Source organism: Mucilaginibacter sp. GW821-FHT07H05 (assembly GCF_059418485.1).
Genome location: NZ_JBWKPY010000003.1, coordinates 749729 through 807399 on the forward strand (window position 1 = coordinate 749729; position 57671 = coordinate 807399).

General features: G+C 43.8%; 40 protein-coding genes and 1 tRNA gene (2 of these 41 running past the window's edge). 18 read left to right on the top strand and 23 right to left on the bottom strand.

Annotated features, from left to right (window positions below; all coding sequences use genetic code 11):
• On the bottom strand, positions 1-3050 hold the 5' portion of the coding sequence (locus tag AC07M6_RS10865) for a SusC/RagA family TonB-linked outer membrane protein (RefSeq protein ID WP_494889254.1). Its footprint begins 73 nt before the window's first position; the window shows 3050 of its 3123 coding nt (coding positions 1-3050); it begins with the start codon at positions 3048-3050; its stop codon lies off the left edge, out of view.
• Between the two features lie 261 nt (positions 3051-3311).
• Positions 3312-4415, bottom strand: coding sequence for a Gfo/Idh/MocA family protein (locus AC07M6_RS10870; protein WP_494889256.1), 1104 nt, complete (start codon positions 4413-4415; stop codon positions 3312-3314).
• Between the two features lie 242 nt (positions 4416-4657).
• On the opposite strand from AC07M6_RS10870, the gene AC07M6_RS10875 reads away from it, so the two are divergent.
• The gene (locus AC07M6_RS10875; protein ID WP_494889258.1) at positions 4658-5200 is read left to right on the top strand and encodes a hypothetical protein; all 543 of its coding nucleotides are present in this window, start codon (positions 4658-4660) and stop codon (positions 5198-5200) included.
• Between the two features lie 347 nt (positions 5201-5547).
• The gene (locus AC07M6_RS10880) at positions 5548-5961 is read left to right on the top strand and encodes a hypothetical protein (RefSeq protein ID WP_494889260.1); all 414 of its coding nucleotides are present in this window, start codon (positions 5548-5550) and stop codon (positions 5959-5961) included.
• A gap of 302 nt (positions 5962-6263) precedes the next feature.
• Here the strand turns inward: AC07M6_RS10880 and AC07M6_RS10885 are convergent, their stop codons facing one another.
• A complete protein-coding gene (locus AC07M6_RS10885; protein ID WP_494889262.1) occupies positions 6264-6704 on the bottom strand; it encodes a hypothetical protein in 441 nt (146 codons plus the stop codon).
• Positions 6705-6874: 170 nt separating this feature from the next.
• Between AC07M6_RS10885 and AC07M6_RS10890 the strand changes: the two genes are divergently transcribed.
• Together AC07M6_RS10890 and AC07M6_RS10895 are read left to right on the top strand one after the other, a co-directional pair.
• A complete protein-coding gene (locus AC07M6_RS10890; protein ID WP_494889264.1) occupies positions 6875-7927 on the top strand; it encodes a sensor histidine kinase in 1053 nt (350 codons plus the stop codon).
• Positions 7927-8646, top strand: coding sequence for a LytR/AlgR family response regulator transcription factor (locus AC07M6_RS10895; RefSeq protein ID WP_494889266.1), 720 nt, complete (start codon positions 7927-7929; stop codon positions 8644-8646). Before AC07M6_RS10890 ends, AC07M6_RS10895 begins: the two co-directional genes overlap by 1 nt.
• A 1043-nt stretch (positions 8647-9689) precedes the next feature.
• Here AC07M6_RS10895 and AC07M6_RS10900 read toward each other — a convergent pair.
• The 6 genes from AC07M6_RS10900 to AC07M6_RS10925 form a co-directional block, all read right to left on the bottom strand.
• On the bottom strand, positions 9690-10130 hold the full coding sequence (locus AC07M6_RS10900; protein WP_494889268.1) for a hypothetical protein: 441 nt from the start codon (positions 10128-10130) through the stop codon (positions 9690-9692).
• 1 nt (position 10131) lies between these two features.
• Positions 10132-14007: a DUF6443 domain-containing protein gene (locus tag AC07M6_RS10905; protein WP_494889270.1), complete on the bottom strand. Its 3876-nt coding sequence runs from the start codon at positions 14005-14007 to the stop codon at positions 10132-10134.
• A 24-nt stretch (positions 14008-14031) separates the two neighbouring features.
• Positions 14032-17958 carry a PKD domain-containing protein gene (locus tag AC07M6_RS10910; protein WP_494889272.1) on the bottom strand — a complete coding sequence of 1309 codons (3927 nt, stop codon included), beginning with the start codon at positions 17956-17958 and terminating at the stop codon, positions 14032-14034.
• A gap of 34 nt (positions 17959-17992) precedes the next feature.
• Entirely contained in the window at positions 17993-18949 is a 957-nt protein-coding gene (locus tag AC07M6_RS10915) for a hypothetical protein (RefSeq protein WP_494889274.1), read from the bottom strand.
• A gap of 77 nt (positions 18950-19026) precedes the next feature.
• Positions 19027-20106 (bottom strand): hypothetical protein, encoded by a 1080-nt coding sequence (locus AC07M6_RS10920; RefSeq protein WP_494889276.1) that lies wholly within the window; start codon positions 20104-20106, stop codon positions 19027-19029.
• A 46-nt stretch (positions 20107-20152) separates the two neighbouring features.
• Entirely contained in the window at positions 20153-21115 is a 963-nt protein-coding gene (locus AC07M6_RS10925) for a prefoldin domain-containing protein (protein ID WP_494889278.1), read from the bottom strand.
• Between the two features lie 894 nt (positions 21116-22009).
• Between AC07M6_RS10925 and AC07M6_RS10930 the strand changes: the two genes are divergently transcribed.
• Positions 22010-23653, top strand: a complete 1644-nt coding sequence (locus AC07M6_RS10930; RefSeq protein ID WP_494889280.1) for a YceI family protein — start codon at positions 22010-22012, stop codon at positions 23651-23653.
• Positions 23654-23734: 81 nt separating this feature from the next.
• Here the strand turns inward: AC07M6_RS10930 and AC07M6_RS10935 are convergent.
• The 3 genes from AC07M6_RS10935 to pyrE all read right to left on the bottom strand — a co-directional run bounded on the left by AC07M6_RS10935 (position 23735) and on the right by pyrE (position 26641).
• Positions 23735-23807, bottom strand: a tRNA-Lys gene (locus AC07M6_RS10935).
• Between the two features lie 69 nt (positions 23808-23876).
• On the bottom strand, positions 23877-25508 hold the full coding sequence (locus AC07M6_RS10940; RefSeq protein WP_494889282.1) for an ABC-F family ATP-binding cassette domain-containing protein: 1632 nt from the start codon (positions 25506-25508) through the stop codon (positions 23877-23879).
• A 491-nt stretch (positions 25509-25999) separates the two neighbouring features.
• Positions 26000-26641 carry an orotate phosphoribosyltransferase gene (pyrE, locus tag AC07M6_RS10945; RefSeq protein WP_494889283.1) on the bottom strand — a complete coding sequence of 214 codons (642 nt, stop codon included), beginning with the start codon at positions 26639-26641 and terminating at the stop codon, positions 26000-26002.
• Between pyrE and AC07M6_RS10950 the strand changes: the two genes are divergently transcribed.
• The gene (locus tag AC07M6_RS10950; protein WP_494889284.1) at positions 26640-27275 is read left to right on the top strand and encodes an NUDIX domain-containing protein; all 636 of its coding nucleotides are present in this window, start codon (positions 26640-26642) and stop codon (positions 27273-27275) included. The genes pyrE and AC07M6_RS10950 overlap by 2 nt on opposite strands.
• Here AC07M6_RS10950 and coaD read toward each other — a convergent pair.
• The 4 genes from coaD to AC07M6_RS10970 are packed head-to-tail and all read right to left on the bottom strand — an operon-like array spanning position 27250 to position 30135.
• A complete protein-coding gene (gene coaD / locus AC07M6_RS10955) occupies positions 27250-27711 on the bottom strand; it encodes a pantetheine-phosphate adenylyltransferase (protein ID WP_494889285.1) in 462 nt (153 codons plus the stop codon). The two genes, AC07M6_RS10950 and coaD, sit on opposite strands and share 26 nt — an antisense overlap.
• A 50-nt stretch (positions 27712-27761) precedes the next feature.
• On the bottom strand, positions 27762-28763 hold the full coding sequence (locus tag AC07M6_RS10960) for a hypothetical protein (protein WP_494889286.1): 1002 nt from the start codon (positions 28761-28763) through the stop codon (positions 27762-27764).
• 44 nt (positions 28764-28807) lie between these two features.
• Positions 28808-29350: a 16S rRNA (guanine(966)-N(2))-methyltransferase RsmD gene (gene rsmD, locus AC07M6_RS10965; protein ID WP_494889288.1), complete on the bottom strand. Its 543-nt coding sequence runs from the start codon at positions 29348-29350 to the stop codon at positions 28808-28810.
• A complete protein-coding gene (locus AC07M6_RS10970; protein WP_494889290.1) occupies positions 29350-30135 on the bottom strand; it encodes a DUF3822 family protein in 786 nt (261 codons plus the stop codon). Before AC07M6_RS10970 ends, rsmD begins: the two co-directional genes overlap by 1 nt.
• Before the next feature lie 66 nt (positions 30136-30201).
• Between AC07M6_RS10970 and AC07M6_RS10975 the strand changes: the two genes are divergently transcribed.
• From AC07M6_RS10975 to AC07M6_RS11010, 8 genes are all read left to right on the top strand, one after another.
• A complete protein-coding gene (locus tag AC07M6_RS10975; RefSeq protein ID WP_494889292.1) occupies positions 30202-31629 on the top strand; it encodes an ATP-dependent DNA helicase in 1428 nt (475 codons plus the stop codon).
• 812 nt (positions 31630-32441) lie between these two features.
• Positions 32442-35375 carry a PAS domain S-box protein gene (locus tag AC07M6_RS10980; RefSeq protein ID WP_494889294.1) on the top strand — a complete coding sequence of 978 codons (2934 nt, stop codon included), beginning with the start codon at positions 32442-32444 and terminating at the stop codon, positions 35373-35375.
• Between the two features lie 200 nt (positions 35376-35575).
• Positions 35576-36055 carry a hypothetical protein gene (locus AC07M6_RS10985; RefSeq protein ID WP_494889296.1) on the top strand — a complete coding sequence of 160 codons (480 nt, stop codon included), beginning with the start codon at positions 35576-35578 and terminating at the stop codon, positions 36053-36055.
• A 9-nt stretch (positions 36056-36064) separates the two neighbouring features.
• A complete protein-coding gene (locus tag AC07M6_RS10990; RefSeq protein WP_494889298.1) occupies positions 36065-36712 on the top strand; it encodes a hypothetical protein in 648 nt (215 codons plus the stop codon).
• On the top strand, positions 36693-38339 hold the full coding sequence (locus AC07M6_RS10995) for a response regulator (RefSeq protein ID WP_494889300.1): 1647 nt from the start codon (positions 36693-36695) through the stop codon (positions 38337-38339). Before AC07M6_RS10990 ends, AC07M6_RS10995 begins: the two co-directional genes overlap by 20 nt.
• Positions 38340-38797: 458 nt before the next feature.
• Positions 38798-39157 (top strand): hypothetical protein, encoded by a 360-nt coding sequence (locus AC07M6_RS11000; protein ID WP_494889302.1) that lies wholly within the window; start codon positions 38798-38800, stop codon positions 39155-39157.
• A 2-nt stretch (positions 39158-39159) separates the two neighbouring features.
• Complete coding sequence (locus AC07M6_RS11005) at positions 39160-39591, top strand: hypothetical protein (protein WP_494889304.1); 432 nt, start codon at positions 39160-39162, stop codon at positions 39589-39591.
• Between the two features lie 304 nt (positions 39592-39895).
• The gene (locus tag AC07M6_RS11010) at positions 39896-42706 is read left to right on the top strand and encodes a M14 family metallopeptidase (RefSeq protein ID WP_494889306.1); all 2811 of its coding nucleotides are present in this window, start codon (positions 39896-39898) and stop codon (positions 42704-42706) included.
• 148 nt (positions 42707-42854) lie between these two features.
• Here AC07M6_RS11010 and AC07M6_RS11015 read toward each other — a convergent pair whose 3' ends face one another.
• The gene (locus tag AC07M6_RS11015; RefSeq protein ID WP_494889308.1) at positions 42855-44708 is read right to left on the bottom strand and encodes an outer membrane protein assembly factor BamB family protein; all 1854 of its coding nucleotides are present in this window, start codon (positions 44706-44708) and stop codon (positions 42855-42857) included.
• A 785-nt stretch (positions 44709-45493) separates the two neighbouring features.
• Here AC07M6_RS11015 and AC07M6_RS11020 point away from each other — a divergent pair.
• The 4 genes from AC07M6_RS11020 to aroC all read left to right on the top strand — a co-directional run bounded on the left by AC07M6_RS11020 (position 45494) and on the right by aroC (position 50461).
• Entirely contained in the window at positions 45494-46405 is a 912-nt protein-coding gene (locus AC07M6_RS11020; RefSeq protein WP_494889311.1) for a prephenate dehydratase, read from the top strand.
• Positions 46406-46429: 24 nt separating this feature from the next.
• On the top strand, positions 46430-47560 hold the full coding sequence (locus AC07M6_RS11025; RefSeq protein WP_494889313.1) for a chorismate mutase: 1131 nt from the start codon (positions 46430-46432) through the stop codon (positions 47558-47560).
• A 267-nt stretch (positions 47561-47827) separates the two neighbouring features.
• On the top strand, positions 47828-49132 hold the full coding sequence (gene aroA, locus AC07M6_RS11030) for a 3-phosphoshikimate 1-carboxyvinyltransferase (protein ID WP_494889315.1): 1305 nt from the start codon (positions 47828-47830) through the stop codon (positions 49130-49132).
• 213 nt (positions 49133-49345) lie between these two features.
• Positions 49346-50461, top strand: a complete 1116-nt coding sequence (gene aroC, locus AC07M6_RS11035) for a chorismate synthase (protein ID WP_494889317.1) — start codon at positions 49346-49348, stop codon at positions 50459-50461.
• A gap of 286 nt (positions 50462-50747) precedes the next feature.
• Here the strand turns inward: aroC and AC07M6_RS11040 are convergent, their stop codons facing one another.
• The 6 genes from AC07M6_RS11040 to AC07M6_RS11065 form a co-directional block, all read right to left on the bottom strand.
• The gene (locus AC07M6_RS11040) at positions 50748-52109 is read right to left on the bottom strand and encodes a pyridoxal-phosphate dependent enzyme (RefSeq protein ID WP_494889319.1); all 1362 of its coding nucleotides are present in this window, start codon (positions 52107-52109) and stop codon (positions 50748-50750) included.
• Positions 52110-52331: 222 nt separating this feature from the next.
• The gene (locus tag AC07M6_RS11045; protein WP_494889321.1) at positions 52332-53192 is read right to left on the bottom strand and encodes an AMP nucleosidase; all 861 of its coding nucleotides are present in this window, start codon (positions 53190-53192) and stop codon (positions 52332-52334) included.
• Positions 53193-53555: 363 nt separating this feature from the next.
• Positions 53556-54797 (bottom strand): ATP-dependent Clp protease ATP-binding subunit ClpX, encoded by a 1242-nt coding sequence (gene clpX / locus AC07M6_RS11050; protein ID WP_494889323.1) that lies wholly within the window; start codon positions 54795-54797, stop codon positions 53556-53558.
• 101 nt (positions 54798-54898) lie between these two features.
• Complete coding sequence (clpP, locus tag AC07M6_RS11055; protein WP_494889325.1) at positions 54899-55624, bottom strand: ATP-dependent Clp endopeptidase proteolytic subunit ClpP; 726 nt, start codon at positions 55622-55624, stop codon at positions 54899-54901.
• Between the two features lie 229 nt (positions 55625-55853).
• Positions 55854-57200 (bottom strand): trigger factor, encoded by a 1347-nt coding sequence (gene tig, locus AC07M6_RS11060; protein ID WP_494889327.1) that lies wholly within the window; start codon positions 57198-57200, stop codon positions 55854-55856.
• A gap of 182 nt (positions 57201-57382) precedes the next feature.
• Positions 57383-57671: the end of a hypothetical protein gene (locus AC07M6_RS11065; RefSeq protein WP_494889329.1), read on the bottom strand. The gene runs 407 nt beyond the window's last position; only the last 289 of its 696 coding nucleotides appear in the window; its start codon lies off the right edge, out of view; it ends in the stop codon at positions 57383-57385.

Here is a 57671-nt window from a genome sequence, read left to right on the forward strand (position 1 = left end):
GAGCTTGTGCCCGTATCGTTAAGCTCGGGGTCCCAGTATTTCCATTTGGACAGGGTGATTAAGTTAGTCCCGTTTACAAATACCCGGAGGTTTTTAAGGCCGTAGCGTTTAACAAAGTTTTGGTTTAGCGTATATCCGAATTCCGCGCTTTTTAACCGGACGAAACCCGAAGGTTTAAGCCACCAGGTGCTGTTAAGGTAATTAGAATTGGGATCCTGATTGCTGTTCAGGCGCGGGTAAAACGCGTTGGGATTGGGGTTGCTTTCCGTCCACCGGTCGGTAACCATGGTCATTAATGCCGGGCTAATGGCTCCGGCCGAAAAAGGCTGGGTCCCCTCGCCTAAGCCGTAATTCAGCCACACTTTGCCGGTACCTTGTATAAAAGCGCCGATATCAAAACCTTTATAGCCAACGGCGATATTTACACCGTACATAAGCTTGGGTGTACCCGAAACGTTAATGCGCGCAATATCATTTGCATCGATAACGCCGTCATTATTCAGGTCTTTATACTTGATATCGCCCGGGCGTATATCGCCGGTTTGCTTAGCCGAAGCATCGATCTCGGCCTGGTCTTTAAACAAGCCTTCGGCAATGTACAGGGTTTTGGCATCCACCTGCTTCCCCTTCCATTCCATCCATGGATACTTTTGCGGGGGAAGCCCGTCCTCTAAATTAATATTGTTATTATAGGTAAAAGTTCCGGTAATATTTACCCATTTACGGTTACCTAAATTGCGGTTATAGGTTAAGGTAACATCTACACCCTTATTCAGCACAATACCGATATTCCGGGTCGGGTTCACCCCGCCAAAGCCAGATATTAACGGAATTGTTTGGTCTGCCCTTAGTATACCCCTTCTTATCTCGCGGAATAACTCTGCGGTTAGTTTAAGATCATTATTTAAAAATCCGAATTCGATGCCCAGGTTATGCCGGTAAGAGGTTTCCCAGCTCGGGTCGGTAGCGATCTGGGATTCTGCATAACCGCTGTAGGCTGGTGAAAGTGAGGTAGGCGTGCCGAACTGGTAGCCCGAGGCCGCCGTTTTTGTTAATTGGGTTAAATAAAGAAACCGAGTAGGGAAAGCGCCGTTGCCTGTTAAACCGTAACTATATCTTAGTTTGAAGTAAGGTATCACGTTTTTGATCGCGCTGTAAAACTTCTCGTTAGACACGATATATCCAACGCCCACCGAAGGGAAAAATCCGTAGCGTTTACTTGGACTGAAGTTTTCTGAACCGGTATAGCCAAAGTTGCCTTCCAGGAAATAACGATTGTTATACCCGTAAGTAGCCCTGCCTGTGAGGCCACGGTTACGGTAAGGAACCGCTGAGGTAAAAGTGGCCGCGTTGCCATCTACAAATTCGGACTGGTTAAAAAGCAGCAATCCGCCTACGTCACTTTTTCCGTAGGAACGGTTATAGTTTAGCGCAGCCTCTGTATACATTCGGTGCGTTGAGCTTCTGGCTGAAGAATAGCTATACACCCCCGTGGCGTCCCTGGTAGTTTGCAGGATGAGTTTACCGTTGGCATCCCGGCCCGTTGCATAATAAGACGGATCTGCAATACCTACCGCATTGGAGCCATCAGAATAGATATCAAAAGAAAACAAGCCGGAAATTGATAAGCCCTTGGTGATCAAACCCAGGTCCTGCTTAAGCTTGATGTTTGGACGAATGGTTGCGGTGTATATGCTTTGAGAACCAAAATCAAAAGCGATCTTATTGGGGCTGCTAAAACCGCCCGGGTATTGGGTATAAAGGCCGTTTGAATACTGCCCCGGCATAACGTGTGGAGGAACACGCAAAACCTGCGCAAATAAATTATTCAACGCGTCGGCATTAGTACCGCCGTTGGGGCCGTTCCGCTGATCGATAATGGATGATATACCCAGATCTAACTTGGTAGTGCTGGTAACATTCACCCCTATGTTAATCGTAGCGTTATAGCGTTTGTAGTAGGAACTTATGTTATATTTTTTGTCATCAGGATTATCTTTAAGCAAACCGGTTTCGCCATAGTAACCTGCCGATATATAATAGGTAGATTTATCTGAACCGCCGCTGACATTTAAATTAGCCCTTTGGGTTGATCCGCTTTTACGAAAAATCTCATCATACCAGTTCACATTCGGATACAGTTCAGGATCAGCCCCGCTCCTATGCAATTCAATCCTTTCCGGCGTATATAAGGCCTGCCTGCCCCGGGTGGTTAATGCCTCGTTGTAAAGTGTCATCCAGGTTGGTGCATCCACTAATTTAGGTACCTGCACAAATTTTGAAATACCCTGGTTAATCTCTACATTAATGGCAGGTTTGCCGGCAACACCTTTTTTGGTGTTGATCAGGATAACGCCATTAGCGCCACGGGTACCGTAAACCGCGGTAGATACCGCGTCCTTTAACACGGTAAACGATTCGATATCTTCCGGATCAACATCATTCAGCTCGCGATCGGGAACCCCGTCTATAATGATCAGCGGCGTGCGCGAACTGGTACCAAAAGTAGATACCCCCCTTATTAAAAAGCCATTGTTATCCTGACCGGGGCCACCGCCCCTGGAAGTAGTAATTATTCCCGCTATCCGGCCGCCCAAAGTACTGGCGATATCACGGATAGGCAATTTAAGGTCCTTTGCTTCCAGCGTTGACTGTGCACCAACCACGCTGATCTTTTTTTGCTGCCCATACCCTACTATACTTACTTCGTTAAGACCACCCGCGCGGGCTTCCAGTTTAACGTTCAGATCTACCCGGTTCCTTACAGCATAACGAATGGTCTTGTACCCGATAAAAGAAAATTCAAGTGAGTCCGTCGGATTTACATTGATCGCGTATATCCCATCGCGATCAGAAACTACCCCAAGAGTAGTACCGGCTATCCTGACAGAAGCCCCAACAACGGGCCCGTCAAGTTCATCTGTAATTTTACCCGATACTTTTAAAACCCGCGTTTGCCCGAACGAGCTTAAGCCGAGCAGGCAACAGAGCACAAAAAGAAAACTTCGCCCCAGCTTAAAGCCAGGGCAGCTTAGTAAATTTTTATTCATAATTGGTTAAAGAAAAAGGTTTAAAATACTTATGTAGTACATAACAAATGTATAAAATAAAATACTATTGCAATATTTTTTTTCAATTAATTTAACCGATGGCCGGTAACATTAAATTTATATGTTTCTTACAATCAGGATAGAACACCTTATTTGTATGGCAAAACCGGATGGCTTGCATGCTTAAACATGTTCTTATAAGGGCGCCGGTAAGCGCCCAATAAGTAATACATCGCTAAAGATAATCGCGTTGCTATCGCTTTAATAAGTCACCGCCACCCTTTTGCCGGTTTGCGCCGCCTTATAAATAGCTTCCAGGATCACCAGGTCACGCCGTCCTAATGTTCCCGGAACAACGGATGCGCTGTTATTGATGATACATTGGGCAAAATTGTCTATCTGCAATGCCTGCTGAAAAGGTGGTGTAAAATTAAGCGGGCCGCGGCTGGTCTCCACTACCATGCCTTTATAGGTAAAAGCATGTTCTTTAAACTCAATCCACCCCTTTGCGCCTTCGGCCCTGAAGGTGTCCGCGTTATGGCGGTAGCTGGTAAAAGCCTTACATTCAGCACCATCAGGGAACTGCATGGTCCAGTTCATCCCCTCTTCTACATCACTAAAAATATCAGGTCGTGTTTTAGGGATCTCGCTCGCGGTCACTGATATTGGGCCTACCCCACCGGCAGCCATACACGCCCCGTGAATAATGTAAACACCCAGGTCCATCATGGGGCCGCCGCCTGCCAACTTTTTATCTGCCCGCCAAACTTTATTGTTCATTACAAAACCGCGATCGCCTGTCATTTTAGTAAATGTGCCAAAGTCTTTATCGCGCGCCAACCGCATTAGTTCCTGATGATAAGGATCAAAATGCAAGCGATAACCTACAGATAATTTAACCCTGGCATCGTTGCAGGCTTTTATAATGGCATCACATTCGGCAACGGTATTGGCCATAGGCTTCTCGCAAATAACGTGCTTACCCGCTTTTGCGGCGGCAATGGCGTGCTGGGCATGCAGGCCATTGGGCGTTACCACATATACGATATCAATATCCGGATTATCAGCCAGTTGCGACATGGTTTCGTAATTGTAAATATTCTTTTCGGGGAAACCATAATCTGCGGCCCATTTCTGGCCCTTGGCTTTATCGCCGGTTACCACACCTTTAAGCTTGCAATATTGCGTTTGCTTTAAGGCCGGGCCTAACTGCCCGGTACTGTATTTCCCTAACCCAACCAGCGCTATGCCTAATGGCCGTTGTACCTGCCATGCCGCATATAGCGAAGGCGCAGTTAATAATGCAGCAGCGCCAACGCCTATCTGCCCTATAAAAACCCGGCGGGAAACATGATTATTTTTCATACTACAATCTTGATACTAAGCTAAAGCGGACTATGGTTTACAATGATTGAAATTAATAAAAGCATTATTCAATCAACAGGTTTTATGAGGATATGACAAAATGAGTTAATAGATAGCTAATATCCCGCAACATCGCCCAGTCAGTATTTTCCGGTTGACAAAATTATTTATGAATCGGCTAATCTGATGGTATAAAATGTTTCCGGATATAGTCTTATTTGTATGAACAACATATCCGTATCATGAAAAAGTACCAGTTAATTTTAATGAGTTTTTTGCTTTGTGGATTACTATGTTCTTTCATACCACGAGCAAGCCGTAACTATGGAAAGCAACCGGATTACAAAATACCCGCAGATGCCCGTTATAAACCTGATAATGGAGAAAAGCTATTTTTGAAACATGCCGATGAAGCGTTATCAGCAATTGAGCAGGGGGCCGGAAAGCTTTCTATCAAAGGCGTAGCCATTGTTATATTTATTCCGGGCGATACCGTTAAATCATGGGTATCAAAGATGAAAGTAATTGGCCTGATCAAAAAAGGAGCATCTAACCTCTTAGGTGTGGCCTGTTCAAAAGTGTCGGAAATGGCGGATACCTACCAGGATAGCGGAAGCGGTGTAAGGCCGCCGCTAAAGGGAGAATATGGTTACAAGGGTGGCGTGATCAGAAAAGTAAGTTCGGGATATATTATGGCGGTGTTCTCAGGCGGCAGCCCAGATCAGGATAAGGAAATAGCAACCAGCGGCGCAGAGCTATTAGTAAAATACTTTGATGCTAAATAAACTGCTTTGTATGTTAATATTTAATTAGAGGGGATGGCAAATTAGGTCATACAACTCTAAAATTATTGGATTTTTTTAAAATTCATAGCCCAGCCCACCCTGGAAGAAGCTGAAGAAGCCGTTCAGCGGGTTTTTATGAATATATGGAAATAACCGTTTTAGGATATACCTTTCGCACTTATATTTCCGCGGCACTCGAATATGTGATCTTCGCCAGGATGGCACAACGCAGAAAAAACGTTCAGTTGCCAATAGAATCGGATGGCATTAAATAATTAATTATCCCTTACCCGATTTAAAATATTGTAATTAACTTAGTATCAATCAATTCACTTAAAACCACAATTATGAACAAAATTTTAATTGCCGGCATTGCCGGTGGCGTGATCTTCTTCCTGCTCGGCTGGCTCGTTTACGGTGTACTGCTCATGGACTTTATGTCGGCAAATTCCGGTATGGCCGCTTCCATGCAGAAAAAAACGCCCGACATGCTTCCCCTTGTTTTTTCCAACCTGGCCTGGGGCTTTCTTTTCGCGTTGATATTGGGAAAATGGAGCACGGGCGTATCGATAGCACAAGGTGCCTCGCGCGGCGCAGTAACCGGGCTGCTTGTAGCACTATTTGTTGACCTGAGCTGGTACGCCACAACCACCATGTTTACGGTACGTTGCCTGGCCGTGGATATCGTTGCGATGACGGTGATCGCTGCTATTGGTGGTGCCGGTATCGCCTGGATATTGGGCATGGGTAAAAAAGGCTAAAAGAAACCGGAACAGCCATTTTTATCGAAATGGAAAGCCATTGCAGGAAAAAATGCGATGGCTTTTTGTTACCCAATTAGCTCAATGGATTAGGTATGCCCACCATAAATAATACATACACATATGGCAAATATAATGCAGTTGATCAGCACATTTTTTGGCTTTGCCCGCGGATAGTTACAGTGCCCAACTTAAAACCGGCCCTTTTTTCAAAGGGCCGGTTTTAAGGCAATCCCGCTGCTGCGCTGTTGTTAGGAAGGCGCCACAACAGAGCAGGAACAAAAGCCATACTTGCCTGTCTGTTATTTAAAACGGATCATGGAGAGCATTTCCCCTTTTTCCAACTCATGCGATGTGTAGTAGAGGCTCAGTTCATGACCGGCATTTTTCTTTTGCAACTGTAGCACATCTTTTACCGCCACTGTCATTTTCAGGTCGGTACCGCTCGCATCGGCAAATGTCCATTGCCGCAGGGTATGGCCGGCCTCATCCTTTAAGGCGAGGCTTCTGCCGGTGCCGGGCCCGTTGTTCCGCATGCAATGGCTGTAAACAATCTGCAACTGGTCGCTCTCTTTGGCCTTATCCAAAGCCAGTACCCGTAAATTCAGCGGCTGGTTAACGGCTTGCTTCAGCACAAGCTGGTTATTCAAATAGATCTCGTACTTGTCCAGGCCAAACCTGGTGGTGAAACTTAAGCTGATGAGCGTAAACAATAACGCCCCGATAAATGTGATCTTTTTCATAATGCTTATTTTTTTTAAGCAATTTAAGCCGGCAACCCGAATCGGCAAAAAATAGTAGAGCAACAACCAAAATAGTAGACGTCAGCTTTTTATGCTTATATTTCCTCTACTTTTTGAGTCGTTCGTCGATATAATTTCGCAGGCCGGAGGCTTTTAGTTTTCTTTAACATATGGAAAAAACGTTTCAATTGCCATTCTCCAAACGAAGCTTTACCCTTCGCCATGCGCTCGTCCACGGCGCCTACTGGATACTGGTTACCGGTTTTTTCCTGTATGAGAAAAAGTACCTGATCTATAAAACGAACCTTCCTTATTTCTTTGCCTGTGTAAGCGGCCGGATTGCCCTGCTCATTGTGATCGCTTATTTGAACCTGCATTACTTTTTGCCTAAATACGCGCATAAAAAAAGGTATGGAGCTTATGTTGCGGCGGTGCTCATTTCCGTCATCGCTTATGTGCTCCTGCAAAGCCTGTATGATTTCTATTTGTATGGCTTTGTGGTAGGCCCGATGTATAACAGTAACCTGCTCGAGGCCATTTCTTATAACTTTTTTAGCGCGCTATGGTACCTGAGCCTGATGCTCGCCCTCAAACTCAGCCTGGATTGGTACGGACAGCAGCTCATCATTCAGCAGATCACGGTAGAGAAACTTCATGCCGAGGTCGATTTCCTGCGGGCGCAGGTCAACCCACATTTCTTATTCAATATCCTGAATAACCTGTATGCGCTGACGCTTAAAAAATCGGAACTGGCACCTGACGTGGTGCTGAAGCTGTCGGCTATGATGGAATACATGTTGTATGACAGTAATGATGAAAAGGTACTGTTGGATAAAGAACTCGGCTACCTGCATAATTATATCGAACTGGAGCGGTTGCGGTTTAATGGCGGGGCGTATATCACCCTGACCATGGATCGGGCAGTGGAGGGGCAAACCATTGCACCCTTATTGCTGCTGCCTCTGGTGGAAAATGCGTTTAAGCATGGGCTCAGCAGACAAACGGAAAACGGCTGGCTGAAGGTAACTATCAGCCTGAACGGAAAGACCTTAACGATGCAGGTCGAGAACACCAAACCCGTGTTGGTTAACGCTGCAACTAAAGGTGGTATCGGGCTGAATAATTTGCGTAAACGGCTGGACCTGCTTTACCCGGGAAGGCACGAACTGGAACTGGAAGACGAGGTAAACACTTTTAAGGCCAGGCTGGTCATTGAACTCTGATGGAAAAGCTGTTAACGATTGTAGTTGTAGACGATGAGCCGCTGGCAAGGGAAGTACTGGAAGGCTATGTAAACCGCATAGCCGGGGTGCAGGCCGTACACCTTTTCCCCAATGCCAAAACAACTTTAGCTCACTTAGAAAAACACCCGGCCGACCTGCTGTTACTGGATATCGAAATGCCCGAAATGACGGGAATCGAGTTTTTGAAACAATTACCTGACCCGCCCCTTACGATTTTCACCACCGCCTACCGTAATTATGCCTTTGACGGTTACGAACTGGGCGTGATCGATTTCTTATTAAAACCCATCGCATTCGAGCGCTTCGGGCTGGCCATCAGCAAAGCCAGGGAACTTTTAGCATTGAACGAACAACATAGCCATCTTGACGATAACCCGGCGGAAAACAACGATTTTATCTTTGTGAAAAGCGGTGTCCAGCGAATCAAATTGCAATTTAACGAAGTGACACATATCCAGGGCTTGAAAGACTATGCCATTATCCATACACCGGCTAAAAAGATATTGCTCAAAGGCTCGGTCAAAGCCATGCTGGACATCTTCCCCGCTAATCGATTCACTCGTGTGCATAAATCTTTTATCGTCAACCTGCAGAAGGTCACCCGGCTTGAGCGGAACTGTATCCTGCTCGACGGCCACCAGATTCCGATCGGGCGGAACTTTAAAGAGGAACTGGAAAAGGCCCTGAGCTCCAAATGAGCTAATAGAATAATAAATGTCTGGTTCAACATGGAGCAATGATGGGATTAATAACATCATAGTGCTCCTATTTAGTCTTTCAGTATAGAAAGGAAATTCAGAATACTTGTATCTGTATAGGTAATTACAAATTTTTTTCTATTTATCGGAAATCTACATATCGATTACTAATCGTATTGCTTAGCAACTAAAACTGGTTGATGGTGTGGTTTGCTATACTTTCTTCGAAAGCAGGGTTATTAAGACCCTTTTTATCAACTGTCGCAAATTATGTTGATGTGGATTGGGTGTTACCATTCTACCTAACTTCTTAATAGGTAATATCACCTAATACCTCTTCCCTTAAAACCTTACAACTATATAAGTACTACCATTTTTTAGAATTTATTGGAAGATGATCGTTTATTTTTTCTACATGACAAGTAGTTTTCATCCTAACATAGCATTAGTATCCAGGGTATCAAAAGGGCCTCTATCGCACATAAAATTACTAAAGTAACTCCTTTCTTGTTTTCTGCAGATGGCCTTTGAGCCAACTCTTTTAATAAAACCAAATAGCGTTTATTCCTTATAAACAAGAAATAGTTGAGTACAAATAAGGCTATTATGATAGGAATAATTCCATACCCTAACATTTGCACAAAAGCTTTATCAATAACTTTGCTTAGAAAGAAGACCAATGCTACATAGTTTGGCAAAAAAAAGAAACATATCGCAAATATGGAATTCCACTCTGGTACATCCCTGGGGCGCCATTGATAAAACATCCATAAATAGTACTTATATAAATAAGTTAACATACAGGTAGGTTAAAAACGTCTTTTGTCGCTAAACCATCATTTGCTTCGTATGTATATCCTGATTAAACGCAGTATCTGATACACTGAGGATAATATATCGGTGCATTGCTCATGGTATACTATCCACTATAGTACCAACTACGCTTGCCGCAAACTGGAGGCGCTTGCGAGTTAGGACACAAAGCCTGATGCGTAATACTATAACTCTGTTATTGTTGCCAAAGCGCTGGTTACTGATATAAGTTAGTTTTCAAACCACCTACGTATGACACTTTCGAGCGACTTATTTTTATTCCTTTTGATAAATGTGCTTCGCTCTTTAAATACTTTTTCACGGTTAATGTTTGATAAAAATATGAAAGTCCCTAAAGCAACAATATAAATAATTAAAACATATATATTATTGATGGATGGAGCACCTGCACTATCACAAATAATTTTTTCTTTATACTTATTTGCAAACAAGTACAACAATATAAAAACAGCAAACATTATTAAAAAATATGTACCGCTTCGAATGTGCAAAGCTTCATCCTTGAATGCAAATACACCTAACCAGATACTGAAAATCATTGAACTTATCAATATTGTGACTAATATCACTGCACCTAAAAATGGGCTTTGATTTCCTACTTTCTGCAAAATAAAATACACCCTATTAAAAACTAATACTAAAACATTCATATTACCTTGGTTTATCAAATAAAGTATTGCCACTGAAATATTCGTAACCCATTTTCCCAAGAAAATAAGTCGCGCTAATACCCGCTCCGATTGGCCCGAAAAAGCCGATTACCCCGAATACAGCATCAACAGTAGCCTCTGTACCGGTAATGTCTCCGTTCAAATATTGCAATCCAGTCGTTGCAATACCAAGTCCTCCAACTATATTTCCAGCAACTTTAAATTTACTTGCAGCGCCTAATGCACTTTGGTAGCCATTTCTGTATCCCTGTACACCACGAATGAATTTGCCATCCGCACCGATTTTTAAAATTTTAGTAGACAGGTATTCTCCTTTTGCACTTAACCACCAGTACTTATTAGCGACAGCATTCTCCATAGCCGCATATGATACACCTCCGATTACAAGAGCATTTCCTACGCTACTACGGCTGTTTGCAGCATTGTCATCCCCCCCCTGATCGGCATCTCTCCTGCCGATACCAAGATACTGATTAAACGCCGCATCTGCTGCACCATGAATGGCATTGAGTATCTGCGCATCGCTCATATTGGGCGTTATCACAACCGGATGGGTCATTAAATAAATGTACTGGAGATAGTAGGGCGATGTATCGGCATATTGAGTGCCAAAGCCTTTGGCACCAGCGGCTACCCCTGCGTTAAATGTGGCTGCCGCCACGGGATAAGGTACTGCCGACCCGCCTGCGCCGCCGCCGCCGCCGTCACCGCCGCCCATATAAAACGATTGTATGGCGTCTAACGCGCTGTCAAATTCGCGCACTGATGTATTATCGGCATAACCGCCGTATTGTGAACTTAGTAATTGATCAATTATCCCCTGCCATTCGGCCATTGTCCGGTCGCCTAAGGGATCGTTATTAGATAAGGGATTGTTTAAAGCATATTGATAAGGGCTAAATGATTCATATAGCGTAGCCTGCGGATCAATACCTACAAAACGCCCCAGGGCAGCATCATAATTACGGTAATAAGTTTGGTAATAATCGGGCAGGTCGGCATAATCGTTTTGCCACTCGGCGCCGGCATTATACAAGTTTTTATTGGGTTGCGATGGCGTGGGTACATTACTGCCGTTCATCACTAAGCCAAATGGATAATAGCTATTTTCCTGCTTAACGGCTGCCTGGCCATTTTGCTCTTCAAAACTAACCCTGGCATTGCCCATGTTATCGGTAATTACATACTCGGGTTTTAAAACTCCGTTTACATTCCTTACCCTGCCTTCGGGCATATTAAAGCTAACCAGGATGTTGTTTTCAAAAATAAACCCATCGGTATAATCGGTTGTTTTTTGTAATTGGTTATTATCAAATTGTTGCTTTCGCAGTAAAACTGCCGATGCATCGTAAGTGTAAGTGATATACCTACCGGTAGCCGTGTTAATAGTGATCTTATCTGTACGGTTTAATGTATTGTAGGTTAACGAAATGCCTTTTTTAGGATCGGTTTTTAGGTTGCCGTTATCATCGTACTGGTAAACACCGGTGGATCCGGTCAGGTTTTTAAAGCCTAAGGCGGTGTAATTGCCCGCATTGCCATCACTTACGTTATTGAGTTGATTGCCAATATAATCGTATTGCAAATCGTCTATAGCGGTGATGGTGCCATTTATAATGGCATTACGCTGTAATGCTATTATATTGCTGTTTTCATCGTATTTAATGTTCTTTTCATCAAATCCGCCTATATTGGCCCAAGTGCTGCTGCTTTGTCTGTCTGCATATACCGCGTTTTTTAACCTGTTTAGCTGATCATATTGGTAAATATAGCTGCGTTCGGCCGTAGCCTGGCCCAGCCCATTTTTCGTCATCCATTTTACTGCAGATATATTGCCATTAAAATAGCCTGCATTTCCCAGCAGGTTATCTGTTTGATCATACAGTATCTCCATGCCGAAAATATCGTTGCTATCGTTATTTTTTATACCATCGTTGGTTAAAGTACTATTATTAATACTGGTTAATTGCCCCCTGATGTTAAAACGATAGTCGAGTGTTTGCAGGAAATTACTGCCACCATTGGTAGAGTGAAGATTTTTTGCCACTAATTGCCCAATCTCATTGTATGTATACGCCGCCGTTCTTACGGGGCTTGCCCCATTGTATGACTGATCGATAGCTAATAAGCGATTGGTATGGTCATAAGTAAAGTTAGTCGACACCGTTACGGTTGTGGCTCCTGCATTTTTTATCACCTTAACCTGTACCGGCTTTCCGGTAAAATCCGGCACGCTGGTTCTAACATCATTTAAAGCTGTATTTAACAGGTTATTACCCAAGGCCTGTATCAACTCGCCTTTATCGGTATAAAACAATACATTATATAGCCACGTTGCGGTTATACCCTGCCCAACCGTTTTCTTTTTTACTACGGTTAACATACCCCTGGTAGCTATAGTTGGGGTGGCTTCGTTTGATAAGCCCTGGGCCTGATAGGTATAATCAGCGTTTCCATCATTATTGATGTCGTAATCATCGTAATAAGCATAAGCCAGGTCGGTGATATCACTTACCGGAAATACATTATTGGTGTAATTACCTGTTGCTGTATTGGCTGAACGGTCTTCAAAGTAATTATCGTAGTTAAGGCCATTTACATATTGCTGCATGGAAACCCGCGTAAGGTAAGTGTTATTGGTATAAACCCCCTGGCTGATTGCCCTGCCCTTAGCATCATATTTGACGTAATTCCATTGATGATTGGCTTTTAGATTACCGTCCTGAATAAGCACGGGCCGGTTTAACGGATCAAAAACAACATTAAGTGTAATATTACCCGGAAGGGCTTTCTCAATTACGTTGCCACGGTTATCGTATACAAATTTAAAAAGCAGTGCATTGACCGATTGTTGTGTAATATCCCAGTTTGCGCCGGATGCCATTGCCGACACTGCTTTGGGCGGAATTACATAGCTAACCAAACCGGCATTATTATAAACATAATAAGTATCAAAATAGGTAACTGTGTTTCCGTTAATAGTTTCGTTGGCCAGCTGGCGTTTCAAAATAAGATGCCCGTCCAGATCTGTAAAAAGTATTATTTTTAAACCCTGTTCGTCTGTAGCTTCCTTAGCCTCCAGTGCATTAGCTGTATAAACGCCTTGATAAGTGCCGTTATCGCCCCACTTAATCACATTATCGCCGGTACTATTTGAACGATAACCGAATACTTTGAAATGTTGCCCCGGCTGGAAGCCCGTCCCGGCAGAGCCCATCTGCAAAACTCTTTGTAAAGGGCTGTTCTCAAAAACCTGTTGTGCAAATGGCGATGGGTCATCGACAATTTTGTCGGTTGTACCATTGCTATAGAAAGCCGCTTGTTCATTTAAGGCGGATGACCTAAAATTACCAGATCCGTCGCTACCTGTATATGGTAAATATCCGGCGGTTTGTTGGCCCAGGGAGTTATAATCAAATGCTTGAACGATATCGTGTTGAAGCGGACTTGCTTTAACAGCAATTGTTTGTACAACACGGTCAAATCCGTCGATAAATGTTTTTGTAGTTTGTTTTTGAAAAGCATTTAAGTTATACACCTGGTCATCGGTAGTGATGCCTGCTACTTTGATAACATCTTGTTGTACATAACTTCTAAGCAGCGGTGTGCCTACAAATCCCGGAGGGGTTCCGATCCTTATGGAAACATTGGAACCATTTTGCAATATTGTTCCGGACAATAAAGTGACAGACTGGCTACTAATAATATTAACGGTTGATCCTGATTGCACCACAAAAGAATTATTATTTAATTGTGGTAATACAATAGGATAGGTGCTGCTGATATCCTGACCTAATGTATTTTGTATGATCAAGGTTATTAAAACCTGTGATAAAACGAGTATTTTTTTTAACATCTTGCTTAGGTTTAGTTAATCGATTTAGTTACAGGCTCCGGTTTCTATCGAAAAATACAAGGAACTGTTATTACTTAGATCCCATGTATAACTCATTGATCCGCTAAGGTAAAATGTTGCGCACGAAGCCAGATTCCCATCTATGAAGATTTTCAGCCGGTCGGTCGAACCGTTCGGATCCAGTTCTGTTGCTGTATTGCGTATCTGTACCTGAACATTATATACGCCCCTTGGAATAGTGGTAAACGCGGAACTTATGTCGGCACTGGTAATGCTATACATTAAATTGCCATTTTGATAGAAATCAAATGTGGCTTCGGTTGTAGTTTGAGTTTGATAGCCCAGAGAAACAGGAACAGCAGTGATTGTAATTGGCATAGAACTCGAAACCTGGACATGATCTGGACTGGTTGCAGTAACTGTTACTGTATAGGTACCTGTTTGTGCATAAACATGGGTAGGCTGATCGTATGAAGTAGCTACCACAGGTTGGGAGCCATCTCCAAAATTCCAACTGAGAGACGCGCCCGCATATTGACAAGTTGATAAACTATTAATTAAACTAAATGTTATGGGGGTTGATGGATATAAAAACTGCGTTGGAGTATAAGTAAAAGAAGGCTGGTAAAAAGTTTTGTAGCTATCGGTAAAGTTGTAGCTCTTCTTAATGATCATGTTTTTATTTTGATCAAAAACATAGTTCAGTCTGCCGTACTGATCGAAAGTATAATATTGGGTGATTCCGTTGGTATTAGTTTGTGCTGTTTTGTAACGGGTGTTACGGTCATATGCATAGGTAGTAACTTCCGCATTTTCAGGGTAAAATAAAAGTTCGTCCAATTTAATATCATGATTACCTTGAAGCTTTAAAGTAAAATTTTGTGTTACATTATTTACAGGGATTTTTAATTCATAGTATTTCCATTGTGCCGATCCCATAAGGGGCAAATTATACGAAACAGACTGGTTATTATCGTTAACTATTACGGCTGTAAGGGTGGCTGCAACAGATGTGTTTACCCATGCAGAGAAAATGTAATTTTTAGTGATATTCTTTTTCACAATCGCCCTGGCAAGTGTGGCGCCTGTTTCCAGAATTTGGGCCTGGCCGCCTACGCGCGTATTCTCTGTTAAATTATAATTGCCGGCGAGCCTATAAAAATAAGTGTTGTCCGCAAAGTTGTTCATGCTTAAGTAACCGATCTCCGCAACCGACGCATTATAAATATTTGCTATAGGTAGCTGTGTGGATACATCGGTTAATGTTGTTTGCGTCTTGCGGTTGTTTCCTTCCTGGGTTTGTACAAAGCCACTTCGGTCATAAACAAGATCGTTCTCCACACAATAATATCTGGAGTCGTTTGTAAAAACGCCACCCGAAACAACACTTGGTGTAAAATCAGTAACACCATCAGGGCTTAAAAATTTAAACTGCTGCGAAACGTTGTATATCACATTATTATAGGCGGTAGTAAACGCGTTAAATTTGATCAAAAAGCCGCTATTTGTTTTATTTACGCCGGCACGCTCATCCTGAAAGTAGGTTTCTACAGGTATATTTACGTTTTGTTGCTGTAAAAAATACAATGCGTTGGTATTAATATCTGAACCAGCAACAGCATCATAATCTTTTACATATTTATAAAACACTCTTTTTATACTGCCATCACTATTAGTTGTGCTCTCGCTTGTAACCAGTTTATGTTTCAAGCTCCCATAACTGTAGGTTGTGGAACTTTGCAGTGATTGCGTAAAGGTGGACGAATCATAAATTTTCTCCTCCTTTTTAAACATCAGTTCATCGGTAGATGCATAAATATTATATTTTGAATAAAGTGTGGCATTTCCCATGCCTTCAAATCTCAATCCTGTTATTATTGTTGGGCTTCCCGTTCTCTGATACGAATAAGTTGTTTCATTCGTTTCATGCCCGGCCTCATCATAATTAGTCACTTTTTTTAATAACCCTCTCTCAAAATCATAATTGGTGTTAGGTGCAAAAGGGTAATTATTCAAATAGCTACTCATATAGCCAATGTCTGTGCAATTAGTCCGGGCCACATATGTTTTATTAGGAGCCCAATCAGCATTGGCAGTATTATCAACAGGGCTAGCAGTATTATCCCAATACATGGCAGGTGTAAAATGTTCATATAAAACACTTCCTGCTCCTGCCTGGCTTTTCCGTATATAATTATACATTACATAATGATCTTCCTGACTGAGATCAACATCAGACCTTACAGTTCCTATATTGTAGCCATTTACACCCGAAATTTGGCTATTATATGGCCGTGTAAAAGCAAAAACAGGAAGAGAGATTGGTTTTCCGCTGGTTACACCGGTCGAAGGATTTAAATACGAATAATTTGTTATTATATTTTTACTAAGATCAACACCATCATAGTCAATAATACTTTTTACACGAATGCCGCTTCCTTGTACTACATGAGAGGCCGGGACGTCATAATAGTCATTTGATTCATAAACAAGTGTAGTACTCGCATTATCCCCATAGGTAACCTGGTTCAATGTTCCTGTCATAACGGTGGCCGGGTTTGCCATCCGCGAACTTCCGCCGCCAAGCGTTTGATAATCAGGCCGGTAGAAATTATCTGAAATTATTTGATACCTGGGAAACTGACTATTAGATGTGTTGAGCAGTAAACCTGGGTATAACGTAGCCGATGGTGAAGTGTCATTATTGAAGTACCCCCAGTAATCTATTTGTTTGGATGAGGAATCGGGTAACGTTGTTTTATAATAATTGATATTGTTATAGGCATCGGTAACGGCAGTTTCACCAATATAAGAAAAATGATACTTAATTGGTGTATTGCAATCGGCAGTTGTAAAATCCCGTAAAAAAAACCTGCTATAGAAATTGCCGTCACTTTTAGTGTATCTAACATCCGAATAGTTCAATATGTATGTTAACATATTGCTTTTGATACTCTTTAAAAGAGTTTTATTGGTAAAGCCATTATTAGAATACTCAAAAGTATAACTTCCCGAATTTCCTTGTATGGAAACCAGGGTTTTAGGCTGATGCCCTTCATCTATCAAATATTGTGTAGCCTTTGTAACCGCTAAATTAGGGTCGGTGATATAGAAATTTATCGGTGTTACTACATCCTCATATTGATCATCGCTATAGGAAAGATTGATATAATTGTTTTTTTGATCGGTAACTGAAAATAAATACCATGTTCCGCAAAAAGAGATGCCATCTGTATATTGGTTATATTCTTTCTTTTTGTAGTTAATATTATTTTCATTTACTGATGCAGTAAACCGTTCAATTTGATCAGTTACACTGAAGGTGTAAGTAATACCTTTATCGTTAATTACGGTAAATTGAGTGATTTTACCATTATTATCAGTTACATAAGTAATCTTCACATCCCTGTAAGGTATTGTTTTGATATTGTGGTCTTTATCAAACAAAAATTCGAACGATAATCCCGGAACATTCACATGAAAAATATCAGGTTCCGTATCTACGTTGTCAGTGAAATTGCCCGACAAATAACCAACATCTGATAATTCATCGTTGCAGCTACTGAGATTATCATCATTGCTAATATTAAAATTAGTGACGTAGTTATTGTTAGTATTATGCAGCCAACCAACCCTGGAATGCCCTTGCATATCCGTATTAACATCATCCGGAAGCCCGCGTAACTCCCTTGAAATTTGCCCTCCTGCACTCAAATGCCAGCCCATTCCTGCTTTATCTTCTACATCTTTAACTTTAACTCCAACTGATGTATAAATTAAATTTATCGGCAAATTCAAACTACCGCTTTGCACATTACCTACAGGAATCAAGGCACTTGCAATACCTGTTTTTAGATCGACACCGACGATATTTTTTTGCGCATTAGAGTTATAACAAGCCAATAAAATAAGGCCTGTGATTCCGAATTTGAGAAGTGTTTTACTAAACATATAATTGTATTATTAAATATTCCTTTATTTAAGTTTAAAGCTTATCCTTTATTATTGCAGTTTTATCATCGAAGGTTTCAAGCCTTTTATTTAGTATATCAATTTGTTTTTGTAGAAATTGAATGGCATTTTGCTGTTCTTTGCCTTCTTTGTCCTTGTTAATCAAATACAGGGTCAACTCTTCTACTTTCTGCAGCAATAGTTTATCCATATCACCCAGGTTCACGCCGTTTTTAGCCACGTCCTGCTCCGAAGGCATCTCCGGTAAATGCTGGTTCTGATCGATGTAAGCTTTTACTGATGAAAGTGAGGTTAATTGATAAGCGGGCTTAAAAACATAATCTGGCCAGTTGGCTGTTTCCACTTTTACTTCCTTAGAGCGGATAGTACCGTTTACCGATAACGCTTCGTGGGGCGTAACAGTGCCAATACCAATTGAACCATCTTTGGTAATAATACCGCCACCCGGTAATTGAACATCGCCTGCCATACGGCCCTGATATGGAATAAGGATGCTCTGAGTGCCTGACAGGGTTTCATCCACAACTGTCCACCCCTGGTATTGCGTACTTGTTTCCGACATGCCTTGAGCATATGCACTGACAGTAAAACGTTGGTAATATGGCTTGTCATTGATTAGAATGGTCACCAATCCATTTTCATTTGAAAGATAAACAGGCGGTGTGTATGACCCGAAAGAAGTAACCTTTGGATTATAGAAAAAATAATTGGCAGGATCATTAAAATTAGTTCCACCGGAGTAGATATAAAAAGTGATGGTGAGGCCGATCGCTTCGGTAGACGCAAAATTAAATCCCTGGATCGTTATCGTCGGCATTTGTGTGGCGGCCACAAATGGGATGTTTGTTTTGATCTTAACGCCATTTGTTGGAGTACCGTTAAAGTTGTAATTAACAATGTTGGGATAGTTTTGAGCATATACTATTATAAAGCTCATAACCCATAGAAAGGTCAGTAACGTTTTTTTCATAAACTGTGATAATAAGTTAAGGCTTAACAGATATTAGGATTGACCTAATCTTTAATTAGTCTGCTATATAATTCTTTTTACGGCTTCCTTTTTATTAAGGTTTCGATTTGTCTTTTTAATTCATCAATTTGTAATTGCTGCGCTTTACTTTTATTCTCTGTTTCTTCCTTTTGTTGAATTAAATACAAGGTTAACTCCTCCACTTTCTTCATCAGCAGCTTGTTCATTTCGCCCAGGTTCAGGCCATCTCTGCTTATCTCTTGTTCCGATGGTATTTCGGGCAAATGCTGGTTTTGGTTTATATAAGCCTTTACTGATAAAAGTGATGGCAATTTGTAAGTCGGTTTGAAAACATAATCTGGCCAGTTAGCCGTTTCTACTTTTACTTCTTTAGAGCGAATTGTGCCGTTAACGGATAGCGCTTCGTGAGGTGTACTTGTACCGATGCCAACATAACCATTTCCGAGTATCCGCATTTGCTCGGTTATTCCCGTAACACTGTTATAAGTTGAAAATGCAAGATCGGTTACCGGCTGTACCGATTCGGCAATGGCACTGATCTTAGCCGTAGGCGAATAGTTACCGGCTGTATGGAAGGTCATATTCACTTCATTTCCTGTTGCTGCTGTGGCACTGTTCACCAGTGAAAGCGCATTTACCGCGCCGCCGCTGGCCGCGCCGCCAATCATACTGATGGATGAACCTGTGTTGCTGGTTGATGTACCCACTTGCAGCTTTGCAAGAGGTGTAGTAGTACCAATACCTACACTTCCGGCAGAAACCATCAGCCCTTTTCCACTTATAATCTCTACATAACTTTTATCATAACCTGAATTTGTTGGACTGGGGCCTGCGCCTAACTGGATGCCCGTATCGAATTGTATCTTTAGTTGCTGATATGCATTCCCTGTCCAAGGCCCCGAAGTGCGATAAATGCCATAGCCTGTACCGGAATGCCAGTATAGGCCGTTTGCCGAATTGGTTACCACATCGTCGCCAAAAGTTATCTGGCCAGCATTAGACATATCTAAACTTCTTTGAGGGCTTAGTGTACCTATACCTACATTGCCACTCGGGGTAGGAAAAGTGTTTTGGGCTTTTGAAATAAAAGAACCGGACAAAAGTACAGCTGTAAAAGCCAAATGGGTGATTTTCATATGTGATAAGTGTTTATTTAGGTTCAGCTAATTGAATCTTATTTTTTTACGATTTTTTTTTCAATAAAGTTTCGACTTGTTTGCGCAATTCATCAATTTGATTTTGTTGAGTTTGATTAATTGTTTTTTGCTGCTTTAAATCATTAATTTCTTTGTCCTTTTCAATCAGGTACAAAGTCAACTCTTCTACTTTTTTTAATAACTTAACATTCATGTCGCCCAGGTCAAGACCATTCTTTGCCATTTCGGCAGCCGAAGGAATTTCGGCCAGATGTTGATTCTTATCTATGAAGGCTTTTACTTCGATTAGTGTGGGTAGCTTGTAAGTAGGGTGAAATACATAATCAGGACCAGGAACGCTCAGGTCAACTTTAACTTCCTGAGCGTGAATTTTACCGTATACAGTTAGTTTTTCATCAGGTTGGTTAGTGCCAATACCAACATTCCCATTCTCTATGGCTTTAATCGCTAAACTGGCACCGGCTGAACTGTAATTATTGCCTACATACAAATTCCACTCATTAGTCATTGGCAGAAACTTAGTCACGGTAAGATCATTGCCACTGTTATTTAGGGCAGTCCAGGCGCTATTATAGTTAATAGCATGCACATTAATATACACTGTTATTGGAGTAGCGACGCCATTTGTCGCTATACCTCTAATTCTAAATCTTGGATTTGCATATTCGGTATTACAATCAATCGTAAAATTGCGTTTACCCGCCGAAACGTATGGATTATCATTTATTCGTCCTACCTCCCGCCATAACGCTGGATTGGCATGAGCGATACTGGCCAAATGTGTTGCCGCTGCCGCCACATTTCCTCTGGTATAAGCTATAGATATTTCATAGTATCCCGATGAACCTGCACTAATAGGGGCTACGCCTACAAATTCTACATAATCGCCTACCTGGTAATTCGCAGGGAAGGTAATTGAGGTGTTGTAATCCTGTGCAAATGATTTACCGGCAAATAATACCAGGATAAAGAATAAAATTTTTTTCATAATTGTGATGGTAAGTGTTTAAGCTTAGGTTATTAACGTTCAGATTTATTTTTTAAGGATTTTCTTTGATAAAGCATTATTTAAAGTGAGTGGGTAACTGGTCATGTCGTACCGGTACCAACATAGCCAGATAAATTAAAATAAGTATCTGATCCACTGGTTATCCATTGAGCTTTTGAAACGATAGGAATTAGTGAAAAGACAACAATAGTTGCCCGGTAGGGTATTTTCATGATGTGATAAGCGTTTATTCAGATTCAGCTAATTGAATCCAATACTTTTTACGTTTTCTTTCTCAATAAGGTTTCGCCTTGCTTGCGCAATTCGTTAATTTGGCTTTGCTGCAATTTCAGCAAACTCTCTTTCTCCTGGTCTTTTTATCTTTTTCATTCAGATATAGGGTTAGTTCTTCGATCTTTTTAGTTTGGAGCTTAACCATTTCGCCCAGGTTGATGCCATTTTAGCAACATCCTGTTCTGAGGGCATTTTGGGAAGCCGTTGATTTTCTGCTATAAATGATTTAACCTCTGAAAGCGGGTGCTATGTATATGTTGGCTTTAAAACGTAATCTGGCCAGTTTGCATACAATTTTACGGTGATCGACTGTAAAAGTAGTTCATCCCTATCCTGCAGAGCCAAACTTCCCTTCTGGCGATAACAAAGTCGTCATTGCCGTTCATACCGAAAGCCAAGCAGATTACCGAGAAAAACGAGAGTAATATCAATCCGTACAGATACTTGCGTTTCCGGGAGCGAAGGTTTAGGCTATCACGCATCATGTCAAGATTTATTTACAAAGTTTACATTTTTATTTACAATCCAAATTCGTCTCGCCGAAAAATATCAAAGTAGATTCGCTGAATCAACTCTAAGAGGATCAATAAATAAAAAATTATGAAATACCTACACGTATATGCTTTGTGCTTAATGTCTGCTTTTCTCACCTCCTGTGGACAAAACCAAACAGATGTACCAAAAGATAATACCAAGCCCGAAATTAAAGACATAGGGCCTAACATAATGGTTCGTAATATAAAAAGAGGCAGCAATGGCACCATTTTGATGGCCGGCCCGAACAACTCATCATTTGGTGATGTTTTTAGATACGATGGGAAATCTTTTACTAATCTTACCAGTAAAATAGGTTCGCACCGGTTCTGGGATGTCCTGGAAGATCGACGCAGAAATATTTGGTTCACCACTACTGATTCAGGCGTTTATTATTACAACACTTCGACCCCGCTCAGTGCAGGCGGGAAAACCATTCAACATTTCACTACCGCGGAGGGACTTGCCCATAATCGGGTTATGTCTGTTTATGAAGATAAAGCCGGTATGATTTGGTTCGGCACCGGAGGTGGAATAAGCCGTTACGATGGGAAATCTTTTCAAAACTTTAAAAATCCGAACCCCTCTCGTTTTTATAAAAGCGGAAATTGGAATGATGATATTACTACCATCATGGAAGATAAAACCGGTAAATTATGGGTCGGCACAAGGGGCGACGCCTTTGTTTTTGACGGAAAAACATTTACCCCGTTAACCCATAAGGGCAAAACTTTTACAAATGTTTGGAGTATAATTGAAGATAGAAAAGGCAATATTTGGCTTGGTGACGTAACCAATGGCCTTTGGCGCTATGACGGCAAAACCTTTACCAGGGTATCGGAGAGAGGTACCCAAGCTATCATCGAAGATAAAAAAGGAAACATCTGGACTACCGGTCCGGTAAATACTGCCCATGTGGCGGTTTGGGCAGTTTCCCGTTATGATGCAAAATCCTTGTATAGTAACACGCCCACTGTAACAGAAGTTATTACAGGAGATGCTTTTTTTGGGCTTTTGGAAGCTGACGATGAAAGTATTTGGTTTGGATCTGCGACCGGGGTTTATCGTTATGATGTAAAAACCATCACGGACTTTTATAATAAAGAGGGTCAGAAAAAATATATCGTAGATACCAAACAAAGTGCTGTAGTATGGAAAGGTTCTTCGCTATTTGGTGGGTGGGAAGGTACTAAATTAGTTAGTGATGGTTCCGCTACAGGGGACGTCAATATATTAAAAGGAGGGCTGTTGATCGAAAACCGTCATCTGGTGGGCGGTGCAGTTGACGTGGACATGAATACAATTGAACAAAAATTTGATGATGATGGTCCGCACAATAAATTACCTGCATTTTTTGATGTCAAAAAATTCCCTGTTGCCACATTCGCGGTTACGAAGGTTGAAACAGTGAATGATGGAAAAACTGAAGGGAGGAACGGGAACATGACCATTGAAGCTATCGCGAATTTAAAAGTTACAGGGAACCTGACCATTGAAGGTATCACGAAGGCGGTTACTTTTCCGGCCAATATGTATTTTAAGGACGGAATGGACGGAACCGTGGTGCTGAATGGCACGCTGATCATTGATCGAACAGATTGGGGCATCGATTATGGATCAGAAAAGTTCTTTGATCAATCTGGTGATGCAACGATTTCCGACAATGTTAAACTCTTTATAAAAATCGTAGCAAAAAAGCATAGCAGATAATTGGGGATTCAGGTTTGTAATTAATTTTCTGCAATAATTTAGCCCTGCTTGTTTAGCAGGGCTAAATTATTGATTATCAAGTGACCTGGGAGAGGCTCGAACTCTCGACCCACTGATTAAGAGTCAGTTGCTCTACCGACTGAGCTACCAAGTCATTTTTTATTGGGATGGCAAATATACAGGAAAAATTGAAATACACTAATACCCTGCCGGTATATTAAACCTACCTGACAGACGCATACAATTCTTCGCGCTGCTTTTCTACTGCATCGCTGTTAATATACTCGTCATAGGTCATTAACTTATCTATGATGCCTCCCGGGGTTAACTCAATAATACGATTAGCCACGGTTGATGTCAGTTCATGATCTCGCGAGGTAAACAGCATTGTCCCCCTAAAGTCCTTCATACCGTTATTCAGCGCGGTGATCGATTCCAGATCAAGGTGGTTGGTTGGCTCGTCAAACAGTAATACATTGGCCTGTTGCAGCATCATACGGCTAAACATGCAGCGCATCTTCTCGCCGCCTGATAATACATTGCTTTTCTTCAGCACTTCCTCTCCGCTAAAAAGCATCCGGCCTAAAAATCCACGGATAAACTGATCGTCCTTCTCTCCTGTCGAGTACTCCCGCAGCCAATCGATCAGGTTATCGTCCTTGCCTTTAAAGTATTCCGAGTTATCCATCGGGATATCGGCAATATTAATGGTTACGCCCCATTTAAATTCACCCTTAAAATCCTTATCACGGCCGGTCAGTATCTCATAAAAAGCGGTTGTAGCCAAACTATTTTGCGATAGCACGGCAATTTTATCGCCCTTACCCACTGTCAGGTTTATATTGCTGAACAGCAACTCCCCGGCTGATGCTTTGCGTAAATTTTCTATTTGCAAAATCTGGTCGCCGGCTTCCCTGCCCTGGTTATTGAAAATAATCCCCGGATATTTCCGGTTTGATGGTTTAATTTCGTCCAGATTGATCTTGTCCAGGGCCTTTTTACGACTGGTAGCCTGTTTTGATTTGGATGCATTGGCGCTAAACCTGCGGATGAAATCCTGCAATTCCTTCACTCTGTCTTCGGTCTTTTTATTCTGATCGGCCCGTTGCTTTAAAGCCAGTTGGCTCGATTCGTACCAGAACGAGTAGTTACCGGTATAGATGGTCATTTTGGAGAAATCAATATCCACCACATGCGTACAAACCGTATCCAGGAAGTGCCTGTCGTGCGATACCACTAAAACGATAGCCTCGTAACTGGCTAAAAAGTCTTCCAACCAGCTAATGGTGTGGATGTCCAAATCGTTGGTAGGCTCATCCAGCAGTAAAATATCGGGGTTACCAAATAAGGCCTGCGCCAATAAAACACGTACTTTTTGGTTACCATCAAGTTCTTTCAGTAGTTTATAATGCAGGTCTTCTTTAATACCTAAATTGCTTAACAGCGTGGCGGCATTGCTTTCGGCATTCCAGCCGTCCATTTCAGCAAAAAGATTTTCCAGTTCGCCGGCACGTTCGCCATCCGCATCTGTAAAATCTTCTTTCATATAAATAGCATCTTTTTCCTGCCTTACATCATACAGCTCCTTATGCCCCATCATTACGGTCTCAATCACCGGAAATTCGTCAAAAGCATAGTGGTTTTGTGTGAGCACGGCCATGCGTTCACCGGGCGTAAAGGATACCGAACCTGTTGAAGGATCTATCTCGCCCGAAAGGATCTTCATAAAGGTAGATTTTCCCGCGCCGTTAGCGCCAATTATCCCATAGCAATTGCCCTGGGTAAATTTCAGGTTAACATCCTCAAATAAAGTGCGCTTACCGTAACGTAAGGAAAGATTAGATACCGTTATCATATATATTCAAACTGAATTTTGCGCAAAAGTACAGTTATTCCCGCTTATTTTCTGCTTAATTAATAGCTAATATTATTAATAATTAAGAGTTTTAATTGAGATAGATAATTTCTTTGTCATTTTCCCAAAACTGTAGATAAACTTCCACAAATTATACGCGCATACGAAACAAATCCTCACTTGATTACGTTAAAAGAGTATAATTCACCAATTATACGCCTTGGCATAAGAGTTGCCCTTCTTATACCAACGCAAAACCTTTTAATGTTTATATTATGGCAGCTTTAATTGTAAGTTTGATCTTTATCAACGTGGTAGTAGCTATACGTAACTTTGAAAACAGAAAAGTTATTTAATTGCCTGCTGGTTAACGGAAGGCCGCATTTAAAATATAAATGCGTATTATACTAAGACTAACTTAGTATAATACGCAATAAAAATTTGATGGACTATTGATATATTCAATCCGCAGTTGTTTGGCTGCGGATTTTTTATTTACCCCAGTTAGCGGGGTCTTCGCGCCAGTTTTTCAACAATTCAACATCGTCGGGCAATATATACTGGCCTTCTTCGGCAAATTTTAATAAAGCGTTATAGTTTGACAGTGTTACAAAGCGGCATTTGGCTTTTTTAAAGTTTTCATCAGCAATATCAAACCCGTAGCTAAATATGGCTGCAAGGCCGGCAACATCATGCCCGGCTGATCGCAAGGCATCAACTGCCTGCAAACTGCTTTTACCGGTCGATATCAGGTCTTCTATCACTACAATCCGCTCGCCGGTTTTAATCTCTCCTTCAATTAAACTGCCGGTACCATGTTCCTTAGCTTTTGCGCGTACATAAGCAAATGGCAACCCCAACTCCTGGGCAACCAGGACTCCTTGCGGGATACCTGCCGTGGCCACACCTGCAATACAACCAACCGATCCAAACTCATCCTGTATCAGTTCGGTAAGCTGTTGCCTGATATAGGTACGGATAGATGGGTGCGAAAGCGTAACCCTATTATCGCAATAAATTGGTGACTTCCACCCCGAAGCCCATGTAAAAGGATTATTAGGTTGTAATTTAATTGCTTTAATTTGCAGCAGAAACTCGGCTACTTTTTGTTCGGTCTCAGTTTTATTAAACATGGCTCAAAAATACAGAATTTATATCAACGAAAAGGTTTTAGTCCTTACAACAGTGTTGCCAAAACATCCTGAAAACTTCCAGCAGCTTGACAATCAGCAGCTTGATCTGAAAACAATTTTTACACAAGTTACCGGGCAAACCAAAAATAAACGTTTTTTTATTTTGTGCGATAACGCAAAAGCCACACTGAAAAGGATCATTAAGTCGGGGACTTTAATTGAAGCATCGGGCGGATTGGTAAAAAACCAGGCAGGTGATTACCTGTTTATTTACCGTAACGATAAGTGGGACCTGCCCAAAGGCAAACTGGAAAAAGGCGAGAAGAAAAAGGAAGGCGGCGTACGCGAAGTAGAGGAAGAGTGCGGTATTACTATTAATAAAGCCGGTAAAAAGATCATCAACACCTATCATACCTATATCTATAAAGGTGAAGTTGTACTGAAAAAAACTTACTGGTATAGTATGAAATATAAAGGCAGCGAAAAATTAAAACCTCAATTAGAGGAAGGCATAACCGATTTAGGCTGGTTTAATAAAGGCCACATGGAAGAGATCACCACCAATACCTTCCCTTCTATTATGGATGTGCTGGAAAAAGTTGGTTTACTTAAAGATACGGTAAAGCTTCCTTAGGGATAAACTGACCTACATCGCCCCCGTGGCGCATAATTTCGCGTACGATGGTTGAACTGATGGACGAATAGCCGGGCTTACTTACAATAAATATACTTTCGATATCGGGCGCCAGCGCGTGATTCATTTGCGCTATGGCCTTTTCATACTCAAAATCGGATACGGTACGGATGCCCCTGATCATAAACGTGGCGTCAATACTCTTACAAAAATCAACCGTTAAGCCTTCATAAGCAATAATATGGATCCTGGGCTCCATCTCAAAAACCGCGCGCAGCATTTGCTCACGTTTTGCAATGCTCAAAAAACCCGGCTTACTGCTGTTAGCGCCAATGCCAATGTAAACCTTATCGAACAACCCGACCGAGCGTTTTACAATATCAACATGGGCTTTGGTAACCGGATCAAACGAGCCGGGAAAAAGGGCGATCTTCATGGATTTGGTGCTTGTTCAAATACGAAAGTACAACTATTATTAGATTGTGATTATTTTAATTTTTGAATAAATCCGTAGTGCTCTACCTTGGTTTTCCCATCCGGTATCTGGTTAAATGCTCTATATAATATATAATCGTTGTTCTTATCTATTCCTTTAAATATATGGCCTATAATCTTCTGTACTGAGTTGTTTTCAATCCTTAAAGCAACTGTATCCGTGAGTTTAATTGTCGATTTATATAATATTGCTGGATAAATGCCTTCATGTTTAGGTTCTGCTATATACTGTGGATTAACAGCAAATATTTGTGGGCTAGTATTAAGTTGTTTTACGGTTATAGGAAAATGATAAGTTGTATTTACCTCATTTAGTACTTTTGTATAGAACGCTTTCATGTCACTTTCATTTTTATATTTAAAATAGGTGCCACCAGGGCTTCCTACTTCCGATGCTGTAAGGATCATCTCTCCGGCATCTATGAGGTTACCTTCATTATATTGCTTTTGAGCTTCGTGATAAAAATCCGGAGCAGTTTTATCGTGAATACTATACTCCCCTATTTGCAATATGTTCAACTTCCATTGTTCATCGTATTTACCATAGATGGCTAATATCAAAAAATTTACAGGTAGTCCTTTTGATACCAATACCGATGTATACATTTCTTTATTTATTGCCATATATGCAATTTGATAATCGTTATCACCTAACCCCGAGAAAAGTGTATTAGATACGTTTGTAGTAGTGTTTTTTGTATAGTAATCTCCTATTGATTTATAATCTATTGCATGGATATTCCCTATCGTGTTAACAATAGTATCTACTTTATTTCCAATACTTTCAATCAGCTTTGGTGCCATAAGGTGCTTTACGCTCTCAATATCTTTTGACATTAAACTTTTAAAAAGTTTATCATTCAGAGCACTGATTTTGGTTTTCACATCTTTATCAATATTATCATTTACCCAGGTACCCGAAGTTCCAAAATGGCAGCTTTGCAAAACACCAATAAAGGTTATACAAAAAATAATGAAGATGAATTTTTTCATAAGGGTAATAAGATATGATCAGGAAACAGGTTACTATTAATATGCTAAGCTAACCAATTCCTAAAGAAAGAAAAAGCCGAATGCCCGTATTTCCGCTGTTCGGTAAAGGCGGGATGGTTGCTTAGGTTTTGCATACTTTGGTGCTCCACGATCAAAATCCCTTCCGGGGATAACAGCTTGCGCTCAAATACGATCTTTACGATCTCGGGGATGCGGCTCAGATCATACGGCGGGTCGGCAAATATCAGGTCGTAGGTTTCGGTTTCCATTTCCAGGTACTTAAACACATCGGCGTTATAGGTTTTAATCTGGTCGAGCCTGTGCTGCTTAGCCATATCCTTCAGGAAATGCACGCAGCGAATGCTTTTATCAACCGATATCACTTCGGCCGCATCGCGCGATGCAAACTCCAGCGAGAGGTTGCCCGTGCCGCTAAACAGATCGAGCACCTTTGCCCCTTCTATATCAATTTGATTTTGCAGGATATTGAACAAGGCTTCCTTAGCCAAATCGGTAGTGGGGCGTACGGGCAAGCCGTTGGGTGGGTTAAGCCGCAGTCCTTTTAATCGCCCGCCTATGATCCGCATCAGGCCAGTGACGCTAAGGCCAGGATCTGGTGCGCCGGAACGCCCATTGGCACATCCACAATTTTCAGATCGTTGTACTTCACTATGCTGAAAAATTGGTTCAGCTGATCAAAATCGCTGGCGGGGCAATTACCGCTTACAATCAGCGAAGCATGATCGGCCTGCAGTTCCAGCTGATCTACAGCAAACAGGCAGTAATAAAGGATATCGTTTACATCGGTAACCACAAAGGAATTATAAAAGCGCAGTTTACCTTCGTTAAAATTGGCCAGGGTTAACTGCCCGCAATTAATATCTATATAAATGTGATGATTACCGGGTCCGCTTTTAGCCATGGCCGCCAGCCAGCCACGGTAAGCCGGCACGGTTTCCGTTAAACTAAACCTCGATGCCAGCGCATCCGTAATATTATGGTCTATTTTGCATACCACCTGATTTTCCGTATCCAGCTGACTTACAAATACCCTGTCCTCGGTTTTCACATCCAGGAAACGGGCGTAATCCAGCGTATTTTCTTCGGCAAACAAGGCCGTTGGCACCAGGGTTAGCGCATCGGGCGTTAAGCCTACCACAATCTTTTTAAACGGCGCGGTTAAAATATCGCCCAGGTCTTCATCTTCGGCCAGGTCGGCCAATGCGCATTTGGCTTTCCATGCCAGCAAACGGCCTTCTTCGACGATCAGGATGGAGAATTCGGCTTTACAGGCTTTAATATAAAGCCCGGAATCATGCGCTTTGGCCAAACTAAAGCCATCGCTTTTGTAAGTAAAAGAGTATTCGCTCATATACGGTTAACAACAAAAGTAATATTTTTTGATCACCATTCATTTTCTTATCACCATTTTTGTTGTGTGCCCCATCAAGATCATATCCAGCAGGCTTTCCCGCATCAGCCTAATGCCCAGCAGGCCGAGTTATTTGGCTTGCTGCACAAATTTATAACGAGCGACGAGGGCGACGAATGCTTCATCCTGCGCGGTTATGCCGGCACGGGCAAAACTACCATCATTGGCGCACTGGTGAAAGCATTGAAGCATTATAACTATAAATACGTACTGCTGGCCCCTACCGGCCGCGCCGCCAAGGTGATGACCAGCTACTCGGGGCGTAAGGCATTTACCATACATAAGCGCATATACCGTAAAAAATCGGCGCTGAATGTAGACGAATCTTTTATGCTGGGCGATAACCTGGCATCGCAAACGCTGTTTATTGTGGATGAGGCCTCCATGATATCGGACGAGATTAGCGGCAATAACCGGGAAACCCTTCTGCAGGACCTCATCAACTACGTATACAATACCCATAACTGCAAGCTGGTACTGGTGGGCGATACCGCGCAACTGCCGCCCGTAGGGTCGGAATACAGCCCGGCGCTGGATGCCAAACTGATGAAAGACCAGTTTGGCCTCACCATTTTCAGCTACGAGCTGACCGAGGTTTTACGCCAGCAAAAGGACTCGGGTATATTGCTGAATGTGACCGGCATCCGCGACCTGATCCGCAAGGGCGAGGAACGCAAGCCGGCCATTGTTACCAAAGGCTATAAGGACGTGTTCCGCATGACGAGTGAGAAGCTGGAGGAGGGCCTGAACTATGCCTACAACAAATACAGCGACGAGAACACCCTGGTAATCTGCCGCAGCAATAAGAACGCCAACCTGTATAACCGGCAGATCCGCGGGCGCATCCTTTTCCGCGATGAGGAGCTGACGGGCGGCGACCAGATCATGATCGTGAAGAACAATTACTTTTGGCTGCAGGAAAACGAAGAAGGCAGCACCGGCTTTATTGCCAACGGAGATATTGGCCGCATCCGCAAGGTGCGGCGCTTTGAGGAAATGTATGGGATGCGCTTTGCCGATATCCAGCTGGAGCTGACCGATTATACCGAAGATACTACCATTAACTGCAAGGTACTGATGGATACGCTCTACTCCGATTCGCCGGCGCTGCAGCCTACCGATCAGAAACGCTTTTACCTGGAGGTGATGAAGGATTACGATCATATCCCCAGCCGCAAGGGCAAACACGATGAGCTGAAGCTAAACCCCTACTACAACGCCCTGCAAATCAAATTTGCCTACGCTATTACCTGCCACAAGGCCCAGGGCGGGCAATGGGACGCCGTATTTGTTGACCAGGGTTATCTGACCGACGAAATGGTGAATACCGACTTCCTCCGCTGGTTTTACACGGCCTGCACCCGGGCCACCAAGGAGCTGTACTTAGTTAACTTCAGCGACCAGTTTTTCCAAAGCAAGCCCGGGGAGATTTAGGCTTGTGTAAGCTGATACAACCATCGGTAAGGGGGTTAACACAACTTAACACAATTCAGCCTGTTTTTAGTTTAAATAGTTAATAGTCAACTATTTATATTTTTTTTAGTGTTAACCCAAAGTAAAAGTTTTAAAATCAAATACAACATGCTTAATATCAGTTAAATATGATGCATTTTTACCACTGCCCATTCAAGCGTGCCGCTTGAATCCATAAATTAGTTAAGCGGGACGCTTAAACTTTTAAGTGCCCAAGCGGCACGCTTGGACAGGCGGGGTAGGAATGAGTAGTGGCAGGGAGGGGTTTCAACGTTTTGTCATTGCGAGCGATAGCGCATGACGTAAATAATTCCTGCCCTCTTTCCGCCGCAGGCGAAGAGAGGGCAGACGGGCGAAGCCTCGTCGGGTGAGTCACGGCGTATGCAGAGCCGGCGAGTTAACTCACCCGCCCATCGCTTCGCTGGGGCACCCTCTCTTCGCCTGCGGCGGAAAGAGGGAATAAGCGCGTATTGTTATTTAAACCCCGAGCCCGTCGAAGAGTGCGTACGCCGGCCTGCCCACCATGGTTCGACAAGCTCACCATGACACCCTGCGCTCGGTCTGTTTTGCGAGCGTAGCGCGGCAATCTCGTAGCACAGCCACAATCCAAAACTATTATAAACAAAAACAATATCACACCTGTTCAATTAAAACCTCTTGTTATTAAATTTAATAATACATTTGGTATCAGAAGCCCAAACCTTATCAAAACCAATTCGGTAAGTTTTTATATATTTTTGGATTTCGATAAATCATAGTATTTATATGATGGTATGAAATATAAATCAGTTGATAGTGATATCCGTTTCCGGAAATTGATCGAAAATAGTTATTCGGGCATAACACTATTGGATGCCGGCTTTAATATCATTTACCGCAGTCCCTCTGCCGAAAGGATAAGCGGCCGGAACACCCAAAATCAATCCGAAATATCATTTATAAACCGGGTACACCCGGATGATCAGTTAAACATTACCCATACGCTGCAAAATATATTGCAAAGCCCCGGCCTGTCGCAAACCTGTATCTTCCGCATAGCACACCCCGACGGGCATTACATCTGGCTGGAAAGCAATTGTACCAATATGCTGCTCGAACCCGGTGTGGAAGCAATTGTCTGCAATTTCAGGGACATCACCGCGCAAAAAGCAGCCGAACATCATTTAAAACTATTAGAATCGGTTATAACACATACCAACGATGCCATATTAATTACCGAAGCCCAGCCGCTTGACGAGCCCGGGCCCCGCATATTATATGTTAACGAGGCCTTTACCCGGCTAACAGGTTATACACCCGAAGAAGCAATTGGTAAAACACCCCGTATGTTGCAGGGGCCAAAGTCTGACCAAAAAGAATTAAAACGTTTAAGCGAAGCCTTGCGCAAATGGCAGCCTTGCGAAATTTCAACCATTAACTATAAAAAGAACGGCGAAGAGTTTTGGTTAAGCTTCGCCGTTACCCCCGTGGCCGACGAAAAGGGCTGTTATACGCATTGGATATCTGTTGATAAGGATATTACCCAACGTAAAAATGAGGAATTGCAAAAAAACTTATTAGCCGATATCAGTTCCATTTTTAATCAAAACTATACACTAAGGCAGGCACTTGAATATATATTGGAGTTGTTGATAGAACTTGGCGACTTTATTTTGGCCGAAGCATGGTTAATTGCAACCGATAAAAGAAGAATAAAGCGGACAGCCCAATGCTGTAAAACAGCAGGGGCCCAACTGTTTTTTGCCGAAAGCCCCCATATTAAAAGCCTTAAACCGGGCGAGGGTATACCTGGTATTACGTGGGAGACCAAAACCATGCATTTTTGGGATAATGTGGATGAAAACCCCCTGTTTGTGCGCACGGATGCCGCTAAAAAATCGGGGCTTAAATCGGTTTACGGTGTTCCATTATTTAACAATAAGGATGTGGCCGGCGTTTTAGTATTTGGGCTAAGTACCAATAAGCCGCCGGAAGGTGCATTCAATAGCTTGATGAAGGAAGTTGCGCTGCATATAGGCGCCGAAATAAGGCGTAAACAATTAGAGGAAGAGTTAAGCCAGATCTTTGATTTTGCTCCGGATGTTATTTGCATCGCCGGGGTCGACGGGTACTTTAAAAAAGTAAATCCGGCGTTATGTATCATACTTGAATATACGGCGCAGGAAATGATCAGTAAACCCATGATCGCTTTTATACATCCCGACGATCAGGAAAAAATGGCGATTGAATTTAACCGGTTAAGTGAAAACAGGCAGACATTTAACTTTGAAACCAGGAGCATTTCAAAAACAGGAAAAATAAAATGGCTGACATGGACATCAACCCCGGCATCCGAAGAAGGCCTGCTGTTTTGTGTAGCCCGTGACGTTACCGAGAAAAAAGAATTAGAAGTGCTTTTAAATAAGGCAACCCGGCTGGCGCGCATTGGGGGCTGGGAAATTGACCTGCTGAAAAACACCATCGTTTGGTCGGATATAACGAAGGAAATATACGAGGTTGGCCCCGATTTTGAACCCTTAATTGAAACAGCTATCAATTTTTATAAGGAAGGGCACGACAGGTCGTTAATTATGCAAAAGATGCGGCAAATTATTGAGCATGGCGAACCAATTGATGTACAGGTAAAGATTATTACCCCCGCGGGTAAAACTAAATGGGTGCGGGTTATTGGCGAAGGCGAGTTTGAAAACAATAAATACACAAAGATACATGGCAGTTTCCAGGATATTGATGCCCTGAAAAAAGCCGAAATTACCGCCAATGAGGCGCTGGATGAAAAAAACACCATACTTGAAAGTATTGACGATGCCTTTTTTGCTGTTGATAAAAACTGGACGGTTACTTATTGGAACGCCAAAGCCGAAGAAGTTTTAGGCAAGCTAAAAAGCGAAATGCTTGATCATAATTTATGGGAAATCTTTTATACCTCGGTTGATTCGGTATCCTATAAAAAATATAGCGAGGCTATAAATACAAACCAGGCAGTTGATTTTGAAGATTATTATCCCCCGTTAAAAAGGTGGTATGATATCAGCGCTTATCCGTCGGATAACGGCCTGTCGGTATATTTTAAGGATATTACCGAAAGGAAGCTATCCGAAAACCTGTTAAAGGATTCGGAAAAAAGATATAGCGAATTATTTCAGCTAAGCCCTATACCAAAATGGGTATACGATAAGGATACGCTGCGGTTTTTAGATGTAAACAATGCCGCTATCAAACACTATGGATATAGCCGCAGGGAATTTTTATCGATGACCGTTAAAGACATCAGGCCGCCGGATGAAATTATAAAGCTGGACGAGGCTATTTCAAAGCCCAACAAGCCACAGCAATTGGCCGCACGGGGTATGTTTACCCATCAAAAGAAAAACGGCGAATTGATCCGCGTTGATATTAAAAGCAACTCCATCAGGTATAAGGGCAAAAATGCTCAGGTTATTATAGCTAATGATATCACCGAACGCTTAGATTATATTAAGAAAATTGAAGATCATAACGAAAAATTACGGGAGGTGGCCTGGATGCAGTCGCACGTGATCAGGCCGCCCCTTGCCCGTATGATGGGATTGATCGATCTGCTCAAAAACACGGAAGAAAACAGCGATAAGGAATTGATGATGGAGTACCTGCTAACATCGGCAAATGAACTCGATCAGGTGATCAGGAACATTACCGATATATCAAAAATAGATCAGGGGGTATAATTTGGTTACATATTACGCGGCATAACCCATCTAAAAGTTAGCGCCTGGTTAATAATATTACCCATAACCTTATTATTGATTAACTATACACTAACCACCACCCGATACCCCTAATTGTTACGATAAAATTTGCTTATCACTTGCTCTTTCTTTTACCTTTATCCAATTCTTTTACCTTTATCCAATAAATCAAAATCACAATGGCAAATCCACTTATCAACTCAACCAAAGTTATCATCCCGGTTAATGTAGCTATTGCTAAAACAACCAACTGGCGTAATTTTATGTCCAGAAGCTTTCCCGAAGCCGATGTAAAGGCCCTTCCGAAAGCCGTTTACATTTCGAGGAACGACATCATTGACCTGGCAAAGGATTGCGAGGCCGACGAATCAATGTTAGGCGTGCGCGCTTATTTTACGCTGAAAAACGCCTATGAAGAAGGTGTAGAAAACGAGGTAAAATTTATTATGGTACTGGTAAAAGACACCCCGGGCTATTTTAACGGACAGGATATCCTGTACATCCCGCACGTTGGTGGCACAGAAACCTCATTGCCCGGTGGCGACGAACCGGACGACTCTAACGTATACGACTTTACCAAGCCCTGCCCCGATTGCTGTGATCCAAGCAGTCCGCTTTTTAGCAACGATCCGCCGCCGCCGGTTAAAAAAGGCATCTAAATATTATTTATGTCCTTATCAGGTTTATACCAGGGGTATATTGTCCCCGCAAGTACATTAATACCTATTGCTGCCGGCATAGTTTATTACAGGCGGATAAATAAGCCATTGCGCACGCTTTTGGCTTATTTATGCATTGCTTTGGTAATCAACATTGCCGGCATCATTATGGCATCGTACCGTATGAACAATTTACCGCTGCTGCATTTTTATACCATGTTTGAATTACTGGCCGTAATGCTGTACTATAAACATGCCTTCAACGATCAGCAAACGGGTAAATGGATCAATTTGATTATGGTCCTTTACCCGGTTTTGTGCGTGGTTAATTTTACTTTTTTCCAAAGCATCTACCAGTTTAATACCTATACCCGCCCGCTGGAAGCTATTATTATTATCGTATTCAGCGGCATTTACCTGGCCGGGCACGATGGCGCGGATAAGCAGGGCTTTGCAAATGTTGGCCGATGGGTAGCAGGCGGCTTTCTTATTTATTTTTGCAGTTCGCTGTTCCAGTTCATTTTCTCAAATGTGATCAGCCATACGGCCAGCAAACCGGTAAAAATGATTATCTGGAACCTGCATGATACCTTTGTATTGCTAATGTATCTCATGTTTTTTGTGGCTATTATGAAATATGAACGAGGTAAAAGATAACATAGATGTGCTGGTAATTACGGCCATGATGTGCTCGTTCACTATCGTGATCTGTTTTTTGATCGTTATTTACCGCAAGCAACTCGATATCTTTCGCCACAAAAGCGCCAACGAGGCCAAAAGCCTTTTCCTGGCCACCATGAGCCACGAGATCCGTACGCCTATGAACGGTGTATTAGGCATGGCCGCCCTGCTCAAGGAAACCGAACTGGATACCGAGCAGCAGGAATATACCCAGGCCATCATCCACAGCGGCGAAGCCCTGATGAACGTGATCAACGATATTCTTGATTTCTCGAAGATAGAATCGGGCAAGATGGATATGGACCCGCACGCTTTTGAGCTGCGCACCTGTGTAGAGGATGTGCTCGACCTGTTTGCCGGTCACGTAGCCAATACCAATATCGATCTGCTGTACCGCATAGACCCTCAATTGCCCGGCATAGTAATAGCCGATGGCCTGCGGCTGCGGCAGGTATTGATTAACCTGGTGGGCAATGCCGTAAAATTCACCAAAAAAGGCGAAATATTTTTAGGGATAACGCTGGTAAAAAAGCACGAAGGGCAAATGGAACTTGGCTTTGAAATAAGGGATACCGGCATAGGCATCCCTACCGATAAGCTGGCTATCCTGTTCCAGGCCTTTACCCAGGTTGATTCCAGCACCACGCGCCAGTACGGCGGCACAGGTTTGGGCCTGGCTATCAGTCAGCGCCTGGTGGGCTTAATGGGCGGCAACATTACCGTAAGCAGCCAGCCCGGTGTGGGCACCAGTTTTGTATTCAGCATTCAATGCGATGTGAGCCTGCAGCAAAAACCCGCGGCCGATATGCTGGATATGTCGGAAATTGCAGGCAGGCAGCTGCTAATTGTAGATGACAACGCGGTTAGCAGGCAGTTGCTGCAACTACAGCTGGAAGAGTGGGGATTACAGCCGGTAGCAACGGCATCGGGCACCGAAGCTTTGCAGCTTTTGCAAAGCAGCCACTTTGATGCCCTGATATGCGACCTGAAAATGCCCGGTATGAGCGGCGTGATGCTCAGTACAAAAGCTAAAGAACAGCACCCGCAGCTACCTATTATACTGCTAAGCAGCGTTAGCGACGAAACTGCTAAAGTTTACGCCGGCTTATTTACCATAGTGATTAACAAGCCCGTGAAACAGCGGCAATTAGGCCGGGCCATATTAACCGTATTGCAGCAACACCAAACCGAAACCGGGCAGCAAACCGAAGGTGTGCTGAATAAAGATTTTGCAGCCAGCCACCCGCTAAAAATTATGGTAGCCGAGGACAACGAGATGAACCAGGAATTGCTGCTGGAGATATTGCGCCGTTTGGGCTATACCCCTGCCCTGGCCACCACCGGCACCCAGGCCATAGCCATGCTGGATAAGGAGCGCTACGACCTGGTACTAATGGATGTGCATATGCCCGAAATGGACGGACTGGAAGCCACCCGTTATATCCGTACCCATTATGCGCGACAACCTCATATTATTGCCATAACCGCCGGCGCCATGGTAAAAGACCGCGAAGAATGCTACGCCGCCGGTATGGATAACTACCTGGCCAAACCCATTAAGCTGGAAGCATTGATTGCCCTGCTGCAGGAAGTGGTGGCGTAAAACTTCCCCTCAACCACCCTGTCATTGCGAGGTACGAAGCAATCGCGAACAGGCAGAGGCACATTCCAGTTCCCTCCCTTGGGAGGGGTTTCGTCACCAACATTTCTAATAAACCACACAACAAGTCATGCCGAACTTGTTTCGGCACCCCATAAACAGGGCAGAAAAACTATTAACGTTAGTGCTTTAGTTAACGTCGGTCTATCCACACTTGACTGCAAATTCCTAATTACGCGTCCATGCTTAATTAAATTTAAAACATATTTAGTGCATATAAAATTAAGCGTGGACGCTTAATTCAAAAAAGGTCAAGCGTGCTTGACTGGGCTGAGCGATTGATTTAGATTAATAGAATTAGTTTGTTTTAAAGTATTAATCAACTTATTTCTTAGATTAACGATCAGTATTGTAATTTTATCAATTAGAATACTCAAGACGTTTGCAATTATTAAAAAAATATGGCATCAAAAACGAAATCAATTTGGTTAAGTTATGACTTTGGGTTAAAAGGTAATTACACTGGCTTATTTACTTTTTTAGACAATTATGAAGCGGTCGACTGTGGAAATGGGCTTGCCTATTTTAAATATCCAAATACAGACTCGCTTAAATCAGAAGAACTAATTGAAAAACTAAAAGAAGAACTTGAAGATGCAGTATCTCCATTTGCCAATGATAGAATCTATGTAATTTGGAGAAATGATGATAGTTTAGTAACCAGTGTAAAAGGGAAATTTTTATTTGGAAATCGAAAAACGCCAGCTTGGAATGGTTATTCTACAAAAAACAGCAATGGCCAGGAAGAAGAAGCGACATAATTATGGCAAGAGCAACTATTCTTGTTGATTCATGTTTTTGGATAGCGTTATATACACCTGAAGAAATTCATGGACATGGTAGAGCATTAAACTTAATTGATGATTTAGAAAATAATGAAGTTTTAATTCCATGGCCGACCCTTTATGAATTTGTAAATACAAGATTGGCAAGAAGAAAAGAATATTTGTTTGCATTTGAGCAGTTTTTGCTAAAACCAAATGTTCGAAAAATTTCAGATGAGAACTACAAAGATTTAGCGTTGCAAAATGTCTTCGAACTAAATATTTCAAAAACAACATCAATTAGCTTAATAGATGAAGTATTGAGACAAATGATTTTAGATACCAATTTAAAAATTGATTATTTAGTTACTTTTAACAGATCAGATTTTGAATATCCTTGCCAAATAGCCAAAGTATTAATTTTAGAATAGTTAGTTGGCAACGCTTTCGGCAGTAACACATCATTCTCCCCCCGCGTTAGGGATTGGCGCGGATACCGGCCCTGTGGCTAAGGCCCTGTGCAGTATGAGCAGAAAGCCCGGCCGCTCCGTCTGGGGCCGGAGTCGTGGACAGGCAACGCCATACAGTCATTGGTCGTTAGTCATTACCTATCCCTCCCCCCATTTTTGTAACTTCTTAAATACATCCCCAACTCCTCAGGCAATTTGCACCGGCTTTTAAGCCTAAATACTTAAATTAGGCATGTTAACTGATCTTACACACTAATTTATACACATGACCTGTAAAACCTTCTGTACACTGTGCGCCGCCTTGCTGCTGAGCGCCGCTGCACTAAAAGCGCAGACCATCCCCAGCCCTAAAGAGCATTTTGGCTTTGATATCGGCGATGATTACCAACTGGCCAATTATACCCAAACCGAGGCTTACTTTAAAAAACTGGCCGCTTCGCCACGCGCTAAAATGGTGGATATTGGCTTAACCGAAGAGGGGCGCCACCAGTTGATGCTCATCGTATCATCGCCCGAGAATATGAAGAAGCTGGATTTTTATAAAGACATATCGCGCAAGCTGGCCCGTACAGAAGGTTTAACCGACGATCAGGCACACCAGCTGGCCAGCCAGGGTAAAGCCATTGTTTGGATTGATGGCGGCCTGCATGCCAGCGAGGTAGTTGGCGCTCACCAGCTGATCCAAACCGCTTACAACTTTGTTACCCGCACCGATGAGGAAACCATGCGCATACTGGACAAGGACATTATCCTGTTTGTACATGCTAACCCCGACGGGCAGGAACTGGTGAGCAACTGGTATATGCAGGAGAAAGACCCTAAAAAGCGCAACATGAATGTGCCGCGCCTTTGGGAAAAATATATAGGCCACGATAATAACCGCGACTTTTTTATGATGAACATGAAAGAGACGCAAAATATTACCCGCCAGCAATACCTGGAGTGGCTGCCGCAAATTGTGTACAACCACCACCAATCGGGCCCGGCAGGGTCGGTAGTGGCGGGGCCACCGTTCCGCGATCCGTTTAACTATGTTTACGATCCGCTGCTGGTAACCAGTCTGGACGCGGTAGGTTCGGCTATGAACAGCCGCCTGAATAAGGAAGGCAAGCCGGGTTATACCCAACGGTCGGGCACCGAGTTTTCTACCTGGTGGAACGGCGGCTTACGCACGGCTACTTATTTCCATAATATGGTAGGCTTGTTAACCGAGATCATCGGCGGCCCTACCCCATCATCGGTACCGCTGGTACCCGAGCGTTTGATCCCTAACAGCGGCACGCCTTTCCCGGTTACCCCGCAAACCTGGCACTTTAAACAGTCGATAGATTACTCGGTATCGTTGAACTACGCGGTGCTGAACTACGCCTCGCGCTATGCCGACGAAATGCTGTACAACAGCTACCTGATGGGTAAAAACTCGGTTGAGCGCGGCAATAAAGATACCTGGACGCTTTCGCCCAAACGTTCGGAAGCCATCACCCAGCTTTACAGGGCTTCGCAAACCGCGGCCCCTGGTGCTGATGCGCCGGGTGGTGGCCGTGGCAGAGCCGGGGGTGCGGTTACTGTTGGCGGCGGCGGTTTTGGCCGTGGCGGCATCCCGCAGAAATTTTTTGATACCGTATTACGCAACCCTTCGCTGCGCGATCCGCGGGGCTATATCATCCCTTCCGATCAGCCCGATTTTGGTACGGCGGTCAGGTTTATCAATACCTGCCTGCGCAGTGGTTTATTAGTGCACAAAGCAACCGCCGCGTTTACCGTAGGCGGCAAAAGCTACCCTGCCGGATCATACATTATTAAAGCTAATCAGGCTTTCCGCCCCGAAGTGCTCGACCGTTTTGAACCGCAGGACCACCCCAACGATTTCCTTTACCCGGGCGGCCCTCCTATCCGTCCGTATGATGCTACCGGCTGGACACTGGCCTATCAAATGGGCGTAAAATTCGACCGCATCCTGGATGCCTTTGATGGCCCGTTTGCCCGGATCCCTTATGGGGAACTGCAATCGCCACCTACTTTTAATCCGCCTGCGGCTAAAGGTGGTTACCTGCTTAGTCCTTATGCCAATAATTCCTTTATTATTGTTAACGACCTATTGCAAGCAGGGGTTGATGTTTACCGTTTCCCTAACACTGCTAACCCTAAAATAAACATGGCGGGCAGCTTTTACATTCCGGCTTCGGCGGCGGCTAAGGCTGTTTTGCAAAAGGATGCCGGTATGGGGGTACAAGCCTTTGCTTTGGGCAAAGAGAGTTTAAAAGGGGCCATAAAATTACAGCCGGCACGTATTGCCCTATGGGATACCTACGGTGGATCCATGGCTTCGGGCTGGACACGCTGGATGTTTGAGCAGTACCACTACCCATTTAAAGTGGTTTACCCGCAGGAGTTTGATGCCGGCGACCTGAAAAGCAAGTACGATGTGATTGTGTTTGTTGGCGGCGCTATTCCCGGTGTTGCAGGTCGCGGCGGACGTGGTGGCGGCGGTGGCGGCTTCGGCGGTTTTGGGCAGGACAATGTCCCTGCCGAATACAGCACCTGGACCGGCCGTATCACAGCCGAAAAAACCATCCCGCAGCTGAAAGCCTTTTTAGAGGCCGGCGGTAATATCGTAACCGTGGGCAGCAGCGCCAATCTGGCTTACCAGCTGGGCCTGCCGGTGCACAATGCTTTGGTTGAAACCGTTAACGGACAGGAAAGGCCTTTCCCTGGCGATAAGTATTATATTCCGGGCGCTATCCTGCGCACATCTGTTGATAATAAGCTGCCGGCCACTTACGGTATGGCCGCCGAAACTGACGTGTACTTTGACAACAGCCCCGTATTTAAACTGGATGCCGACGCGGCCACCAAAGGCGTAAAACCGCTGATGTGGTTTGCCAACGAAACACCGCTGCGCAGCGGCTGGGCCTTCGGTCAAAAATATTTGAAGGATAACGTAACCGCGTTTACCGCGCAGGTAGGTAAAGGTAACCTGTACGTTTTCGGCCCCGAGATCACTTTCAGGGCGCAATCGCACGGGACGTTTAAACTGTTGTTTAACGAGTTGTATACAACAGCGGCGGCTAAATAATATGATGGCTATTTAACCACAAAGTACACAAAGAAAAAAACCACAAAGGTCACTAAGCCTTTGTGGTTTTTTTATTGATCAGGAACTTAAGCTATGTTCTTGGTACTTCTGACTTTGTGTACTTTGTGGTTAAATCTTCTAAACTACCTTAATACCTTAAACAAACAATCACCCCATCCATTGTTGTAGCAATCAGCTGGTGGTCATTTACAAAACTTAAAGGGTTCACTAAGGCATTGGATATTTTATGTACCCAGGCCAGTGTGCCATCTTCCCGTTTAAAGGCATACATATCGCCTGAGTTGGAGAGCGCGAATACCAGTCCGCCATTCTCCTTCACTACCGAGGGCGAAATATCATAGCCCATATTGCGGTTGCCCTTCCATTTCACCTGTACGCTATCGGCTTTGGTATCAACGCCCAACACATCGCCGTCCATGGTTTTTACGTAAACCAGGCTGCTATCGGCCGCTAAACCCATGGATTCCCTCACCCTGAATTTCGGGTCGGCGCCTTTGCGCCATAATTGCTTACCGGTTGTGGCATCCAAACAGGTCATGTAGCGGTCAGGCGCCACAATAAACAGGCGGTTGCCGGTAGCTACCGGCTCGCAGGAGGCGGGAGAGAACATGCGATTGGTTGAACCTTGCGTCCACGACCAGTTTAGTTTGCCTGTTTTTTGATCGAGGGCGTAAAAGTAGTTACCCCAACTGCCGAAGCAAACACTGCCGTTATACAATAAAGGCCGGGTTACTACAAAGCCCTGTACCTGGGTAAAATCCCAATTCAGTTTGCCTGATTTCAGATCATAACACCTGAAATGCCCGTCGGACCCGCCGCAGAACACCCTATCGCCACTGATAACGGGCGATGCCACCATGGGTTTATTGGATTGCGCCTTCCAGTTAATTTTGCCGGTATTTCTATCAAGGCAATACAGGTAGGTATCGCTGCAAGCCACTGCCACATAATTACCCCACACGGCAGGCGTGCTGTAGATCTTCCCGCCGGCCTTTGTGGCCCATTGCTGTTTGCCTGTTGCGATGGCATAAGCTTTTATCCATCCGGCAGTATTGGTGACGATGACGACATCCCCGGCAATGGTAGTGCCCGCGCCGATATCGCTGTTATCTTGCAAGGTCCAAACGGTTTTAACCTGGTTAAAATGCTTGTTTACGGTATAAGCCGGGCGTTTAAATTTACCTTTAGTAAAATCGTGCTCGTACAACCGCTCCTTTGTCCAGGTAGGTTTGGTGATGATACCGGGCGTACGCTCATTATAATAAACCGAATCATTAGCCATGGTGACGATATTGTACCCGCCAACCGCGTCCTTAGCCCGCAGGTTTGAGCGTCCCATAATGCCCGGAATGCCCTCGAAATTGAGCAAATGATTATTATGCCCATGCCCGCAGATGATGAGCTGGGTATTATGGGTTTTCAGCCGGTCGATGATCTCGTACCAGTTATTCAGCGCCGAATCTATCGGGTAATGGTTGACGAAGATAATGGGCGTTTGCTTAGGTGTGACCTTCAGGACGGAATCCAGCCAAACTAAATTCTCGCGGGGTACTTGTCCAGGGCTCATGCGCATATTAGGCCCGCAATTGGTACCGATAAACAGGTAGCCATGTTGCTTAACGGCGAAGGTTTCGGCACCGAATACTTTCTTAAAGCTATTCCCCCCGCTCTCCGACCAGTTCATATCGTGGTTACCGGGGACGATATACCAGGGCTTGTTCAGGCTGTCTAATATCGTTTTGGCTGTTTTTAATTCTTCATCAGCGCCAAATTCGGTGATATCGCCGGTGATGACCACAAATTGCAGGTCGGGGTTGGCGTTGATATCGCGAACGGTACGGCGCAGGTCCTCCTTCGATGTTTCATTGGTCAGGTTTACGTGTGTGTCCGATACGTGGGCAAATTTCCATGGTTGAGTTTGGGCGTGGAGGTTTAGGCAAGCGAATATTAAAAGCAGGTATAGCAGGCAGGTCTTTTTCATAAGATATGGTATCGTTATTCAAACATAGCGTTTATCGGGATGTTTTGACAGGATTATCTTCATTGTCTGTATCAAATCAAACAAAACAGCGATGGATTTAACCCATCGCTTAGCCAGTTCAAGCGTCCACGCTTGAACTCATTCGAAATTAAGCGTCCTCGCTTAATTTAAGATGTTAAACGTGAGCGTAGACGCTCACTCCTGCTCATAGTTCAAGCGTGGACGCTTGAACTGGCCTGGATTATCTTCATTGGCGCGTACAGACTTACGAAGTTTTAAAAACTTCGTAAGTCTTGCTTTACGGCACTGTCCGCTCAATATAAACCTGATCGCAAAGGAAAGCCCGGAGCCAAGGGGATAGCGCGCGTGAGGTGGCGAGGACTTGGAATGGAGAGCAGGGCTACAGGCCGCTATGGAATACTGCCGCCCATTTTCAAAATATCGACAAATAAGATGTAATAGGAGTCCAAGTATTTGACGTAAGGAAACTAATGTCTATTGAAACAAATCTGTTACTACCATATCTGCCAACACCCATTTTTAAAGAATTTTATTTGGTTTGACCTATTTATTTTCAAAAAATAAAAATTATCTATTGACAATTTGTTTTTTACTTGTACATTTACCATCGTAAACAATAACATGAATTTAAACAACGCATACTATTTTGGTTTCTACTTTTACTTTAGCAGTAAGAGCCGGGACTGATATATGCTTAACAGACATAAAACAAGATCAGAAAGTCCCGGCCTAATAGCCGGGACTTTCTGCATTTAACACTAAACATGAAACCGAAAAAACCAAGAGTTGCTATACAGGGGATCCGCGCCTCCTTTCACGAGGAAGCCGCTTTCCGCTATTTTGGTGAAGATATTACCACTATTGAGTGCAACTCTTTTAAGCAAACCTTTGAGGCGCTGAAGAACGGCGATGCCGATTACGTGGTAATGGCTATTGAAAACAGTATAGCCGGCAGTATATTGCCCAACTACTCGTTGCTGTTAAGCTATAGTTTCCCGGTAATTGGTGAGGTTTACCTGCCTATCCAATTGCACCTGATGGCTTTGCCGGGCGTGAAGTTTGAGCAAATTAAATACGTAACCTCGCACCCTATCGCCATACGTCAGTGTGTTGACTTTTTTGATGAGTACCCGCACCTGAAAATTGTGGAAAGCAACGATACGGCGGCCTGTGCCAAACGCATCCGCGATGAACAGCTGACCGATACCGTGGCCATTGCCAATACGCTGGCTGCTAAACTGTACGAGCTGGATGTACTGGAACGCCGGATTGAATCGAACAAAAAGAATTTCACCCGTTTCCTGATCCTGACCACGCATGAAAATGCCAAAGTAGCCAAGCCCGACAAAGCATCGTTATGTTTCCAGGTGAGCAACGAGGTGGGGGCGCTGGCCAAAGTGCTGAATATTTTTGCCGAGCAGGGCATTAACATGAGCAAGATACAGAGCATGCCGGTGCTGGGCAAACCCACCGAGTATAACTTTTATGTAGATGTGGAATGGGACGAAGGTAAAAAATACGACATCACCATTAAACAGATACTGAAATATACCCACAACTTCAATATCCTGGGTGAGTATAAAAGGCATATTGAAGAAGGCCTGACCGAACGGCCGCCCGCTAAAAAAGAGAAAACAAAGCGTAACTATATAGAAATTAAAAAACTAAGTAAATAAAAAACTCAATAATATATTAATCAGATGAAATTAGATTTAAACATACAGCCACTAAGCAGTTGGATAAATTCGGGAAAACAACCGTTGGTAATAGCGGGTCCATGCAGTGCTGAAACGGAAGATCAGTTAGTGGCTACCGCGCATTTGTTAGCCAAAACAGGCAAAATTACCGCCCTGCGCGCCGGGATATGGAAACCACGTACCCGCCCGGGCGAGTTTGAAGGTATTGGCAGCATTGGCCTTAAATGGCTGCAACGCGCTAAAGAAGAAACCGGTTTGCCAACCGCTATTGAAGTAGCTACCGGCAAGCATGTGGAAGAAGCCCTGAAAGCCGGCGTGGATATCCTTTGGGTAGGCGCACGATCTACCGTTAACCCTTTTACCGTGCAGGAAATTGCCGACGCCCTGAAAGGTGTGGACATCCCGGTAATGGTAAAAAACCCGGTTAACCCCGATCTGTCGCTTTGGATTGGCGCTTTAGAGCGGATCAACAACGCGGGCATTACTAAACTTGCCGCTATTCACCGCGGGTTCTCATCATTCGAGAAATCGGCTTTCCGTAACGAACCGATGTGGGATTTGGCTATCAGCCTGAAAACACACGCGCCTGAACTGCCTATTATTAACGATCCAAGCCATATTTGCGGTAACCGCGATCTGCTGCCGTACATCGCTCAAAAAGCGCTTGATCTGGATATGCAGGGATTGATGATCGAATCGCATATTGACCCTTCTGTTGCCTGGACTGACGCTAAGCAACAGGTTACCCCATCGGCCTTAGCCGATCTGATCGATCGCCTGACCTTGCGCAAAGCCGATGTGAGCAGCAAAGAACTAAGCAGCAAGCTGGACGAATTGCGTAACCAGATAGATAAAATTGACGACCTGGTATTCCAAAAAATGGCGGAGCGTATGCAGGTAGTTGAAAAAATAGGCAATTACAAAAAAGATAACAACATTACCATTTTACAGGTGAGCCGCTGGGACGAGATTCTGCAGAAACGTACTGCGTACGCCCGTGCCTTAAACTTGAATACGGATTTTGCCGAAAAACTGCTGGAACTGATGCACGCCGAATCTATCCGTAAACAAACCGAGATCATGAGCAAAAGCCAGGCCGAGGGACAAGCACAGGAAAAGTTAACGCACGCATAAAAAGCTTCGCTTAATCCTCTTTAAAGAGTATCAGCACATCAAAAGACGGTGGCAAATTTCACCAAACGTTCCGATGGAACGTAACGATTTTTGCTCCCCTTTTTCTACCAACCAGACATCCCTAAGGGATGAACGTTGCAATGCGTTCCGTAGGAGCGACTGGTTGGTAGCAAAATAAATAACATTTGAGTACGTTCCAGCGGAACGTTTGGTGAATCTGCATACTGAAGGGCTATTGAGGATTGGGTTGAGGCATAAGTACTATAAATGAAATCGCAAAACATCATTCTTTCTAAATCAACGCGCACGGCCAAAGGCACTATACAGCTTACCGGCTCAAAAAGTGAATGTAACCGCGCGCTGATTATCGAAGCCCTGAGCAAAGGCCGTGTAAAAGTGGATAATGTATCCGACGCTGCGGACGCGGTGCTTATGCAGAAAGTCCTAAGTCAGAAGTCAGAAGTTGAAAGTCTGAAGTCCGCAGCTTCTGACTCAGAACTTAAGACTCAGGACTTAAGACTTGTAAACATCGGTCCGGCCGGTACGGCTATGCGTTTTTTGACTGCGTATTTTACTTTGCAGGATGAGGAAGTGATCCTTACCGGATCGGAACGGATGAAACAGCGCCCTATCGGGGTGCTGGTTGATGCCTTGCGCGCTTTGGGTGCCGATATCAGCTATGTAGAGAACGAGGGCTACCCCCCGCTTAAAATTGCCGGGAATATCCAACAGGCTACCGGCCGGATCGGCATTAAGGGCAATATCAGTAGTCAATACATCACAGCGCTGCTGCTGATAGCGCCAAGTTTGCCACAGGGCTTAGAACTGGAGATTGAAGGCGACCTTACCTCGCGCCCATATGTAGAAATGACCCTGGCCATGCTAAAACAGGCCGGCATTCAGCATAACTGGACGGACAATGTGATCAGCATTGAAAAGCAGGAGTTTAAAGAAACCAACATTTGGGTGGAGCCCGACTGGAGCGCTGCATCGTATTGGTACAGTATTGCAGCCTTAAGTGATGAAGCCGACCTGTTTTTACCGGGCCTGACCAGCTACAGCCTGCAAGGCGACAGCGTGATCACCGAGATTATGGCTAACTTTGGTATCACATCGCAATTTAAGGATGGTGGTGTACATTTAACCAAAGAGCCAAAGCCGATAGTCCGTAAGATCTTTGATCTGAAAAGCTGCCCTGATTTGGCGCAGACCGTGATTGTGGTATGCGCGGCCTTAGGTCATGACGCTACCTTTACCGGACTGGAAACGCTGAAAATAAAAGAAACCGACCGCATTGCCGCCCTGCAAAACGAACTGGCCAAAATTGGCGTTAAGCTGATTGAAAAAGGCCAGGTTTATAAACTGGATTGCAGCGAAAAACAAATACCACAAAGGGTGCTGTTTAACACTTACGAAGACCACCGCATGGCGATGGCCTTCGCGCCGCTGGCTATCCTGATCCCCGAAGTGGAGTTTGAAGATGCCATGGTAGTAGAAAAATCGTACCCGGCATTTTGGACGGATTTGGAGAAGGTGGGGTTTACCGCAAGGCAAAGCCCCCCGGGCCCCTGAAGGGGGAGCAGAAGCTTAGCATCCCTACTTGTCATTGCGAGGAGCAGCGGGTGGAAAGTGTGAGATGCGACGTGGCAATCCCATAAGCAGGTCCACGTTGCATGTCCTATGGGATTGCCACGCTATCGCTCGCAATGACAAATTGTATAATAACTATATTTACAAAACACAATCGGTGAAATCATAACCCATCGGTGAAATCATAAAAATAACATGGCTGGCAATTCATTCGGGCAATTATTCAGGATCACAACTTTTGGCGAATCGCATGGCGAAGCTATCGGTGTCATAATTGATGGCTGTCCGGCACAGTTAGAGGTTGATCTGGATTATATCCAGGGCGAGCTGGATAAACGCAAGCCCGGCCAAAGCAAGATCACTACCCAGCGTAAGGAAAGCGATACGGTAAAGATCCTGTCGGGTGTGTTTGAAGGTAAAACTACCGGCACACCTATCGCCATGCTGATCCCTAACGAAGATCAGCGGTCGAAAGATTATAACCATAATACCAACGTATTTCGTCCCTCGCATGCGGACTATACTTATCAAACCAAATACGGCATTCGCGATCATCGTGGTGGCGGGCGTTCATCGGCACGGGAAACCGCGGCACGGGTAGCGGCCGGAGCTTTGGCTAAGCTGCTGCTGAAAACACAAGGCATCGAGATAGTGGCCCACGTAAGCAGCGTAGGTAAAATTGACGCGCCTAACGTGTTTATTGATAATGCCGACGAGTTTATTGCCGAAAGGGAAAAGAACATCGTCCGTTGTGCCGATCCGGCTACAGCCGAAGAAATGATTGAGTTTATTGATAACGTACGCAAAAACGGCGATACCGTTGGCGGCAAGGTAAGCTGCTATATCAAAAACTGCCCTGTTGGCCTTGGCGAGCCTGTATTTGACAAACTCCACGCCGAACTGGGCAAAGCCATGCTGAGCATTAACGCCGTGCATGGTTTTGAATTTGGTTCGGGATTTTCGGGTAGCGAAATGTTAGGGTCTGAACATAACGATATTTTCATCAAGAGCCACTTGGGCGATATCAACACACTCACCAATTTTTCTGGCGGGATACAAGGCGGTATCAGTAATGGGATGCCGATAGAGTTCCGCGTGGCGTTTAAGCCGGTGGCAACCATTATGCACAACCAGCAAACGGTTGACAGCGAAGGCAACGCCGCTGAGATCTCGGGCAAGGGCCGCCACGATCCTTGTGTTGTTCCCCGCGCCGTACCTATTGTTGAGGCTATGGCCGCGCTGGTTTTGGCCGATCATTGGTTGAGGAATAGGAATAGTATTTTACCCCCTAACCCCCTGAAGGGGGAATAAAAAGCGAAGCTTTAAAAACTTGTCATTGCGAGGAGCGATAGCGACGTGGCAATCCCATAGACAGGTCTGTGTTTGATTGTCCTATGGGATTGCCACGCTATCGCTCGCAATGACAAATCAGTAACACAAGAAAGGCGTTTGATTCTATCAAACGCCTTTCTTGTTTCCACCATGTCATTGCGAGGTACGAAGCAATCGCACACCCAAAGAGCGGTTATGCATTGTTCGCGATTGCTTCGTACCTCGCAATGACAAACTTTTATTCCCCCTTTAGGGGGTTAGGGGGCTAAGCCGATATCGCATTAATAATATCGTACTGGGTAATGATCTCAATCTTACCATCCTCATCTTCTACCAACACCGCTATGTTATCCTTATTGATCATAGCCGAGATCTTATCGATAGAAGTATTCAGATCGACAAAGGGGAACGACCCTGATGATATGGTGCTTACCGGTGATGATTTCAGCGAGGGGTTTTCCAGCAGGGCGTCCAGGATGGCGCTTTCGGTGATCTTCCCAATGATCATACCCTTTTGGGTCACCGGAATCTGCGAGATATTCAGCGATTTAATGATGTTGATCGCTTCCAGCACCGTTTTTTCACTATCAATGGTAATGATATCCTGCTTCTCTTTCTTCGCGATGATCTGGCGGGCGGTTAGTTTTTCATCTTTCAGGAAACCGCGGTCGCGCAGCCAATCGTCATTATACATTTTGCCCAGGTAGCGGGTACCATGGTCGGGGAAGATCACCACCACTACATCGCCTTCCTTAAACTTATCCTTCATTTGCAGTACGCCCGCAATCGCCGATCCGGTTGAGTTACCGGCAAAAATGCCTTCTTTACGGGCAATCTCGCGGGTCATCAGGGCAGCATCTTTATCGGTTACCTTTTCAAAATGATCGATCAGGCTAAAGTCAACGTTTTGCGGCAAAAAGTCCTCACCTATCCCTTCGGTAATGTAGGGGTAGATCTCTTCTTTATCCATGATCCCGGTTTCCTTGTATTTTTTAAATACCGAACCATAGGTATCGATACCCAAAACCTGGATGGCGGGGTTCTTCTCCTTCAAGTATTTTGCAATGCCCGAGATAGTACCACCCGTACCTACACCTGCTACCAGGTGTGTCACCTTGCCTTCGGTTTGCTCCCATATTTCGGGCCCGGTGCTTTCGTAATGCGCCTGCGAGTTAGAAAGGTTATCGTATTGGTTAGGCTTCCATGAGTTTGGCACCTCGCGCTCTAAGCGGGATGATACCGAGTAATACGAACGCGGGTCTTCGGGCTCAACATTGGTAGGGCAAACAATTACCTCGGCGCCAAAAGCGCGCAGGGCATCAAACTTCTCTTTCGATTGCTTATCGGTACTGGTGAAGATACATTTATAACCCTTTATAACCGCCGCTATGGCTAAGCCCATACCGGTATTGCCAGATGTACCCTCAATAATAGTCCCCCCGGGTTTTAGCTTGCCGCTTTTCTCGGCATCTTCAATCATTTTCAGGGCCATACGGTCCTTTATGGAGTTACCCGGGTTGGTAGTTTCTATTTTAGCCAGCACAGTTGCCGGGATGTCTTTGGTGACCTTGTTCAGCTTCACCATAGGCGTATGGCCTATGGTTTCGAGGATGTTATTATACCACATAAATCAAAAAAATTGCGGAGGATCTGCTCCGTCTGCGAAGGTCTAAATTTTATCTATCATTTTAGTAGATTATTTTTTCTAAAATGACTCGTACTTGCCAGTTTAAGCGTCCACGCTTAAACTTTGTTCTTAAACAAGCGTCCACGCTTGCGAAATAAATTAAGCGTGGACGCTTAATTAGAAAATATGGTCAAGCGTGGACGCTTGACCGGGCTACTTTTTTTAAAACCTCAAGTGTTTCACCGTTAAACCATTATTGATCAGTTGCTTCAGTGATTCGATACCGATCTTCAGGTGTGTTTCTACGTATTGCTCGGTTACTTTCGAGTCGCTTTCGGCAGTTTTTACACCTTCGGGGATCATCGGCTGATCGGATACCAGCAGCAGCGCGCCGGTAGGGATCTTATTGGCAAAGCCCGTGGTGAAAATGGTAGCGGTTTCCATATCTACGGCCATGGCGCGCAGGGTTTTCAGGTATTTTTTAAATTCCTTATCGTGCTCCCACACGCGGCGGTTGGTGGTATAGCAGGTACCTGTCCAGTAATCGCGGCCAAAATCGCGCATGGTGGTTGATATCGCTTTCTGCAGGGCAAATGAAGGCAATGCGGGCACTTCTGCCGGCATGTAATCGTTTGATGTACCTTCGCCCCTGATGGCGGCTATCGGCAGTATCAGATCGCCTACATTGTTCTTTCTTTTTAATCCGCCGCATTTACCTAAAAATATAACGGCTTTGGGATGGATGGCGGTTAGCAGATCCATCACCGTAGCAGCAACCGAACTGCCCATACCAAAGTTAATGATGGTAATGCCATTGGCTGTTACGCTTTGCATCGGCTTATCTAAACCCATTATCGGCGCGTTATCATTCCACTCCGAAAACATGGTGAGGTATTTAGAGAAGTTGGTGAGGATAATATAACTCCCAAAATCATCCAGCGGGCGGCCGGTGTAGCGTGGCAGCCAGTTGGCTACTATGCTTTCCTTAGTTTTTAAACCCGATTTTACCGGTGATGAAACCTCTTTCACCTTAGGCATTTCTTTTGCAATTGCGTCTTTCTTTACGTCTTTTTCTTCGTTCATAATTTTTCTCTCCTAAATCCCCGCCTTGGGGATTTTAATTATATGTTATTTATTTTGTTAATTCTTTTTTATGTCGCCACTTGTCATTTCGAACGAACCAGCGTTGGCGGTGTGTTGGTGTGAGGAGAAATCTTATACGGTTGGTAAGTCGCACGTATAAGATTTTTTCGCTCGCTACTCCCTAACGCCAACCCGCTCAAGAAACTGTTCTCTTTCGCCCCTCCTGCCCTTTCCAACCCTTGCTCTATCGAAATGACAAGGGGGGAACACAAACCCAAAACACCGGATACAACAAACCCCGGCGTTTCACCAGGGTTTATTATGCTTGCATAGCAAATATACGAATATTATAAATATCTTATATTAAGCAACCTTTAATTTTTTAATATCCGATTTCTCAAACTTATCCAGCGCGTAGTCTAAAGTTACCAAAAGGCGTTTAATATCCTTTTTAGACGGGAACTCAAACATGGCATCTATCATAATAGCTTCGCAGATAGAACGCAGCCCGCGGGCGCCCAATTTAAACTCCATCGCCTTATCAACAATAAAATCAAGCACATCGTCTTCAAACTCCAGTTTTACACCTTCGTATTCAAACAGCTTTTTGTATTGTTTCAGCAGCGAGTTTTTAGGTTCGGTCAGGATATTGTGCAGGGCTTCCCTATCCAGCGGGTTAAGGTAAGTGAGCACCGGTAAACGGCCTATCAGCTCGGGGATTAAACCAAATGCTTTCAAATCCTGCGGGGTGATGTACTTGTACAGGTTTTTCATATCCACATCGCCGCCTTCATCGCGCTTCATTTTATAACCCACAGTTTGGGTACGCAGCCTGCTGGCTATCTTTTTATCAATACCATCAAAAGCGCCGCCGCAAATAAACAGGATATTGCTGGTATTTACCGATATCATCTTTTGATCGGGGTGCTTGCGCCCGCCTTGCGGCGGTACGTTCACCATGGTGCCTTCCAGTATCTTTAGTAAAGCCTGCTGCACACCCTCGCCCGATACATCACGGGTGATGGAGGCGTTATCGCTTTTACGGGCAATTTTATCAACCTCATCAATATAAACAATGCCTTTTTCGGCAGCGGTTACATCGTAATCGGCGCTTTGCAGTAAACGTGTCAGGATACTTTCAACGTCCTCGCCTACATAACCGGCTTCTGTTAGTACAGTAGCATCGCAAATGCAAAAGGGAACGTTTAATATTTTAGCTATGGTTTTGGCCAGCAGGGTTTTACCGGTACCGGTTTCGCCTACCATTACGATGTTTGATTTTTCGATCTCTACATCATCCTTTTCCACACGCTGGTTTAAGCGTTTGTAGTGGTTATATACCGCAACCGAAAGTATTTTTTTAGCATCGTCCTGGCCAATAACGTATTGATCAAGGTGCGATTTAATTTCGGCTGGTTTTAACATGGAAGGGGCCGAAGGCGAAGATTTAACCTTGCGGATCTTCAGTTCTTCAGCTAAAATCTCGTTAGCCTGGTTAACGCATTTATCACAAATGTGCGCATCCAACCCGGCTATCAGCATCAGGGAATCCTGCTTACCGGCGCCGCAAAATGAGCACCTGATTTCCTTGCTGTTTTTTGTCATTGTGGGGTGTGTTTAACCAAAATTAAGTAAATATTGATGAATATACAATAATAAAGGGTAAATGGTTTCAATTTACCCTTTATTATTGCTTAATATTTCAATTATTTTTCGTTGCTGTTCCGTAAGATCTCATCAACCATACCAAAAGCTTTGGCTTCTTCGGCAATCATCCAGTGGTCGCGGTCTGATGCGTCCCAAACTTTCTCGTAAGATGTACCGCTGTGTTTAGAAATGATCTCGTACAGTTCCTTCTTCAGTTTAGCGATTTCGCGGGCGGTGATCTCGATATCAGATGCCTGGCCTTGCGCGCCGCCCATTGGCTGGTGTATCATTACCCTTGAGTGCGGTAAAGCTGCACGTTTACCATCAGCGCCGGCGCACAATAATACAGCCGCCATTGAGGCCGCCATGCCGGTACAGATAGTGGCTACATCGTTTGAAATAAATTGCATGGTATCATAAATACCTAAACCCGCGTAAACCGAACCACCCGGCGAGTTGATATAGATCTGAATATCGCGTTTAGCATCGGCCGATTGCAGGAATAGTAGCTGCGCCTGAATGATGTTGGCAATATTCTCGTAAATAGCATCGCCTAAAAAGATGATACGGTCCATCATTAAACGCGAAAACACGTCTAACTGCGAAATATTCAGCTGGCGCTCCTCGATGATATAAGGCGTCATAGCTGTAGGGTGACTTGTGCTGATAGACATAGGCATGGCCTTACGATCGACACTTGATATAAACTGATCAACAGCCAGGCTGTTGATGCGGTGATGCTTTACCGCGTATTTTCTAAATTCGTCTCTATTGATATTGTCCATTTTAATTTGTTTTTGGGTTTTGTGTGCCCGGTAAATATAGTTTTTAGTTGAATACGATATAACGTATAAGGTTTGTAAAAAGTAAAATTATTTGCAATAAAAAAGCAACTCTGTTGGGAGTTGCTTTTTTGGTGATATTTTCAAGTCCGGAGTCTTAAGTCCGGAGTCTTAAGCCTTAAGTCCTTAGTCTTAAATCGGTACTTACGACTTAAATCTTTAGACTTACGACTTAAGAAAGTTTACTAAACTCGGCGTGTGTGATCTCTTTTTTGTCGGTTGTGATAATGCCTTTTATGTATTCGATCACTTTCATACCTTTCACTTCGTCAAAAATGCGGTTAGCATTCTCTTTGTTCTGTAAAAACTGAACGGTATATTGCGCTAACTGATCTTCGGCCAAAGGCTGCGGGCTGTACATGCGGAATTGCGCGTCTAAGCGTTGTTTAGCTACTTCAAACACATCCTTGTACTCTACTTTAAGATCGTTGTCTTTCATGATCTTATTGCCGATCAGCGTCCATTTCAGGTTTTTTGCAAAATCGTTGTAGCCGCCTTCTAATTCTTCCGGACTGATTTTTTCGTTTGTGGCTTTTAACCAGCGTTTCAAAAATTCATCAGGCAATTCAAAGTTAATTTTGTTAACCGCGTAATTGTAAATGTCGTTTTGCAGTTTACGATCGGCATCCTGCGCCATCATCATTTCAATTTCTTCGGTAACCTTTGCTTTAAATTCTTCTTCGGTAGTTACAACACCTTCACCAAATAATTTATCAAAGAACTCCTGGTTCAAATCTGCTTCCTCTAAACGGTTCACATTTTTAACCGTCAGGCTGAATTTTGATTTCAACTCTGCTGCAGTTTCCTCATCAATACCTAAAACGCCGGCAATACGCGCAGCATCGTTATTATAAGCTTTCTGCACATCCAGTACTAATTCGTCGCCTTTTTTCAGCCCGATCAGTGATTTTTTCACCTTCTCGTCCTGTACCTGGTCTAAACGGATAGAACCTGTATGCTCAATTCCTCCTTCAAAAACAGAACCATCTGGCGAAAGTTGTTTTAATTCGGCATAAAGCACGTCATCATCTGCCGATACGTCAGGATTTGACATTTTGCCATAGCTTTTACGCAGGTTTTTAATCCGGTCGGCTAAGGTTACATCGTCAACCTTAATATCATATTGGGTTACTTTATCTTTTGATGTTAGGTCGATAGCAAACTCTGGGGCCAGGCCTACTTCGTAGTTAAATTCAAAGTTATCGGCAAAATCCCAGTTGTATTCTTTGCTGTCGTCCATCTGCGGCAGCGGCTGGCCTAACACTTCAAGCTGCTGCTCGTTCAGGTAATTATTAAGGGTATCTGATAACAGGTTATTGATCTCGTCAACCAAAATACTTTTGCCATACATACGTTTAATATGCGCGGCTGGTACCATACCGGGGCGAAAGCCTGGTATTTTAGCTTTTTTAGCCTGATCCTTGATGGCTTTTTCAACACGTGGCTGATAATCGGCCGGATCGATATTGATCTTTATAACTGCGTTCAGGTTGTCCTTTTTTTCCTGTGAGATGTTCATCTTAATATAAGCTGTATTTTACTATTAACAACAGGCACCGGGGTAGGTTAAAAAAAATACCCTTGCACCACTAAATTAGGGCGCAAAGGTATAAATATTTTTTAAGATGGGTATGTATTTGCTAAGCTTTTATGCCTGTTAACTTAAATTAACAGGAGCGTTATCTGGTAAATATCAGCAAGCTACCCCCTGCGGCCACCGCGGCCACGTATACCTGATTTACCGTTGCCCGGATCGCCCGCCGGGCCCATCCCTTTCATTTCGCTGTTGAAGGTAATGGTTGATGGTACCGGCTTTCCGTTTACTATTGCAGGTAAAAACTGTAACACCTCTGGCGCTACATCTACTATTTTTTGGTTAACTATTTTAATGCCGTCGCTGCTTTTGATGGAGGCCACCCACGATTTGATCTCGCCTTTTTCGTCCAGGGTGAATACGTGCAATACCTGGTTACGGCCGGCAGTTGCGTTT

Coding starts and splice junctions, on each gene's coding strand:
- AC07M6_RS10870 (WP_494889256.1), bottom strand. CDS start 4,415: ATGAAAAATAATCATGTTTCCCGCCGGGTTTTTATAGGGCAGATAGGC.
- AC07M6_RS10895 (WP_494889266.1), top strand. CDS start 7,927: ATGGAAAAGCTGTTAACGATTGTAGTTGTAGACGATGAGCCGCTGGCA.
- AC07M6_RS10985 (WP_494889296.1), top strand. CDS start 35,576: ATGGCAAATCCACTTATCAACTCAACCAAAGTTATCATCCCGGTTAAT.
- rsmD (WP_494889288.1), bottom strand. CDS start 29,350: ATGCGGATCATAGGCGGGCGATTAAAAGGACTGCGGCTTAACCCACCC.
- AC07M6_RS10960 (WP_494889286.1), bottom strand. CDS start 28,763: ATGAAAAAATTCATCTTCATTATTTTTTGTATAACCTTTATTGGTGTT.
- AC07M6_RS10995 (WP_494889300.1), top strand. CDS start 36,693: ATGAACGAGGTAAAAGATAACATAGATGTGCTGGTAATTACGGCCATG.
- AC07M6_RS10970 (WP_494889290.1), bottom strand. CDS start 30,135: ATGAGCGAATACTCTTTTACTTACAAAAGCGATGGCTTTAGTTTGGCC.
- AC07M6_RS11040 (WP_494889319.1), bottom strand. CDS start 52,109: ATGTGGTATAATAACATCCTCGAAACCATAGGCCATACGCCTATGGTG.
- AC07M6_RS11000 (WP_494889302.1), top strand. CDS start 38,798: ATGGCATCAAAAACGAAATCAATTTGGTTAAGTTATGACTTTGGGTTA.
- AC07M6_RS10980 (WP_494889294.1), top strand. CDS start 32,442: ATGAAATATAAATCAGTTGATAGTGATATCCGTTTCCGGAAATTGATC.
- pyrE (WP_494889283.1), bottom strand. CDS start 26,641: ATGTTTAATAAAACTGAGACCGAACAAAAAGTAGCCGAGTTTCTGCTG.
- AC07M6_RS11010 (WP_494889306.1), top strand. CDS start 39,896: ATGACCTGTAAAACCTTCTGTACACTGTGCGCCGCCTTGCTGCTGAGC.
- AC07M6_RS10875 (WP_494889258.1), top strand. CDS start 4,658: ATGAAAAAGTACCAGTTAATTTTAATGAGTTTTTTGCTTTGTGGATTA.
- AC07M6_RS11015 (WP_494889308.1), bottom strand. CDS start 44,708: ATGAAAAAGACCTGCCTGCTATACCTGCTTTTAATATTCGCTTGCCTA.
- AC07M6_RS10910 (WP_494889272.1), bottom strand. CDS start 17,958: ATGTTTAGTAAAACACTTCTCAAATTCGGAATCACAGGCCTTATTTTA.
- AC07M6_RS10880 (WP_494889260.1), top strand. CDS start 5,548: ATGAACAAAATTTTAATTGCCGGCATTGCCGGTGGCGTGATCTTCTTC.
- AC07M6_RS11005 (WP_494889304.1), top strand. CDS start 39,160: ATGGCAAGAGCAACTATTCTTGTTGATTCATGTTTTTGGATAGCGTTA.
- AC07M6_RS10905 (WP_494889270.1), bottom strand. CDS start 14,007: ATGTTAAAAAAAATACTCGTTTTATCACAGGTTTTAATAACCTTGATC.
- AC07M6_RS10890 (WP_494889264.1), top strand. CDS start 6,875: ATGGAAAAAACGTTTCAATTGCCATTCTCCAAACGAAGCTTTACCCTT.
- AC07M6_RS11020 (WP_494889311.1), top strand. CDS start 45,494: ATGAAACCGAAAAAACCAAGAGTTGCTATACAGGGGATCCGCGCCTCC.
- AC07M6_RS10990 (WP_494889298.1), top strand. CDS start 36,065: ATGTCCTTATCAGGTTTATACCAGGGGTATATTGTCCCCGCAAGTACA.
- tig (WP_494889327.1), bottom strand. CDS start 57,200: ATGAACATCTCACAGGAAAAAAAGGACAACCTGAACGCAGTTATAAAG.
- AC07M6_RS10900 (WP_494889268.1), bottom strand. CDS start 10,130: ATGAATGTTTTAGTATTAGTTTTTAATAGGGTGTATTTTATTTTGCAG.
- AC07M6_RS10915 (WP_494889274.1), bottom strand. CDS start 18,949: ATGAAAAAAACGTTACTGACCTTTCTATGGGTTATGAGCTTTATAATA.
- aroC (WP_494889317.1), top strand. CDS start 49,346: ATGGCTGGCAATTCATTCGGGCAATTATTCAGGATCACAACTTTTGGC.
- AC07M6_RS10950 (WP_494889284.1), top strand. CDS start 26,640: ATGGCTCAAAAATACAGAATTTATATCAACGAAAAGGTTTTAGTCCTT.
- coaD (WP_494889285.1), bottom strand. CDS start 27,711: ATGAAGATCGCCCTTTTTCCCGGCTCGTTTGATCCGGTTACCAAAGCC.
- AC07M6_RS10885 (WP_494889262.1), bottom strand. CDS start 6,704: ATGAAAAAGATCACATTTATCGGGGCGTTATTGTTTACGCTCATCAGC.
- aroA (WP_494889315.1), top strand. CDS start 47,828: ATGAAATCGCAAAACATCATTCTTTCTAAATCAACGCGCACGGCCAAA.
- clpP (WP_494889325.1), bottom strand. CDS start 55,624: ATGGACAATATCAATAGAGACGAATTTAGAAAATACGCGGTAAAGCAT.
- AC07M6_RS11025 (WP_494889313.1), top strand. CDS start 46,430: ATGAAATTAGATTTAAACATACAGCCACTAAGCAGTTGGATAAATTCG.
- AC07M6_RS10930 (WP_494889280.1), top strand. CDS start 22,010: ATGAAATACCTACACGTATATGCTTTGTGCTTAATGTCTGCTTTTCTC.
- clpX (WP_494889323.1), bottom strand. CDS start 54,797: ATGACAAAAAACAGCAAGGAAATCAGGTGCTCATTTTGCGGCGCCGGT.
- AC07M6_RS11045 (WP_494889321.1), bottom strand. CDS start 53,192: ATGAACGAAGAAAAAGACGTAAAGAAAGACGCAATTGCAAAAGAAATG.
- AC07M6_RS10940 (WP_494889282.1), bottom strand. CDS start 25,508: ATGATAACGGTATCTAATCTTTCCTTACGTTACGGTAAGCGCACTTTA.
- AC07M6_RS10920 (WP_494889276.1), bottom strand. CDS start 20,106: ATGAAAATCACCCATTTGGCTTTTACAGCTGTACTTTTGTCCGGTTCT.
- AC07M6_RS10925 (WP_494889278.1), bottom strand. CDS start 21,115: ATGAAAAAAATTTTATTCTTTATCCTGGTATTATTTGCCGGTAAATCA.